The organism is Sphingosinicella sp. BN140058 (genome assembly GCF_004135585.1).
Lineage (GTDB): Bacteria > Pseudomonadota > Alphaproteobacteria > Sphingomonadales > Sphingomonadaceae > Allosphingosinicella.
The window spans coordinates 2,568,903-2,624,516 of sequence record NZ_CP035501.1 but is presented as its reverse complement, the minus strand read 5'-3'; the positions used below and the strand labels follow the sequence as shown (position 1 = coordinate 2,624,516).

General features: G+C 66.2%; 54 protein-coding genes, 1 pseudogene and 1 other annotated feature (2 of these 56 running past the window's edge). Of the genes and pseudogenes, 29 read left to right on the top strand and 26 right to left on the bottom strand.

Annotated features, from left to right (window positions below):
- Nucleotides 1–237: the 5' portion of a DUF2312 domain-containing protein gene (locus tag ETR14_RS11880; RefSeq protein WP_106511960.1), read on the bottom strand. It extends 6 nt beyond the left edge of the window; 237 of the gene's 243 nt are visible here — the first part of the coding sequence; it begins with the start codon at nt 235–237; its stop codon lies beyond the left edge, outside the window.
- Between the two features lie 133 nt (nt 238–370).
- Here ETR14_RS11880 and pyk point away from each other — a divergent pair, with 133 nt between their 5' ends.
- Nucleotides 371–1,855, top strand: coding sequence for a pyruvate kinase (gene pyk / locus ETR14_RS11875; RefSeq protein WP_129384796.1), 1,485 nt, complete (start codon nt 371–373; stop codon nt 1,853–1,855).
- Between the two features lie 150 nt (nt 1,856–2,005).
- On the opposite strand, the gene ETR14_RS11870 is transcribed toward pyk, so the two are convergent.
- The 6 genes from ETR14_RS11870 to galE form a co-directional block, all read right to left on the bottom strand.
- The gene (locus ETR14_RS11870) at nt 2,006–2,884 is read right to left on the bottom strand and encodes an NAD(P)H-hydrate dehydratase (RefSeq protein ID WP_129384795.1); all 879 of its coding nucleotides are present in this window, start codon (nt 2,882–2,884) and stop codon (nt 2,006–2,008) included.
- Nucleotides 2,881–3,645, bottom strand: coding sequence for a histidine phosphatase family protein (locus ETR14_RS11865; protein WP_129384794.1), 765 nt, complete (start codon nt 3,643–3,645; stop codon nt 2,881–2,883). The genes ETR14_RS11870 and ETR14_RS11865 overlap by 4 nt, the downstream gene beginning before the upstream one ends.
- Nucleotides 3,646–3,678: 33 nt before the next feature.
- Nucleotides 3,679–4,311, bottom strand: a complete 633-nt coding sequence (locus tag ETR14_RS11860; protein WP_129384793.1) for an HAD family phosphatase — start codon at nt 4,309–4,311, stop codon at nt 3,679–3,681.
- A gap of 97 nt (nt 4,312–4,408) precedes the next feature.
- The gene (ykgO, locus tag ETR14_RS11855) at nt 4,409–4,534 is read right to left on the bottom strand and encodes a type B 50S ribosomal protein L36 (RefSeq protein WP_006833921.1); all 126 of its coding nucleotides are present in this window, start codon (nt 4,532–4,534) and stop codon (nt 4,409–4,411) included.
- Between the two features lie 129 nt (nt 4,535–4,663).
- Complete coding sequence (locus ETR14_RS11850) at nt 4,664–5,836, bottom strand: aspartyl/asparaginyl beta-hydroxylase domain-containing protein (RefSeq protein ID WP_129384792.1); 1,173 nt, start codon at nt 5,834–5,836, stop codon at nt 4,664–4,666.
- Entirely contained in the window at nt 5,837–6,844 is a 1,008-nt protein-coding gene (gene galE, locus ETR14_RS11845; protein WP_129384791.1) for a UDP-glucose 4-epimerase GalE, read from the bottom strand.
- A gap of 91 nt (nt 6,845–6,935) precedes the next feature.
- Between galE and ETR14_RS11840 the strand changes: the two genes are divergently transcribed.
- The 4 genes from ETR14_RS11840 to ETR14_RS11825 are packed head-to-tail and all read left to right on the top strand — an operon-like array spanning nt 6,936 to nt 9,698.
- The gene (locus ETR14_RS11840) at nt 6,936–7,517 is read left to right on the top strand and encodes a hypothetical protein (RefSeq protein ID WP_129384790.1); all 582 of its coding nucleotides are present in this window, start codon (nt 6,936–6,938) and stop codon (nt 7,515–7,517) included.
- Nucleotides 7,514–8,647, top strand: a complete 1,134-nt coding sequence (locus ETR14_RS11835; RefSeq protein ID WP_129384789.1) for a M14-type cytosolic carboxypeptidase — start codon at nt 7,514–7,516, stop codon at nt 8,645–8,647. The genes ETR14_RS11840 and ETR14_RS11835 overlap by 4 nt, the downstream gene beginning before the upstream one ends.
- The gene (gene gpmA / locus ETR14_RS11830) at nt 8,647–9,333 is read left to right on the top strand and encodes a 2,3-diphosphoglycerate-dependent phosphoglycerate mutase (RefSeq protein WP_129384788.1); all 687 of its coding nucleotides are present in this window, start codon (nt 8,647–8,649) and stop codon (nt 9,331–9,333) included. Before ETR14_RS11835 ends, gpmA begins: the two co-directional genes overlap by 1 nt.
- 14 nt (nt 9,334–9,347) lie before the next feature.
- Entirely contained in the window at nt 9,348–9,698 is a 351-nt protein-coding gene (locus ETR14_RS11825; protein WP_129384787.1) for a YbaN family protein, read from the top strand.
- A 21-nt stretch (nt 9,699–9,719) separates the two neighbouring features.
- On the opposite strand, the gene ETR14_RS11820 is transcribed toward ETR14_RS11825, so the two are convergent.
- From ETR14_RS11820 to ETR14_RS11810, 3 genes are all read right to left on the bottom strand, one after another.
- Nucleotides 9,720–11,213 carry a SulP family inorganic anion transporter gene (locus ETR14_RS11820; protein WP_129384786.1) on the bottom strand — a complete coding sequence of 498 codons (1,494 nt, stop codon included), beginning with the start codon at nt 11,211–11,213 and terminating at the stop codon, nt 9,720–9,722.
- A gap of 49 nt (nt 11,214–11,262) precedes the next feature.
- Nucleotides 11,263–11,318: a sequence feature (sul1 is cis-regulatory element that is thought to sense ions involved in sulfur or methionine metabolism; They are found in Alphaproteobacteria), on the bottom strand.
- A gap of 66 nt (nt 11,319–11,384) precedes the next feature.
- Complete coding sequence (locus ETR14_RS11815; RefSeq protein ID WP_129384785.1) at nt 11,385–12,203, bottom strand: formate/nitrite transporter family protein; 819 nt, start codon at nt 12,201–12,203, stop codon at nt 11,385–11,387.
- A gap of 63 nt (nt 12,204–12,266) precedes the next feature.
- The gene (locus ETR14_RS11810; RefSeq protein WP_129384784.1) at nt 12,267–13,850 is read right to left on the bottom strand and encodes a Na+/H+ antiporter; all 1,584 of its coding nucleotides are present in this window, start codon (nt 13,848–13,850) and stop codon (nt 12,267–12,269) included.
- Nucleotides 13,851–14,062: 212 nt separating this feature from the next.
- Here ETR14_RS11810 and ETR14_RS11805 point away from each other — a divergent pair, with 212 nt between their 5' ends.
- The 3 genes from ETR14_RS11805 (at nt 14,063) to ETR14_RS11795 (ending at nt 16,751) form a co-directional block, all read left to right on the top strand.
- Nucleotides 14,063–14,731 carry a DUF1349 domain-containing protein gene (locus tag ETR14_RS11805; protein ID WP_129384783.1) on the top strand — a complete coding sequence of 223 codons (669 nt, stop codon included), beginning with the start codon at nt 14,063–14,065 and terminating at the stop codon, nt 14,729–14,731.
- Between the two features lie 230 nt (nt 14,732–14,961).
- Nucleotides 14,962–15,384 (top strand): hypothetical protein, encoded by a 423-nt coding sequence (locus ETR14_RS11800; protein WP_243455877.1) that lies wholly within the window; start codon nt 14,962–14,964, stop codon nt 15,382–15,384.
- Nucleotides 15,381–16,751 carry a sorbosone dehydrogenase family protein gene (locus tag ETR14_RS11795; protein ID WP_129384781.1) on the top strand — a complete coding sequence of 457 codons (1,371 nt, stop codon included), beginning with the start codon at nt 15,381–15,383 and terminating at the stop codon, nt 16,749–16,751. Before ETR14_RS11800 ends, ETR14_RS11795 begins: the two co-directional genes overlap by 4 nt.
- Nucleotides 16,752–16,772: 21 nt before the next feature.
- Here ETR14_RS11795 and ETR14_RS11790 read toward each other — a convergent pair whose 3' ends face one another.
- Nucleotides 16,773–17,357: a diguanylate cyclase domain-containing protein gene (locus tag ETR14_RS11790; protein WP_129384780.1), complete on the bottom strand. Its 585-nt coding sequence runs from the start codon at nt 17,355–17,357 to the stop codon at nt 16,773–16,775.
- A gap of 156 nt (nt 17,358–17,513) precedes the next feature.
- On the opposite strand from ETR14_RS11790, the gene purE reads away from it, so the two are divergent.
- Together purE and ETR14_RS11780 are read left to right on the top strand one after the other, a co-directional pair.
- Nucleotides 17,514–17,990: a 5-(carboxyamino)imidazole ribonucleotide mutase gene (purE, locus tag ETR14_RS11785; protein WP_129384779.1), complete on the top strand. Its 477-nt coding sequence runs from the start codon at nt 17,514–17,516 to the stop codon at nt 17,988–17,990.
- Complete coding sequence (locus ETR14_RS11780; RefSeq protein WP_129384778.1) at nt 17,987–19,054, top strand: 5-(carboxyamino)imidazole ribonucleotide synthase; 1,068 nt, start codon at nt 17,987–17,989, stop codon at nt 19,052–19,054. The genes purE and ETR14_RS11780 overlap by 4 nt, the downstream gene beginning before the upstream one ends.
- Before the next feature lie 50 nt (nt 19,055–19,104).
- Here the strand turns inward: ETR14_RS11780 and ETR14_RS11775 are convergent, their stop codons facing one another.
- Nucleotides 19,105–22,071, bottom strand: coding sequence for a pitrilysin family protein (locus ETR14_RS11775; protein ID WP_206186025.1), 2,967 nt, complete (start codon nt 22,069–22,071; stop codon nt 19,105–19,107).
- A gap of 164 nt (nt 22,072–22,235) precedes the next feature.
- Here ETR14_RS11775 and ETR14_RS11770 point away from each other — a divergent pair, with 164 nt between their 5' ends.
- The 3 genes from ETR14_RS11770 to ETR14_RS11760 all read left to right on the top strand — a co-directional run bounded on the left by ETR14_RS11770 (nt 22,236) and on the right by ETR14_RS11760 (nt 27,791).
- Nucleotides 22,236–23,843, top strand: coding sequence for a M28 family metallopeptidase (locus ETR14_RS11770; RefSeq protein ID WP_129384776.1), 1,608 nt, complete (start codon nt 22,236–22,238; stop codon nt 23,841–23,843).
- Nucleotides 23,844–23,909: 66 nt separating this feature from the next.
- Nucleotides 23,910–26,510 carry an ATP-dependent chaperone ClpB gene (gene clpB / locus ETR14_RS11765; protein ID WP_129384775.1) on the top strand — a complete coding sequence of 867 codons (2,601 nt, stop codon included), beginning with the start codon at nt 23,910–23,912 and terminating at the stop codon, nt 26,508–26,510.
- Between the two features lie 252 nt (nt 26,511–26,762).
- On the top strand, nt 26,763–27,791 hold the full coding sequence (locus tag ETR14_RS11760; protein WP_129384774.1) for a hypothetical protein: 1,029 nt from the start codon (nt 26,763–26,765) through the stop codon (nt 27,789–27,791).
- 13 nt (nt 27,792–27,804) lie between these two features.
- On the opposite strand, the gene ETR14_RS11755 is transcribed toward ETR14_RS11760, so the two are convergent.
- On the bottom strand, nt 27,805–28,770 hold the full coding sequence (locus tag ETR14_RS11755) for a TauD/TfdA family dioxygenase (RefSeq protein WP_165356414.1): 966 nt from the start codon (nt 28,768–28,770) through the stop codon (nt 27,805–27,807).
- A 50-nt stretch (nt 28,771–28,820) separates the two neighbouring features.
- Between ETR14_RS11755 and ETR14_RS11750 the strand changes: the two genes are divergently transcribed.
- Complete coding sequence (locus ETR14_RS11750; RefSeq protein WP_129384772.1) at nt 28,821–29,795, top strand: hypothetical protein; 975 nt, start codon at nt 28,821–28,823, stop codon at nt 29,793–29,795.
- A gap of 15 nt (nt 29,796–29,810) precedes the next feature.
- Here ETR14_RS11750 and ETR14_RS29175 read toward each other — a convergent pair whose 3' ends face one another.
- From ETR14_RS29175 to ETR14_RS11740, 3 genes and pseudogenes are all read right to left on the bottom strand, one after another.
- Complete coding sequence (locus ETR14_RS29175) at nt 29,811–30,407, bottom strand: aspartyl/asparaginyl beta-hydroxylase domain-containing protein (protein ID WP_243455914.1); 597 nt, start codon at nt 30,405–30,407, stop codon at nt 29,811–29,813.
- Nucleotides 30,408–30,848: 441 nt separating this feature from the next.
- Nucleotides 30,849–31,100: pseudogene (locus tag ETR14_RS29730) on the bottom strand (tetratricopeptide repeat protein); the annotation flags it as partial.
- A gap of 134 nt (nt 31,101–31,234) precedes the next feature.
- Nucleotides 31,235–31,501 (bottom strand): hypothetical protein, encoded by a 267-nt coding sequence (locus tag ETR14_RS11740; protein WP_129384770.1) that lies wholly within the window; start codon nt 31,499–31,501, stop codon nt 31,235–31,237.
- A gap of 69 nt (nt 31,502–31,570) precedes the next feature.
- Between ETR14_RS11740 and ETR14_RS11735 the strand changes: the two genes are divergently transcribed.
- Nucleotides 31,571–33,226 carry a sulfotransferase gene (locus tag ETR14_RS11735; protein ID WP_165356413.1) on the top strand — a complete coding sequence of 552 codons (1,656 nt, stop codon included), beginning with the start codon at nt 31,571–31,573 and terminating at the stop codon, nt 33,224–33,226.
- 114 nt (nt 33,227–33,340) lie between these two features.
- Here the strand turns inward: ETR14_RS11735 and ETR14_RS11730 are convergent, their stop codons facing one another.
- Nucleotides 33,341–36,538 (bottom strand): TonB-dependent receptor domain-containing protein, encoded by a 3,198-nt coding sequence (locus ETR14_RS11730; RefSeq protein WP_129384768.1) that lies wholly within the window; start codon nt 36,536–36,538, stop codon nt 33,341–33,343.
- 269 nt (nt 36,539–36,807) lie between these two features.
- Between ETR14_RS11730 and ETR14_RS11725 the strand changes: the two genes are divergently transcribed.
- Nucleotides 36,808–37,323 (top strand): hypothetical protein, encoded by a 516-nt coding sequence (locus ETR14_RS11725; RefSeq protein ID WP_129384767.1) that lies wholly within the window; start codon nt 36,808–36,810, stop codon nt 37,321–37,323.
- A gap of 55 nt (nt 37,324–37,378) precedes the next feature.
- Here ETR14_RS11725 and ETR14_RS11720 read toward each other — a convergent pair whose 3' ends face one another.
- Nucleotides 37,379–37,579, bottom strand: coding sequence for a DUF2093 domain-containing protein (locus ETR14_RS11720; RefSeq protein ID WP_129384766.1), 201 nt, complete (start codon nt 37,577–37,579; stop codon nt 37,379–37,381).
- A gap of 63 nt (nt 37,580–37,642) precedes the next feature.
- A complete protein-coding gene (gene xseA / locus ETR14_RS11715; RefSeq protein ID WP_129384765.1) occupies nt 37,643–39,070 on the bottom strand; it encodes an exodeoxyribonuclease VII large subunit in 1,428 nt (475 codons plus the stop codon).
- Between xseA and purD the strand changes: the two genes are divergently transcribed.
- The 4 genes from purD to ETR14_RS11700 are packed head-to-tail and all read left to right on the top strand — an operon-like array spanning nt 39,069 to nt 41,541.
- Nucleotides 39,069–40,358 (top strand): phosphoribosylamine--glycine ligase, encoded by a 1,290-nt coding sequence (gene purD, locus ETR14_RS11710; RefSeq protein WP_129384764.1) that lies wholly within the window; start codon nt 39,069–39,071, stop codon nt 40,356–40,358. The genes xseA and purD overlap by 2 nt on opposite strands.
- 60 nt (nt 40,359–40,418) lie before the next feature.
- Complete coding sequence (locus ETR14_RS11705) at nt 40,419–40,850, top strand: hypothetical protein (protein ID WP_129384763.1); 432 nt, start codon at nt 40,419–40,421, stop codon at nt 40,848–40,850.
- An 11-nt stretch (nt 40,851–40,861) separates the two neighbouring features.
- Nucleotides 40,862–41,032 (top strand): hypothetical protein, encoded by a 171-nt coding sequence (locus tag ETR14_RS28330; protein ID WP_165356412.1) that lies wholly within the window; start codon nt 40,862–40,864, stop codon nt 41,030–41,032.
- Complete coding sequence (locus tag ETR14_RS11700; protein ID WP_129384762.1) at nt 41,029–41,541, top strand: hypothetical protein; 513 nt, start codon at nt 41,029–41,031, stop codon at nt 41,539–41,541. The genes ETR14_RS28330 and ETR14_RS11700 overlap by 4 nt, the downstream gene beginning before the upstream one ends.
- Before the next feature lie 24 nt (nt 41,542–41,565).
- On the opposite strand, the gene ETR14_RS11695 is transcribed toward ETR14_RS11700, so the two are convergent.
- Complete coding sequence (locus ETR14_RS11695; protein ID WP_129384761.1) at nt 41,566–42,891, bottom strand: hemolysin family protein; 1,326 nt, start codon at nt 42,889–42,891, stop codon at nt 41,566–41,568.
- Between the two features lie 141 nt (nt 42,892–43,032).
- Here ETR14_RS11695 and ETR14_RS11690 point away from each other — a divergent pair, with 141 nt between their 5' ends.
- Nucleotides 43,033–43,719 (top strand): OmpA family protein, encoded by a 687-nt coding sequence (locus ETR14_RS11690; protein WP_129384760.1) that lies wholly within the window; start codon nt 43,033–43,035, stop codon nt 43,717–43,719.
- Between the two features lies 1 nt (nt 43,720).
- Here the strand turns inward: ETR14_RS11690 and ETR14_RS11685 are convergent, their stop codons facing one another.
- Together ETR14_RS11685 and ETR14_RS11680 are read right to left on the bottom strand one after the other, a co-directional pair.
- Entirely contained in the window at nt 43,721–44,176 is a 456-nt protein-coding gene (locus ETR14_RS11685) for a nucleoside deaminase (RefSeq protein ID WP_129384759.1), read from the bottom strand.
- Nucleotides 44,177–44,215: 39 nt separating this feature from the next.
- Nucleotides 44,216–44,449, bottom strand: a complete 234-nt coding sequence (locus ETR14_RS11680; RefSeq protein WP_129384758.1) for a hypothetical protein — start codon at nt 44,447–44,449, stop codon at nt 44,216–44,218.
- A 166-nt stretch (nt 44,450–44,615) separates the two neighbouring features.
- On the opposite strand from ETR14_RS11680, the gene rpmB reads away from it, so the two are divergent.
- The gene (gene rpmB / locus ETR14_RS11675; protein WP_129384757.1) at nt 44,616–44,912 is read left to right on the top strand and encodes a 50S ribosomal protein L28; all 297 of its coding nucleotides are present in this window, start codon (nt 44,616–44,618) and stop codon (nt 44,910–44,912) included.
- A gap of 89 nt (nt 44,913–45,001) precedes the next feature.
- Here the strand turns inward: rpmB and ETR14_RS11670 are convergent, their stop codons facing one another.
- Nucleotides 45,002–45,940: an esterase-like activity of phytase family protein gene (locus ETR14_RS11670; protein ID WP_129384756.1), complete on the bottom strand. Its 939-nt coding sequence runs from the start codon at nt 45,938–45,940 to the stop codon at nt 45,002–45,004.
- 198 nt (nt 45,941–46,138) lie between these two features.
- On the opposite strand from ETR14_RS11670, the gene ETR14_RS11665 reads away from it, so the two are divergent.
- Nucleotides 46,139–46,588: a glycine zipper 2TM domain-containing protein gene (locus tag ETR14_RS11665; protein ID WP_371416795.1), complete on the top strand. Its 450-nt coding sequence runs from the start codon at nt 46,139–46,141 to the stop codon at nt 46,586–46,588.
- Between the two features lie 96 nt (nt 46,589–46,684).
- On the opposite strand, the gene cobT is transcribed toward ETR14_RS11665, so the two are convergent.
- The 3 genes from cobT to ETR14_RS11650 are packed head-to-tail and all read right to left on the bottom strand — an operon-like array spanning nt 46,685 to nt 50,151.
- Nucleotides 46,685–48,517: a cobaltochelatase subunit CobT gene (gene cobT, locus ETR14_RS11660; protein ID WP_129384755.1), complete on the bottom strand. Its 1,833-nt coding sequence runs from the start codon at nt 48,515–48,517 to the stop codon at nt 46,685–46,687.
- A complete protein-coding gene (gene cobS, locus ETR14_RS11655) occupies nt 48,518–49,522 on the bottom strand; it encodes a cobaltochelatase subunit CobS (protein ID WP_129384754.1) in 1,005 nt (334 codons plus the stop codon).
- A 35-nt stretch (nt 49,523–49,557) separates the two neighbouring features.
- Nucleotides 49,558–50,151 (bottom strand): J domain-containing protein, encoded by a 594-nt coding sequence (locus tag ETR14_RS11650; RefSeq protein ID WP_129384753.1) that lies wholly within the window; start codon nt 50,149–50,151, stop codon nt 49,558–49,560.
- Nucleotides 50,152–50,189: 38 nt separating this feature from the next.
- On the opposite strand from ETR14_RS11650, the gene ETR14_RS11645 reads away from it, so the two are divergent.
- The 6 genes from ETR14_RS11645 to ETR14_RS11620 form a co-directional block, all read left to right on the top strand.
- A complete protein-coding gene (locus ETR14_RS11645) occupies nt 50,190–50,474 on the top strand; it encodes a BolA family transcriptional regulator (RefSeq protein ID WP_129384752.1) in 285 nt (94 codons plus the stop codon).
- 16 nt (nt 50,475–50,490) lie between these two features.
- Nucleotides 50,491–51,393, top strand: a complete 903-nt coding sequence (locus ETR14_RS11640) for a pirin family protein (protein ID WP_129384751.1) — start codon at nt 50,491–50,493, stop codon at nt 51,391–51,393.
- A complete protein-coding gene (locus ETR14_RS11635; RefSeq protein WP_129384750.1) occupies nt 51,393–52,295 on the top strand; it encodes an alpha/beta fold hydrolase in 903 nt (300 codons plus the stop codon). The genes ETR14_RS11640 and ETR14_RS11635 overlap by 1 nt, the downstream gene beginning before the upstream one ends.
- A gap of 69 nt (nt 52,296–52,364) precedes the next feature.
- Nucleotides 52,365–52,820, top strand: coding sequence for a transcription antitermination factor NusB (gene nusB / locus ETR14_RS11630; RefSeq protein WP_129384749.1), 456 nt, complete (start codon nt 52,365–52,367; stop codon nt 52,818–52,820).
- 81 nt (nt 52,821–52,901) lie between these two features.
- Complete coding sequence (gene thiL / locus ETR14_RS11625) at nt 52,902–53,846, top strand: thiamine-phosphate kinase (RefSeq protein WP_129384748.1); 945 nt, start codon at nt 52,902–52,904, stop codon at nt 53,844–53,846.
- Nucleotides 53,847–54,001: 155 nt separating this feature from the next.
- Nucleotides 54,002–55,614, top strand: the 5' portion of a protein-coding gene (locus ETR14_RS11620) for a sodium-translocating pyrophosphatase (RefSeq protein ID WP_129384747.1). 565 nt of this gene lie beyond the right edge of the window; only the first 1,613 of its 2,178 coding nucleotides appear in the window; its start codon is at nt 54,002–54,004; its stop codon lies off the right edge, out of view.

The following is a 55,614-nucleotide window of genomic DNA, read 5'->3' as shown; positions in this document are numbered from 1 at the left end:
GATGCCGAGAGCAGCCTTGTAGGTTTCGAGCAGCGCATCCGCTTCCTGGCGCGCATGCGCCTCCATCTTGCGCAGGCGAATGATCGTGCGCATCGTCTTGGTGTCGTAGCCGCGCGATTTCGCTTCGAGATAGACGTCCTTGACGTCGTCCGCGATCGCCTTCTTTTCCTCTTCGAGTCGCTCGATGCGCTCGATGAGCAGCCTCAGTTCTTCGGCCGCGACCGTACCTTCTGCCATATGCCCTACCCCGATGATGTGGTGAAATGCGATGAAGCCGCGCGTCTAAGCATTGGCGGCGCCGCGCTCAAGACGGGGATTGCACGTCTGCGGCGGGTTGAAACGCTTGCCAGAGTGGTTATTGGCCGGGCCGATGCCCCACAGCGAAACGACCCCCAGCAGATTCACCCCGCGCACCCGCAAGGTTCGCATTCTCGCAACGATCGGGCCGGCGAGCGATTCGCCCGAGATGATCCGCAAGCTTGCGGAAGCGGGGGTCGACGCCTTCCGGCTCAACATGAGCCACGGCAACCACGCCGACCACCTCCGCCGCATCGAGACGATTCGAGCGCTCGAGAAGGAACTCGACCGGCCGACCACGATCCTGGCCGATCTGCAGGGGCCCAAGCTTCGCGTCGGACGGTTCGCGGACGGCGGCGCGATGCTGGAAAATGGACAGACCTTCGTCTTCGACCGCGATGAGACGCCGGGTGACGCCACCCGCGCCAATCTGCCGCACAAGGAGATCTTCCAGGGCGTCGAACCGGGCACCCGCCTGCTCATCGACGACGGCAAGATCGTCCAGCGCGTCGTCACCGCCACCCCGGACCGGATCGAGGCGGTCGTCGAGGTCGGCGGCCGGATCTCCAACAACAAGGGCCTGAACGTCCCCGACGTGGTGCTGCCGCTCGCCGCTCTGACCGAAAAGGATCGGGCCGACCTGGTGTTTGCGCTCGAACATGGCGTCGACTGGATCGCCCTCTCGTTCGTCCAGCGACCCGAAGACGTTGCCGAGGCGCGGCGCCTGATCGCCGGCAAGGCCGCCCTGCTCGCCAAGATCGAGAAGCCCGCCGCGATCGAGCGGCTGGAAGGCATTCTCGAGCTTGCCGATGCGGTGATGGTCGCGCGCGGAGACCTGGGGGTCGAGCTGCCGCCCGAGCAGGTGCCGCCGTTCCAGAAGCGGATCGTCGAAGCCGCGCGCCGGCTCGGCCGCCCGGTGGTGGTCGCGACGCAGATGCTCGAATCGATGATCACGTCGCCGTCTCCGACCCGGGCCGAAGTCTCCGACGTCGCCACCGCCGTCTATGACGGCGCCGACGCGGTGATGCTGTCCGCGGAGAGTGCGTCGGGCTCCTTCCCGATCGAGGCGGTGACGATCATGGACCGGATCGGCACCACCGTCGAAGCGGATCCGAGCTACTCCGCCCGCGTCCACTTCACCGAGACCCTGCCCGAATCGACCACCGCCGACGCGATCGCACATGCGGTCAACACGATGGTCGACACGGTCAGCGCGGCCGCGATCGTCTGCTTCACCTCCTCCGGCTCGACCGCCCGCCGCCTGTCGCGCGAACGGCCGGCGGTGCCGATGCTGGTGCTGACGCCGTCGGAACGGACGGCGCGGCGGCTGGGCCTGCTGTGGGGCGCTCATTCGGTACGCACCCGCGACGTCGCCAGCTTCGAGGAGATGATCGCCAAAGCCAAGCGCATGGCGCTGCGCCACGGCATCGCGAAAGGCGGACAGCGGATCATCATCACTGCCGGCGTTCCGTTCGGCACTCCGGGATCGACGAACGTGATCCACATCGTGCGGCTCGTCGGCGACGAGCTCGAACGCCACCGCCGCGGCGAGGGCTGAACGCACCCATTGCAGCCAATCCCCGTTCGGGCTGAGCTTGTCGAAGCCCTTATTTTGCCTGCGAAGTGAAAGCGAGGGCTTCGACAGGCCCTTCGACTTCGCTCAGGAGAGCCCCAGCCCGAACGGCTGTTTGGGGAGATGCCGGATGCTTCAGCTTTCGAGCAGCTTCGGCACCTGATCGAGCAGCTCTCGGGCGAGAAAGCCGATCCGGCCGACTTCGTTGGCCAGCACCCGCCCGGCTTCGCCGTGCAGGTAGACACCCCACAGAGCAGCTGTAAGCGGATCGGCGCCGCGGGCGGCGAGGCCCCCGACGATGCCGGCGAGGGTGTCGCCGGAGCCGGACGTCGCCAGACCGACACCGCCGCCGCGGAAGCGAAAGGCACGGCCATCGGGATGGGCGACGTGGCTGAACTGCCCCTTCACCAGAGCGACGACATCGAAGCGCTCTGCGGCAGTCCGGGCAGCGGCGAGCGGGTCGGCTTCGACCTCCTCGGGCGCGCATTCCAGCAGCCGCGCCATCTCCCGGGCATGGGGAAGCACGATGGCGCCGCCCGGCCACGCCCGCAGCGCCGTCGCGCGTGGCGCGAGCGATCCGAGCACGGCGGCATCCAGGATCAGCGGTCGATCGAGGCCCGCCGCAAGCAGGGCATCCAGCAATGCATCGAGCGGCGGACCATGCTGCAATCCGCAGCCAATCATGATCGCCTGGGCACCCTCCGCCCAGCCGAGCAGGGCGTCGATCCCGCTCAGTGCGAGGCATCCTTCCTCGGTTTCCTCCATCCCGATCACCCGGGCTTCGGGAATGGCGATGCCGAGCTGGACGGCGATGCTCGCGGCGGTGGCGATCTGGAGCTTGCCGGCGCCGGCGCGAAGGCCGGCGATACCGGCGAGATAGGCGGCTCCGGCAAGCTCGCGGCTGCCGGCGATGACGAGGATGCGCCCGCGTTCCTCCTTGTCGCCGTCGTCGGGATGGTGGGGCAGCGGGAAGCGGCGGAGCAGATCCCGGTCGAGCATCTCCGGCGCGTTCATCTCACACCCACGATCGTCTCGGGTTCGGCGGTGAGCGGCGCTTTCTCTTCGATCAGCGGCGCGGCATGGTTGTAGCGGACGAGCTTGGGGGCGCAGAGCGCATCGTCATCGGGCTCGAATTCATATTCGCAGATGCCGCAGTTCAGCACGTTGCTCTCCCGGCTGATCGCGATCACCTCGGCCTCGGTCAGCTCTTCCAGAATGTAGCGGAAGCAGAGCACGACAACCTGGTGACAGGCGATCAGCACCCTCTTGTCGGCGTAGTGGAGGCTGATCGTGTCGAGTGCGCTGCGCAGGCGCAGGATGACGTCCGCCCAGCTCTCGCCGCCCGGCGGCCGGTGGTAGAATTTGCCGAGCAGGGCGCGATGTTCGGCCTGATCGGGATATTTCTCGTGGATGCCGACGGTGGTCAGTCGATCGAGGATGCCGAACTCGCGCTCGCGCAGCCGCTCGTCGATAACGAGTCGCTTGGCATCCTCGGTGACGCCCCGGGCCGCGCAGATCGCCCGCGCCGTCTCCTGGGCTCGGACGTAGGGCGAAGACAGGATGACCTGCGGCTTCTCCTCTTCGGGCAGCCTGGAGAACCATTCGCCAAGCGCCCGGGCCTGATCGCGGCCGAGGTCGCTGAGCGGCACGTCGACGTCGCGAACCGCGAGATCGATGATCGGAAGACCGGCGGCGTCGGCGGCGTCGCGGGCGACGTTGCCCGCGCTTTGACCGTGCCGCACCAGCCAGATTCGGGAGGGCCACCTTTGTCTCATCGGGACGTCAAAAGCCCGAAGCGGCCGAAAGGTTCAGAGCAGGCCTTCATGCTCCAGCCGACGACGAAGATCGTCGGCGCTGGTGAAAAGATGCGCGCGCATGCCGACCGCGATCGCGCCGTCGACGTTGATCAGCCGGTCGTCGACGAACAATGCCTGATCCGGGCGAAGCCCGAATCGGTCGAGCGCCAGGAAGTAGATGGCCGGATCGGGCTTCATCACCTTTTCCGCGCCCGATACAACGATATCGCGGAAGCGCCGGAAGAATCCCGCTTCCTTGGCATGGAACGGCGCCCAGAAGTCCGCGGAGAAGTTCGTAATGGCGAATAGCGGGACGCCACTGGTGTCGAGTTCTTCGACGATCGCGTGCACCCCCTCGACCGGATCGCTGATCGTCTCGCCGAAGCGCTCGCCCCAGGCCGAGATCAGGTGCGCATATTCGGGAAACTTGCCGGAGAGTTCGGCCGCCGCCTCGCTGAAGTCGCGGCCGCCGTCGAGGCTGTCGTGCCATTCCCAGAGGCCGACATCTTCAATGAAGCGCAGTCGCGCCTCGTCCTCCGGCAATTGCCGGGCGAGGAAGCTCTCCGGATCCCAGCCGTAGAGAACGTTTCCGACGTCGAAGACGACGGCGGTAGGCCGATCGGCAGGTGCGGAGTCGCGCGCCATCGGGCGGGAGCGAAGTGCAGGACGAAACCTTCTGCCCCGCACATGACAACGCCCGCCGCGTCGAACGGGCGGGCGTCACCGCGCGGAGCGCTCAGGCTTAGCCCTGGCGCGCCTTGAAGCGGCGGTTCGTCTTGTTGATGACGTAGGTGCGGCCCCGGCGACGGATCACGCGGCAGTCGCGGTGGCGCGACTTGAGGGACTTGAGCGAGTTGCGGATCTTCATGGCCGAACGACCTGCCTGTTCTTTCGAGGTAAAAAATGGTGGAAAATCGAGGCGCTCCCCTATGGGTGGACGCCGCGCAAGTCAAGCCGGGAAGACTGCGAAACGCCGGGCTCCTCCTCTGCGAACGCCTCAGCCCTCGTGATCCGCGCCGATGCCGCCATAGTCGGTGATCGCCTCGAACAAAGCGGTCAGTGCGATTCGCTCTTCGTCCGAAATCTCCGGCCGCCAGATTTCGAACAGCAGCACGATTCGCGTTTCGGCGCTCCTGTTCCAGGCTTCGTGCTCGATACTGTCGTCGAATACGAGCGCTTCGCCCGTGCGCCAGGTCCGCAGCGCATTCCCGACCCGAAGTGTGCAATCCGGCGGCACGATCAAAGGAAGATGACAGATCAGGCGCGTGTTGAGCAGGCCGTTGTGGGCCATGATATGCGCACCCGGCCGAAGCATCGAGAACAGCGCCATCGGCGAGCGCCCGCGGATCACCGGCAGCGGGGCATGCCGGAGCGCCGCCATCGTGCGCGGGCAACGCGCCGCATTGTCGGGATGGGGTGTTCCTCGCTGGTAGAGATGGAAGGCGCTCCACGAGGCATTGCCGAGCAAAGGGCTGGTCTTGGGGGGGCGGTTGGGGTCGCTCTCGACGTAAGGACGGAAGGAAAGCTGATCGGCGAGAACCGCCTGGAGTTCCGACCTGATCTCGGCAGTCGCAGCTTCGACCTGCTCCAGCCACGGAAAGTTCTGGCGCTCGTAGAAGGCGATCTGCGGCAGGCCGGGGAAATAGAAGGATGTCGGCTGCTGCAGGTAGACGTTCTTGCGGCCGAGCAGGATGTCGACAGCGTCGCCGACGCGGCCGACGGCTGCGACACCGGCGTCGGCAAGCCGCGACTGCAGATGGGCCGCGAAGATGTCGGAATGGTCGGCGATCGCCTGCCGGGCACGGCGCAATTCCCCCGCCAGCAGCCGAGAGCATCGATCCGGCGGCGGTGCGGCGGCGAGCGCCGCCTGGTAGAAAGCGGACCCTGCTCGGTGATCGCCATCGCGAACATGGCCGTCGCCGCGCATGATCAAGGCGGCGACGTGGCGCGGCTCGGCTTCGAGTACGGCGTCCAAGGCACGGCGCTCGCCGGTCTCGTCACCGGCGTGACGGCAGGCCTGAGCGAGCAGGAACCAGGGCGGGATCGGCAGATCGCCCTGTGCGACGACCTCCTCGAGCAGGCGCTTGGCGGCGGCAGCCTCACCCCTTTGCAGGGCGGCGACGGCCTGCCGCGTCGCCTGCTCAGCCTGCTCCCTGCGCGAATCCCCCATTCACCTACGTTCGGCCAGCTTTCGTTCCCAGGCAAGGGCATCGCGAACGATCGTCTCGAGATCGTCGAGCTTCGGACGCCACGGCAGAGTTTCGACGATCTTGGCATTGTCGGCGACCAGACTGCCCGGATCGCCGGCGCGACGTGCCTCCAGCTTGCGCTCGATCTTACGGTTGGTGACGCGATCGACGGCGTCGAGCACTTCCAGCACCGAGAAGCCGCGACCGTAGCCGCAATTCATGATGTGGCTCGATGAAGGATCTTCGATCAATTTCTCGAGCGCGTCGACATGGGCGGCGGCGAGGTCGCTGACATGGATGTAGTCCCGAACGCCGGTGCCGTCCGGGGTCTCATAGTCGGTGCCATAAACGGAGACGTGGCTGCGCTTGCCGATCGTCGCCTCGACCGCGACCTTGATCAGATGGGTGGCACCGGCGGTCGACTGGCCCGACCGCCCCTTGGGATCGGCGCCTGCGACGTTGAAGTAGCGGAGCGCGCAGAAATTGATCGGGTGGGCGAACGCGACGTCGGCGAGCATGCGCTCGGTCATCAGCTTCGACCAGCCATAAGGATTGATCGGCTGGGTGCGCGCCGATTCGCGGATCGGCACCGATTCCGGAATGCCGTAGGTCGCCGCCGTCGACGAGAAGATGAAGTGCTTGACCCCGCCCTTCACCGCGCTCTCGATCAAGGCACGGCTCTTCACCGTGTTGTTCTCGTAATATTTGAGCGGGTTCTCGACCGATTCGGGAACGATGATCGACCCGGCGAAATGGATGATAGCCTGGATGCCATGCTCGGCGATCAGCCGGCCGACCAGTTCCTGGTCGGCAATGTCGCCCTTGGCGAGCGTGACACCTTCGGGGACCGCCCATTCGAAGCCGGTGGTAAGATTGTCGATGACGACGACCGGCCAGCCGGCGTCGAGAAGGGCAAGCACGGCATGGCTGCCGATATAGCCGGCACCGCCCGTTACCAGCACGGTGGGCTTCGATCCGTTCATGTTCATCTTTTCCCCTCGGGAACAGTTCAGCTAGGAAAGCGCTGAGCGATCGTTACAGGTCTGTACGAAACGCGCCGCTAACCCAGGAGGTGCATTGATGAAAACAGCTTTTCTGCGCGGGGGTGCGATCCTGCTCGCCCTCGGCGCCTCGGCGTGCGCCTCCCGCGGCGGCAGCGACGGCTCCGCGCATGGCGGCGTCGACGTGGCCCGTTTTCACCTGGGACAGCCGATCATCGCCAAGGCGCAGATCGCGATCGAGCCGTTCGACAGGGCCGATTCGGCGCGGCCGGGCTATCCGGCCGTCGCCGCCGCCGTCGCACGCGAGCTCACCCGGCTCGGCTGGACGATCGCGCCGGCGGGCAGCGGCTCCGAGCAGATCGCCTTGATCGACATCGAGCAGGGCAGCCGCGAATCGATCGCCGCACTCACCTCAGCCCGGATCGGTCGCGGCCTCGCTCCGCCGCAAGCCACCGGAAGCTCGGCGGGGATCACCGCGACCCTGCTCGAAGTGGGTCTTCGCCGCCGCTCGGACGCGACCGTCTTCTGGGAGGGCCGTGCCGTCGTCGAGGCACCGACCGGCTCGGCCGAGGCGGAGCCCACGGCGGCCGCTGCGCGGCTCGCGCCTGCCCTGTTTCAGGACTTTCCCGGCGAGTCCGGCCGCACTATCAGGATTCGATGACCCTCTCCATTTCGAGCGCCTTCGACGGCGGCAACATTCGTCTGATCGCCATTGACGGCAATCGGGTGGACCTTGAGATCACCAAGGACCACCTCTCCGATTTCTATCAGTGGTTCTATTTCCGGCTGACCGGCGCTGCGGGCAAGGCTGTCGAGCTCCGCATCCTCAACTGTGCGGACGCGGCCTATCCGCTCGGTTGGGAGAATTACCGGGCGTGCATGTCCACGGATCGTGAGGCGTGGCAGCGGATCGACACGTCCTATGCCGACGGAATCCTCACCATCCGGGTGACGCCGGAGACGAACAGCGTCTGGTTCGCCTATTTCGCGCCGTTCACGATGGAGATGCACCACGATCTGGTGGCCGACGCGATCGCGCATCCGGCGGTGCGCTATCGCTCGCTCGGCCAGAGCCTGGACGGGCAGGAGATCGATTATCTGTCGATCGGCGAAGGGCCTCTGCAGGTCTGGTATTATGCCCGCCAGCATCCCGGCGAATCGATGGCCGAATGGTGGATGGAGGGCGCGATCGAGCGCCTGCTCGACGATTCGGACCCGGTTTCGCGGCGGCTGCGCGAGCGCGCGACCTTCCACATCGTTCCCAACATGAATCCTGACGGCACCAGGCGCGGCCATCTCCGCACCAACGCGGCCGGCACGAATCTCAACCGGGAATGGCATGCGCCTTCCGCCGAGCGCAGCCCGGAAGTGCTCCATGTGCTGAAGGAGATGGACCGGACCGGCGTCGACTTCGCGATGGACGTCCATGGCGACGAGGCGATTCCGAACAACTTCCTCGCCGGTTTCGAGGGCATTCCGAGCTGGAACGAGCGCCAGCAAGGCCTGTTCGACCGGTTCAGCGACGAGCTCGTGCGGATCACCCCGGATTTCCAGACGAAGCAGGGCTATGAGATCACCAAGCCAGGTCAGGCCAACATGTCGATGTCCACGGCCCAGCTCGCCGAGCGGTTCGGCGCCGTCTCGATGACCCTGGAAATGCCTTTCAAGGACAATGCCGACCTGCCGGACCCTGTCTATGGCTGGTCGCCGGATCGGTGCCGCCTGCTGGCGCGCGCGTGCATCGACGCACTCTACGCCATTCTCGACGAACTCCCCTACCGGAAGCGCTGATGCCGACACTCGTACTCATTCGCCACGGCCAGTCGGCCTGGAACCTGGAAAACCGTTTCACCGGCTGGTGGGACGTCGACGTCACCGAGCAGGGCGCCGAGGAAGCGCGCGCAGCAGGGCGGCTGATGAAGGAGAAAGGGCTCGACTTCGATCTCTGCTTCACCAGCCTGCAAACCCGCGCGATCAAGACGCTGAACCTGGCGCTGGAGGAAATGGGCCGCCTCTGGCTTCCCGTCGAAAAGGACTGGCGGCTGAACGAGCGCCATTATGGCGGTCTCACCGGCCTCGACAAGGCGGAGACCGCGGCAAAGCATGGCGACGAGCAGGTGCGGATCTGGCGCCGTTCGTTCGACATCCCGCCGCCGCCGATCGAACCGGGCAGCGAATATGATCTGTCCGGGGATCGGCGCTATGCCGGCATCGACGTGCCGGCGACCGAGAGCCTCAAGGACACGATCGCGCGCGTGCTGCCGTACTGGCGCTCGCGCATCGGACCGGCACTCCAGGGCGGCCAGCGGGTGCTGATCTCCGCCCACGGCAACTCGCTGCGCGCGCTGGTCAAGCACCTGTCCGGCATCTCGGACGAGGAAATCGCCTCGCTCGAGATCCCGACCGGGCAGCCGATCGTCTACGAGCTCGACGACGGCCTGACCGCGATCGACCGTTACTACCTGCGCGAGCGCTGAGCCGGCCGGCCGGGATGCGGCTGGTCTGGCTCGCTCTCGGCTTCGTCTCGCTGGCCCTCGCTGCGGCGGGCGCCGTCCTGCCCCTGCTGCCGACCGTTCCGTTCGTGCTGCTCGCAGCCTATTGCTTCGGCCGCGGCCACCCGCCGTTCGAAGCGCGGCTGCTTCGGCATCCACGTTTCGGCCCGCACATCCGGGCGTGGCGCGAACGCGGCGCGATCAGCCGGCGCGGCAAGAAAGCGGCGCTGGCGGCCTTCGCGGTGAGTGCAGCGCTCGGCCTGGCGTTCGCGCCCTGGCCATGGATGCTCACCCCCGTGGCCGCGGCCCTGATCGGCGGAAGCTGGGTGTGGACTCGTCCGGAGGCCTGACCGGGTGATTTGGCCGCGCCGTCAGTGCGGCACGACGCCCAACTCGACGCCGGTCTTGTCGTGCAGCGCGAAGCGATCGATCAAGTCCGCGCTCGCCCGGTTGTAGCCGACGACCTCGACCTCGGCGCCGCCCCGGCGAAGCCGGGAGACGATCTTGTCGACGGCTGCCACGGCCGAGATATCCCAGAAATGCGCCCCGGAAACATCGATCCGGATCCGCCTCGCCTTTTCGTCCGCCGCGAAGCCGCGGCTGAAGCGATCGACCGACGCGAAGAACAATTCACCGGTGACCCGATAGGTCGCCATTCCATCTGCGGACTCGCTGCGCTCGATCGCGAACATCCGCTGCACCTTGCCCGCGAAGAAGATGCCCGAGAGCAGCACCCCGGCCAAGACGCCCAGCGAGAGATCGCGGGTTGCGACGACGACCACCACGGTCGTGACCATCACCACCGACGAGGTCGGCGGATGGCGACGGAGGTTGGCGACGGAGTTCCAGCTGAACGTGCCTATGGAGACCATGATCATCACCGCGACGAGCGCCGGCATCGGGATTCGGCCGACCCACGCGCCGAGCACCGCCAAGAGGAAGAGCAGGAAGGTGCCGGCGACGAAGGTGGACAGCCGGCCCCGCCCCCCGGAGGTGACGTTGATCACCGACTGCCCGATCATCGCACAGCCGCCCATGCCGCCGAACAAAGCGGCGACGATGTTGGCGCTGCCCTGACCGGCGCATTCGCGGCGCTTGTCGCTCTCCGTCTCGGTCATGTCGTCGACGATCTGGGCGGTGAGCAGCGATTCGAGGAGCCCAACCGCGGCCATGGTCAACGAATAAGGCAGGATGATGCGGAGCGTGTCGAGGGTGAGCGGCACGTTCGGCACAGCGAGGCTCGGCAGCCCCTCGGGCAGGCGGCCCATGTCTCCGACCGTGTTCACCGGCACGCCGAAGCCGATCGCCACGGCGCTCAGCGCCAGGATGGCGACGAGCGGCGACGGAACCGCCCGGGTGAGCCGCGGGAACAGGTAGATGATCGCGAGGCCGGCGGCGACCATCGCATAGGTCTGCCAGCCGACATTGGTGAGTTGGGGCCATTGGGCCATGAAAATCAGGATGGCGAGCGCGTTGACGAAGCCGGTGATCACAGATCGCGAAACGAATTGCATGACGAGATCGAGGCGCAGCAGACCCGCGACGATCTGGATCAGGCCCATCAGGATGGTCGCTGCGAACAGGTAATCGACACCATGTTCCCGCACCAGTGGGCCGACCAGCACCGCCACCGCAGCGGTCGCGGCGGAGATCATGCCGGGCCGGCCACCGGTGAACGCGATGACGATCGCGATCGCCACCGAAGCGTAGAGGCCCACCCGCGGATCGACACCGGCGATGATCGAGAAGCCGATCGCTTCGGGGATGAGCGCCAGCGCAACCACGATGCCGGCAAGCACGTCACGCCGTACGGCATTGGCATCGCCGGACCACGTCCGGCGGTAGCGGGAAAGAAAATATGTCATAAAGGTCCGCAACACGGCACGCCCGACGATGTGTCGAACGGCCATTTGTCGTTGTCCGGCGGATCGGCGGCCGGAATAGCCACCCGGACTTGCACCGGGTCCATGCGAATGAGTGGCCGATAGCCGTCCGGCCCTGCCGGTGGCAAGCACGGCCGGGCCGCGAGCCGATGCTCAGATCTCCGCGCGAACCTGCGCGTGGCTCAGGAAGGCGAACATCAGGGTGCCGCCGATGACGTTGCCGATCAGTGCCGGCAGCAGGAAGCCGAATGCGACCCAGGATGTGGCCGCCAGTCCGCTCCACAGCAGCAGGAAAGCTTCGGCCGCGCCGGCGATGACGTGCGCGAAGCCGCACAGGCTGATCGCCAGGGTCAGCACCAGCACGATCGAGAAGCCGGCCCGATTTTCGGCGGAGCGGATCCAGGCGACGGAGGCCATGATGAAACCGGCGGGGATCGCCTGCATCAGTGTCTCTGTCGCACTGCGCTCCTGGAGCTTGGCGGAGACCGCAAGCATTCCATCGAGCATTTCGTCACTCTGGACATTCCCGAAGACCGCCAGCGCGGCGATCGACGCCGCCCCGGCCAGATTGCCGACGAAGACCAGCGACCAAAGGCGGGCGACACGGGCGAAATTGTGCATGTTCGTGTGGCGGGCGAGCGGCAGGATCGCGACGATGGTCTGCTCGGTGAAGAGCTGCATTCGTCCGAGCACGACCATGAGAAAGCCGACGGGATAACCTAACGCGACCACGGCGTCCCGCCAGCGCGCCTCCGGCAGATAATGGTGCAAGGCGCCGCTCACCGATACCGACGTCATGATCGCGATCCCGGCCGCGATCGCAGACCACAGCAAGGAGGCCGCGGGCCGATCGAGCTCGTCCTCGCCGTGCATCGACACGGCGGCATGCACCACCTTGGGCGCGGTCGGCGCATGTTCGGCGACTTCCGCCTGTTCGTCCTCGCTGAGGTTTGTGTCGTCGTGCTCGGCCATCGATAGTCTCCGCCGCACGAGCGAAGGCGGCGGGATTGAGTTCCCGGTGCCGCCCGAGGAGCTTCAAGCCCCTTGCTGGAAGATGATGCCCATTTCCTCGAGATCGAGATCGCGCTCGAGATCGTGCAGCACCTCGTCCTCGATCCGCCCCTCGCGGTGCAGGCGAATGAGCTCGGCCCGTCCCGCCGCGACCGCCGCGAGCATCACCTCGAAATGCGACTGGATGCCGGCCATGAACTGGTCCGCATCGTCGGCATAGCGCTGGGTCGCGTCGGCGCGCTTGCGGTAGGAATCGAGCAGTTGCGGGTGGATCAGGTTTCCATCGCCGTCAAAGGCGCGCAGTTCGACCTCTTCGCGCTTGGCCCGGGCGACGGCGGATTCGGCGGCGGGCAGCGCCATGGGCGGCGCCGGATCGCCATCGACCGGTTGCACGACCCTGATCAGCCAGCCGAGGCTGGTGCCCTGAATAATTATGGTCACGAGGATCACGGCGAAGGCGGCGACCAGCATCAGATCGCGGCCGGGCATCTGCGCCGGCAAAGTGAGCGCAACCGCAAGCGTGACGACGCCGCGCATGCCGGTCCAGCCGAGCACGCTCGCCTGACGCCAGCCGAGCGGCCGCGCTCGCTTCAAGCCAGCCTTGTTCAGGAGCGTGAGCAGAGCGTCGCTGGCGAATACCCACGCGAAGCGGGCGAGGATCACCGCGGCGATGATGCCGAGCAGCGGCACGGCGAAAGTGGCCAGCACCGTATCGCCGCCATCGATGCGATCGAGGACGCCGCGCAGCGACGATCCGATCAGGATGAACACCAGCGCCTCAAGCGAGAAGACCAGGGTGCGCCAGAAGGCGCTTCCCTGCAGCCGCACGCGCGCCGGAAGAATGACGTGCTGGTACCAGCCGAACAGCAGACCGGCGGCGACGGTGGCGATCACCCCGGAGACGTGCACCATCTCGCCCGCGATATAGGCGCCCCAGCAGAGCAGGGTCGAGGTCGCGACCACCAAAGTCTGTTCCTGCATGCGGCGAACCACGAAGATTCCGGCCATCCCGACGGCAACGCCGATCGCGGCACCGCCGAGGGCGAGCAGCACGAAGCTGCCCGCCGCCGCGCCGGCGTCGAAGGTGCCGCTCAGCGTTGCCACGACCGCGAAGCGAAACAGCACCAGGCCGGTCGCGTCATTGAGCAGGCTCTCGCCCTCGAGCAGGGCCTGCAGACGGCGGGGCAAGGTCACCCGCTGCAGGACCGCCCTTGCGGACACCGCATCGGGCGGCGAAACGATCGCGCCGAGCGCGAAGCAGGCCGCCCAGGGCAGCTGGGGCACCAGCAGGTGGACGACGGCACCGACGACCAGAGTGGTGAACAGGACGGCGCCCACCGCAAGCGACAAGATCCCGGGCAGGTGTCGGCGGAAGCGGCCGAACGCGGTGAAATAGGCGCCGTCCCACAACAAGGGCGGCAGGAACAAGACCAAGGCAAGCTCCGGATCCAGTGCGATCTGCGGCGATCCGGGCAGGAAGGCGAGCGCACCGCCGCCGACCAGCAAGGCAGCCGACGGCGGGAGGCACAGGCGCAGCGCCGCCCAGTGAAGAGCGATCACGGCCGCCAGCAGGATCAGGACCAGCTCGAACGTTTCGACAGGATGCATGCGCTCCCTTCCCCCTCGGCCGCGCGCGCACCGCGACCAAGGGTCTCCTATCGCGTCGGATCCCGTCGGCCTACGGTTTTCATGCAAGTCGCCGGAGGGGCGACACGTTCGTGCCGAGAACGAGCCGCCTGTTTTTCGTTACGGATCCGTCTTGCCCACGGGTCGGCAGCCGCCCTACATCGCTGCCTTCAACTCGGCCATGGGAGGCGGGAATGCGTTACGGTGCAGTCATGGTCGCGGCGCTGGCGACAGCAATGGCAGGTCCCACCAGTGCAGAGATCCGGCCCGAGCGTCTGTCGGCGCTTCCATATGCTCTGACCCTCTCCAACAAGGCAATCACCGCCGAGATTACCCCCGACCGCCTACGGCTGGTCGCACCGAAAGGCAGCGATCTGTACAGCCCCGCCAAAGGGCCGCCGGTCGACAATGCGCCGCGGGTGACGTTTGCACCCAAGGGCGACTTCATCCTTTCGGCCAAGGTCTCACGGCCGGAAGGCAGCGACTATGCAGGCGGCGCCCTGGTCGCTCATGCCGCTGGCGGGCGCTGGGTGAAGCTGCTGTTCGAGCGCCTCAACGCGAGCACCAATGCGGTCACCTCGGCCGTAGCCTCGCCGATCAGCGACGGCAGCTATCACATCCGGTTCCCAGCCGACGCGCCGGCCTTGTGGCTCAAGATGGCGCGCGCCGGCGGTTCGCTGCTGCTCTACAGTTCCCAGGACGGGGCGACCTGGCAAATCCTGCGCGACGTTCCGATGGATGAGGCGATGCCGCTCTCGATCGGTTTCGCCGGTCAGTCGCCGACCGGCGAGCGCTATGAGGCGGTCTTCAGCAACATCCGTTTCGAGGCGCGCAAGGTAAAGGATTATTGGCAGGGCAAGTGAGCCGCGCGACGCCTTCGGCGGCCTCCGGCCGCTGTGGCACGCAGTAAAAGGCTCGGCCAAAGCGCCGCCACCTGTCTCGCAACCGGCCACCCTGGCGCCGCCATGGAAGCAAATCCCTCATCGGCCGGAACTAGCCCCGATCCCTGGCATTCTGCCTGCCTGCTTCCTCGGACGTCGGCGACCTTCTCGAAGGCGCCGAACGAACGAGGCAGAGAAGAAGGAGCATCGCCGTGGCTACACCCGTTCATCGAAGCCCGGCGCTGCACCCCGTCCAGGCGGTCTTGCTCGCCGGCATCCTGCCCCTGTTCCTGGGCGGGCTGCTCAGCGACTGGGCCTACGCGACCACGGCGGAGGTGCAATGGAGCAATTTCGCCGCCTGGCTGATTGCGGGGGCGATGGTGTTCACAGGCTTCTCTCTCCTCTGGTCATTTCTTGCGCTGCTGAGAAACCGGTCGTGGCGCGGCCGGCGGCTGGTCACCTTCGTGCTGCTTCTCGCCGCCTTCATCCTCGGCTTCGTCAACTCCTTCGTCCATGCGCGCGACGCCTGGGGGATCATGCCGGGGGCCATGATCCTGTCGGTGATCGTCACGGTCATCGCGCTCGGCGCAGTGGGGATTGGATTTGCCGGATTGCGCACCAGAGAGACGCAATGACGCGTTCGACCCTCCTCCTCGCCGCCGGCCTCGCGGCGCTTGCAAGCGGCTGCGGCAGCGACAACGATCCGGTGCAGATCGGGGGCAACCCGCAGCTTCCGGAACAGCAGCGCGCGCTGGTGCCGAGCATGAAGATCGCTGATCCGACGCCATGGGGAGATGCCCGTCCGGCGGTGCCGCAAGGCTATACGATCGCCGCGATCGCAACCGGTTTCGGGATATCGCGCCAGACGCTGGTTCTTCCCAACGGGGACATCCTGGTCGCCGAAGGGCGCGGCGGCGGCGAGGCGGCGCTGCGGCCAAAGGACATCATCGCCGGCTTCATCAAGGCGAAGGGGACGAGCTCAGTGAAGAGCGGGCACCGCCTGACCCTGCTCCGCGACGCGAACGGCGACGGCATCTACGAAGGCCGGACGATCTTCGCCGACCATCTGAACGCACCCTATGGCCTCGCCCTCGTCGGCGACCAGCTCTACGTCGCCGATCAGGATTCGCTGGTGCGTTTCACCTACCGGCCGGGGCAGACGAGAGCGGCCGGCCCGCCGACGAAGGTCACCGACCTGCCCTCGCAGATCAACCATCACTGGACCAAGTCGCTTGCGGCCAGCCCTGACGGGCGCTTCCTCTATGTCGGCATCGGATCGAACAGCAATATCACCGAGCGCGGCATGGCGGCCGAGCTCGACCGCGCCCAGGTGTGGCAGATCGACGCCGCGACCGGTGCGCACCGGCCGTTCGCCACCGGCATCCGCAACCCGACCGCGCTTGCGATCCAGCCTCGCACCGGCCAATTGTGGGCGGTGGTCAACGAGCGGGACGAGCTCGGCCCCAACCTCGTCCCCGATTACCTGACCTCGGTTCGCGATGGTGGCTTTTACGGCTGGCCCTATTCCTATTGGGGCCAGAATGTGGACGGCCGTGCGCAGCCGCAGGATCCGAAGAAGGTCGCCTCTGCGATACGGCCGGATTATGCACTGGGGTCGCACGTCGCCGCGCTCGGAGTCGCCTTTTCAAACCCCGCCATGGGTCCGCGCTTCGCGGAAGGCGTGTTCGTCGGCGAGCATGGCAGCTGGAACCGCACCAGGCCGGCGGGCTACAAGGTGGTGTTCGTACCGTTCCGCGGCGGCCGGCCGGCCGGACCACCGATCGACGTGGTGACGGGCTTCCAGGGCAAGGACGGGAAGACGATGGGCCGTCCAGTCGGCGTGACCGTCGATCCGCGCGGTGCCCTGATCGTTGCGGACGATCTGTCCAACACGATCTGGCGGATCACCCCGGCACAGCGTGCCCCCGCCCGCGAAGCAGCGACGCGGCCGGCGCAGCCGCTGCCGGAAGGGGAGCACGGCGGGAGCAAGACGCCTTACTGACGCGGTCTAGCCGCGCCGCTCTCAGGCCCGCTCGCGCGCGCTCTCGATGTTGCGGGCGGCGCGTTCGAGCACGCCGGCGGCGGCATCGCCCGGCATGATGCCGGTGGTCGCCATAACGAGTTCAAGCGCCACTCGGCTGTTGCCGAGATCCAGCGGCGTTCGCGCGATGCAGCGTTCCAGGCGTTCGGATGTCTCGATGGCGCTGTCGGGATCGAGGTGATCGAGAAGCAGGCCGAATTCGGTGTCGCCGACACGCGCCAATTGGTCGGTGGCGCGGATCAGACTGGACAATGTGCGGGCGAGATGGGCGAGCGCGGCATCGGCTACGGCGCGGCCATGACGCTGGGCAATAGCCTCGACGTTGCGCAGATCGAAGGAAACGAGGGCAGCGGGCGTGTTCTGGCGGGTCGCGCGGCCGACGGCACGCTCGACCTCGTGCGCGAAGCGGCGGGCATTGGCGAGGCCGGTCAGCGGATCGGCCTCCGCCATCGCTTCGAGTTCGTCGATGCGGCGCTGCGCGTCGGCAAGGGCGGCGCGAAGAAACGCATTCTCCTCGGCGAGCGAAACGGCCTCGGTGGGGGCGAAGCGATCGGACTGGTGGGTCATCGGACTCTTATAGACTGGCGCCCGTTAACAGAGAGCGAAAGCACGGCACCGATCGGCAATGGCCGCAAGATCGGTCTCGACCATCCGAAAACCGGCTCCACTTTACCGGATGATGCTCTAAGAGGTGCCGCTTCGCCGGAATGGAGAGGGTGGAGCATGACAGCGGTCGGGATCATCATGGGCAGTCGATCGGACTGGGAGACGATGCGACACGCGTCGGAGATCCTGGAAACGCTTGGCGTTGCCCATGAGACGAAGGTGGTCTCGGCCCATCGCACCCCTGACCGCCTGTACGATTATGCCAAGGGCGCTGCGGGACGCGGGCTCAAGGTCATCATCGCCGGTGCCGGCGGCGCGGCGCATCTGCCGGGCATGGCGGCTTCGATGACCCATTTGCCGGTACTCGGCGTTCCTGTGGAATCGAAGGCGCTGTCCGGCATGGACAGCCTGCTGTCGATCGTTCAGATGCCCGGCGGCGTGCCGGTCGGCACACTGGCGATCGGCAAGGCCGGGGCGATCAATGCCGGCCTGCTCGCCGCGGCGATCCTGGCGACCGCCGACGAGACGCTCGGTGAACGACTGCAGGAATGGCGCCGGGCGCAGACCGAGAGCGTCGCGGAACAGCCGGAATGACGATCGCGCCGGGATCCACGATCGGGATCGTCGGGGGCGGCCAGCTTGGCCGAATGCTCGCCATCGCGGCCGCACAGCTCGGCTACAAATGCCATATCTATGCGCCGGACGAGGCTCCGCCAGCCGCCGAGGTCTCGGCACGCTTCACCCGCGGCGCGTGGGATGACGAAGCCGCGCTCGCGCAGTTCGGCCGGAGCGTTGACGTCGCCACCTATGAATTCGAGAATATCGCGGCAGGGCCGCTCACCGCTCTGTCTGCCGAGACGCCCCTTTTCCCACCCCGCCGGGCGCTCGAGATCGCGCAGGACCGGGTGAGCGAGAAGAGCTTCGTCCGCGATCTCGGCGGCCGACCTCCGGTGTTCGCGGCGGTTGCGACCCGCGAAGAACTGGAAGCGGCCATCGCCGAGGTCGGCACGCCGGCGGTGCTCAAGACCCGGCGCTTCGGTTATGACGGCAAAGGCCAGGCACGGATCATGGCACCGGCAGACGCGGACTCCGCCTGGGACGCGGTGCGCGGCGCGCCTTCGATTCTGGAAGCGTTCGTCGATTTCACCGCCGAATTCTCGATCCTGCTGTGCCGCGGCGCGGACGGCGAGACCGTAACCTGGCCGGTGCCGCGCAACAGCCACGAAGGCGGCATTCTCGCGCGTTCGGAAGTGCCGGCGCCTGCCGAGCTGGCGCCGCAGATCGCGGAGGCCGAGGCGCTCGCACGCACGGTCGCCGACGCGCTCCATTATGTCGGCCTGCTGACCCTGGAATTCTTTGCGACCCCGGCCGGGCCGATGTTCAACGAGATGGCGCCGCGGGTGCACAATAGCGGTCATTGGACGATCGAAGGTGCGCTGACCTCGCAATTCGAGAATCACGTCCGCGCGATTTGCGGCCTTCCGCTCGGTGCGGTCGACCTGACCGCACCGCGGATCGAGATGTGGAACCTGCTCGGCGCCGACGCCGAGCGCTGGAAGGACATCCTCGCCGACCGCACCGCCCATCTCCATCTTTACGGCAAGGGCGAGGGGCGCCCGGGCCGGAAGATGGGGCATGTGACGCGGCTGGTTCGGTAGCCACCGCCTGCTGCCCCTCCCCGAAGGGAAGGGGCTTCAGGCGACGACGATTACTGTCCGGCTGAAGCCGCCGCAGGCGTCGGCGCCACCTGCGGCTTCACCACTTCCACCGGCAAGCCCAATCCCTTGAGCTGCGGCTGCACCTTGGCGGCGTCGCCGACGATGACCCAGACCATCTTGCCGGGATCGATCACCTGGCGCGCCGCCTGATCGAGCTGGGCGGCGGTGAGCCCGCGATAGCGCTCGGCGATGGTTTCCCAATAATCGTCCGAGCGGCGATAAAGCGCGTTGGAGCGGAGCGCGCCGAGCACGTCTTCCGACGTTTCGAACTGACCGGCGAGCTGGCGGGTATTGCCGTTGATCACCCGCTGGAGCTCGACCGCGCTGACGCCCTTGGCCGTGGTGAAGCTTCGAATGTCGTCCATCACCGCCTTGACCGCCGGTCCGGTCTTGTCCGCCTGGACCGGAGCATTGACGACGAACGGCACCAGATGCTCGCGCATGCTCACCGAGCTTCCCGAGCCATAGGACCAGCCCTTGGTTTCGCGCAGATCCATGTTGATCCGCGAGAGGAAGTCACCGCCGAGCACTTCATTGGCGGCGCGAAGGACGAGCGGATCGTCGGTGCCGCGGACCGGCAGGACATAGCCGGCGGCGATCAGCGATTGGGGCGATTGCGGCCGATCGACCAGGATGATCCTGGGCTTGGGCGCGGCGGGCGCATCCCCGAACGCCTTGCTGCCCTTCGGCAGCGACGGCGGCGTCCAATTGCCGAAGCGCGCTTCGAGCTGCGGGACGAGTTCCGCAAGCGGCAGGTCACCCACTGCAAAGATCGTCGCATTGTCCGGCCGGATCCAGGTCTGGTGGAAGCGGATCAGGTCATCACGCGTGAGCCGGGACACGACCGCGGGATCGCCGGTGCCGGTCGACGAGCGTCCATAGGGGCTGTTCGGCCCGTAGAGCGCCGCCGGCAGCGTGCGGGCGGCGAGCGCGCCCGGCTGAGTCAGCTCCTGCGCAATCTGCGCGAGTTGCTGCGCGCGAAGGCGGTCGACCTCGCCGGGTTCGAATGCCGGATTGCGGATGATGTCGCTGAGCAGATCGAGCGAGGGTCCGAGGTTCGGAGTCAATGCGGTCAGCTGCACCGCGGTGCGATCCAGGGAAGCACCGGACGAGACATCGGCGCCAAGCCGTTCCTGCTCCTCGGCGATCTGGATCGAGTTGCGGCTGGTCGTGCCTTCCTCGAGAAGCTTCAGCGTCAACACCTGGGTGCCGAGCGCATCGGCCGGATCCGCGGCGACGCCGGCGTTGAACTCGACCGCAACCCGCATCACCGGCACGGCCTGCCGGCGCGCGTAGACGATCGGGATTCCGTTGGAGAGCTGCGCGCGCTCGACGTCCGGGAAATCGAGATTCTCGATGGTGCCGAGCGGCGGCAACGGACGCGCTGCAGCCTTGGGCGCGGGGGCGGCAGCGCCGCCGCCAGCGGTGGCGGTGTCGGCGACGAACGGCAGCGGCGCCAGCGGGCGCTCGCCGGGCCTGGGCTGACGATAGTAACGCGGCCGCTGGCTGGCGGCGCTGCCGCGAGATCCTGCCGCTTCTTCATAAGCTTCACGCTCGCCGGGCTCTACGCGCAGTGCGAACACCGGACGGGTCAGCCACTTCTGCATCGCCGCCTTGACGTCGGCGGGCGTGGTACGTGCGTAAGCGAGCAATTGCTTGCGGTAGAATTCGGGATCGTTGGCGTAGAGCGTGCCTTCGGCGAGCGCGACCGCCTTGCCGCCGAAGCCACCGACCGATTCGAGACCGCGGATGCGACCGGCGACGTCGCTGGTGACGAAGCGCTTCACTTCATCGTCTGTCGGCCCGGCGGCGATATAGTCTGCGACGATCTGATCGAGCCGGCGCGCGACCGCGTCGGCGTCAGCGCCTGGCTTCACGTCGGCAGTGATCTCGAACAGGCTGATGCGATGGAAGGGCTGCAGCGATGCGGAGACCTGCACCGCGGTCTGGTCCTTGCGTACCAGTTCGTTGTCGAGCCGCGAGCTGGCGAGGCCGCCGAGAACGCCGGCAGCGACGTCCAGCGACACCATGTCGGGATCGAGCAGGCCCGGAACGGCCCAATTGCGATAGATGCGGGTGTTGGCGACGCGATCGTGCATCACCTGGACCTTGGGCGCGGGGAGCGTCGGCACCGCCGCCTGGGCAGGCGTGTTGACCGGTCCCCGCGGGATGTCGCCGAAATATTTCTGCACCAGCGGGCGCGCTTCGGCGGCCGAAATGTCGCCGGCAAGGACCAGCACCGAGTTGTTCGGGCCGTAGCGCTCGCGGAACCACGCCTTGACGTCGGCGAGGCTCGCTTTGTCCAGGTCGGCCATCGAGCCGATCGTCGAGTGATGATAGGGATGGCCGTCGGGGAACAGCGCCTCGAGCTGGGCATATTCGACAAGGCCGAACGGCTCGTTATCGCCTTGCCGCTTCTCGTTCTGGACGACGCCGATCTGGTTGGTGAGCTTTTCCTGGGTCACAGCGCCGAGCAGGTGCCCCATCCGATCGCTCTCCAGGAACAGGCCCCGCTCCAGCGCGGGCCGCGGCACCGTCTCGAAATAATTGGTCCGATCGAACCAGGTGGTGCCGTTATAGTCGGTGGCGCCGATCTCGGCGAGCGGCTCGAAGAAATCGTTCGGGCTGTTCTCCGAGCCGTTGAACATCAGATGCTCGAACAGATGCGCGAAGCCGGTCTTGCCCGCCGGCTCGTCCTTCGAGCCGACATTGTACCAGACGGAGATGGCGACGACGGGCGCCTTGCGATCCTCGTGGACGACGACCCGAAGCCCGTTGTCGAGGGTGAATTGCTCATAGGGTATGTCGACCCGGCTGACCAGCGATGCAACGGGCGCGGGCTCCGCCTTGGCCGGTGCCGTAGGTGCGGCTTCGGGCGCTGCGCTGCTCGCCGTCTGCGCCTCGCCTGATCCTCCTCCGGTCGCCGTCGTGCATGCCGGCAGGGCAAGGACGGTCATGAGCGCGAAGGGAAGGATGATCCGGCGCATCGGCAATCTCCGAGTCTGATGTGCGGGCACCATACAAAGCGCCGCGCCCCACGCAACATGCGGAAGCGCAAGCGCTTTCGGGTCCCCTTCCTTTCCGCTAGCACAGCCGCTTCTTCTCGTGTCCGGGATCGTTCATGCGCCGCTTCCTTCTCGCTTCCGCCGCCGTCTCCCTCCTCCTATCCCCCGCCGCGCCTGCCCAGCCTTCGGAACCGAGCTTCACGCCGGAGCGCTTCCGGGCGCACGTCGCCTTCCTCGCCGACGATCGGCTCGAGGGCCGCGATGCCGGCACACGCGGCTTCGACATCGGCGCGCTCTACGTTGCCAGTCAGTTCGAGAGTCTCGGCCTGAAGCCCGCCGGCGACGGCGGCTGGTACCAGAAGGTGCCCTTCGCACAGTTCACGATCGATGGCCCCGCCACTGCCGTGTCGGTCGGCGGGCGCCGCTTCGCGCATGGCGAGGGCGTCGTGGTCAGCCCCGCCGCCGAAGCCGGATCGCAGACCATCAACGCGCCGGTGGTGTTCGCCGGATACGGCATCGACGCCCCCGAAGCCGGGATTGACGATTACAAGGGCCTCGACGTCCGCGGCAAGATCGTGGCGGTGCTGGGCGGCTACCCCAAGAACCTGCCGAGTGACGTCGGCGCGCATCTCAACAGCGAGAAGCGGCGCATGGCGGAGCAGAACGGCGCGATCGGCATCATCACCCTGCGCACCAATGCGGAGACGAAGAACCGCCCATGGGCGCGCGTCGTCGCCCGCGCGGGCGAACCGATGATGACCTGGATCGGCAAGGACGGCGCCGCTTACTCGCCGGCACCGGGCATCCGCTTTCGAGCCACGTTCGACAGCGCCGCGGCCGAAGCCCTGTTCGCCGGTGCGCGCACGCCGCTCGGCAAGGTGCTCGCCGAGGCCGATCGCGCCGGCGCGCGTCCGAAGGGTTTCGCGCTCAAGCAAAGCGTCCGCTTCGAACAGGCCAACACGCGCGGCGAGACCGTGAGCGAGAACGTGGTCGCGATGCTGCCCGGATCCGATCCCGCGCTCGCCGGCGAGACCGTGCTCCTGATGGCGCATCTAGACCATCTCGGCATCCACGGCGACGGCGAGGACAAGATCAACAACGGCGCGATGGACAACGCCACCGGCGTCGCGACCATGATCGAAGTCGCGCGCGCGATGAGCCAGAGCGGCGAGCGGCCCAAGCGATCGATCCTATTCGCAGCGGTCACCGCCGAGGAAGACGGGCTGCTCGGCGCCCAGTATCTCGCCAACAATCCGGTCGCGCCGAAGATGGTTGGCGTGGTCAATCTCGATATGCCCGTTTTGCTGTACGACTTTCAGGACGTGATCGCCTTCGGCGCCGAGCACAGCACGATGGGGCCGATCGTCGCCAGCGCTGCCCGCAAGATGGGCGTCACGCTGAGCCCCGATCCGTTGCCCGAAGAGGGGCTGTTCACCCGCTCCGACCATTACCGCTTCGTGCAAAAGGGCGTCCCGTCGGTGTTCCTGATGACCGGCTTCGCCAATGGCGGGAAGGAGAAGTTTACCGGCTTCCTCGCCAATACCTATCACGGGCCGAAGGACGATGTGCAGCAGCCTATCAACTGGGACGCCGGCGCCAAATTCGCGCGGATCAACTATCTGATCGCACGCGAACTCGCCGATGCGCCGCAGGCGCCGCTTTGGTATGCCGACAGCTTCTTCGGCAAGACGGTCGCCACGGAGCAGCCAAAAGCCCAGCGTTAGGCGGTGGCCCTCTTGTGTTGCTGAAATGCCACACCACATGACGTCCAACCACGGAAAGAGGGGCGTATGAACCTGGAGAAATTCACCGATCGGGCGCGGGGCTTCCTGCAGTCGGCGCAGACCGTCGCGGCGCGCATGAACCACCAGCGCATCGATCCCGAGCATATTCTGAAGGCGCTGCTCGAGGACGAGCAAGGCATGGCGGCGGGGCTGATCGCCCGTTCCGGCGGCAGCGCCGAGGCCGCGCGCCGCGAGACCGACGAAGCGCTCGCCAAGATCCCAACGGTCACCGGCAGCGGCGCGGGCAGTGCGCCTGGGCTGCACGCGGATTCGATCCGCGTGCTCGATCAGGCCGAACAGATCGCCAAGAAGGCCGGTGACAGCTACGTCACGGTCGAGCGGCTGTTGCTCGCCCTCGTGCTTGCGACCGGCACCGGCGCCGGCAAGGCGCTGGCCGACGCCGGAGTCAAGGCCGAGGCGCTCAACGCCGCGATCAACGAGCTGCGCGGCGGCCGCTCCGCCGACACGCAAACGGCCGAAGACCGCTACGACGCGCTGAAGAAGTTCGCCCGCGACCTCACCCAGGCGGCGCGGGACGGCAAGCTCGATCCGGTGATCGGCCGCGACGAGGAAATTCGCCGCACCGTCCAGATCCTCGCCCGGCGCACCAAGAACAATCCGGTGCTGATCGGCGACCCCGGCGTCGGCAAGACCGCGATCGCCGAAGGGCTGGCGCTGCGCATCGCCAATGGCGACGTGCCCGACAGCCTGAAAGATCGCAAGCTGATGGCGCTCGACATGGGTTCGCTGATTGCCGGGGCCAAATATCGCGGCGAGTTCGAGGAGCGGTTGAAGGGCGTTCTCGACGAGGTGAAGGGCGCCGAGGGCGACATCATCCTGTTCATCGACGAAATGCACACTTTGATCGGCGCCGGCAAATCGGAAGGCACGATGGACGCTGGCAACCTGCTGAAGCCGGCGCTTGCCCGCGGCGAACTGCATTGCATCGGCGCGACCACGCTCGACGAATATCGCAAATATGTCGAGAAGGATCCCGCTCTGCAGCGGCGATTCCAGCCGGTGTTCATCGGCGAGCCGACGGTCGAGGACACGATCTCCATCCTGCGCGGGCTCAAGGAGAAATACGAGCTGCACCACGGCGTCCGCATCACCGACGGCGCGCTGGTCTCCGCGGCGACCCTGTCCAACCGCTACATCACCGATCGCTTCCTGCCGGACAAGGCGATCGACCTGATGGACGAGGCGGCTTCGCGCCTGCGCATGGAGGTGGAATCGAAGCCGGAGGAGATCGAGACGCTCGATCGCCGTATCATCCAGCTCAAGATCGAACGCGAAGCGCTGAAAAAGGAGACCGATCGCGCGTCGAGGGACCGGCTGACGACGCTCGAGGGCGAGCTTGCCAATCTGGAGCAGCAATCGGGCGAGCTCACCCAGCGTTGGCAGGCCGAGAAGGGCAAGATCGCCGCCGAGGGCAAGTTGAAGGAGCAGCTCGACGCCGCCCGGCTCGAGCTCGAGCAGGCGCAGCGCGCCGGCGACCTCGCCAAGGCAGGCGAGCTTCAATATGGCCGCATTCCCGAGCTGGAGAAGCAGCTCGCCGCCGCGCAGGCGGCAAGCGAGAGCGCGATGCTGCGCGAGGAAGTGACTCCCGAGGATATCGCCTCGGTCGTCGCGCGCTGGACCGGCATTCCGATGGAGCGGATGCTCGAAGGCGAGCGCTCGAAATTGCTCCAGATGGAGCAGGAGATCGGCCGCCGGGTGATCGGACAGGCGGACGCGGTCGCCGCCGTGTCCCGCGCGATCCGACGGTCGCGGGCGGGGCTGCAGGATCCGAATCGTCCGCTGGGCTCGTTCCTGTTTCTGGGCCCGACTGGCGTCGGCAAGACCGAACTCACCAAGTCGCTGGCCGAATTCCTTTTCGACGATCCGAGCGCGATGGTGCGCATCGACATGTCGGAGTTCATGGAGAAGCACAGCGTCGCCCGCCTGATCGGTGCCCCTCCAGGCTATGTCGGCTATGAGGAAGGCGGCGTGCTGACCGAAGCCGTCCGGCGGCGGCCTTATCAGGTCGTCCTGTTCGACGAGGTCGAGAAGGCCCATAGCGACGTCTTCAACATCCTGCTCCAGGTGCTGGACGACGGCCGCCTGACCGACGGCCAGGGCCGCACGGTCGACTTCACCAACACGATCATCATCCTGACCTCCAATCTTGGCAGCCAGTATCTCACCGGTCTTGCCGATGGTCAGAAGGTGGAGGAGGTCGAGCCGCAGGTGATGGAGGTGGTCCGCGCCCATTTCCGGCCGGAATTCCTCAACCGCCTCGACGAGATCATCCTGTTCCACCGGCTTGCCGCAGAGCACATGGGGCCGATCGTCGACATCCAGGTGGCGCGCGTCCAGAAGCTGCTCGCCGATCGCAAGATCCGCCTGGATCTCACCGGCGGTGCCCGGGCCTGGCTCGGCCGGGTCGGCTACGATCCGGTTTACGGGGCGAGGCCGCTGAAGCGGGCGGTGCAGAAATATCTGCAGGATCCGCTCGCCGACGCGCTGCTGCGCGGCGAGGTCCCCGACGGCAGCCTGGTTCGGGTCGAGGAAGGCGAAGGCGGGCTCGTGATCGGCACCGAAGCGTCCGAAGCGGCCGCCGCCTGAAGCACCGGCGCGACGCCGACGAGAAAGGGGCAGAGCCTGCGCTCTGCCCCTTCCATCTTTTTTCCCGAGGGAGCGATCAGAAGGTCCACTTCATGCCCTGCAGGGTGCGATACCGTGCGGAGACAACGCGAAGGTTCGCCCGGCTTCGGGTGTGCCCTATGCGGTTCGTCGGAGTGCTTTCGCAACACGGCGGCCCACGGCTCGTTGCGCTCGCTCCTTGATTGGCCGACACCCACGCGGCAGAAACACGCGATGGTAGTGCAGGCACCTTCCCCGCCGCTTCGGCTGAGCCCCGATTGGCTTCCCCATCGTTACGATCCACAGTCCGACGCGGTGCACTTCGTTTCCGCTACCCGCGAGCTTCGCCGCGCAGTGCCGTTCCTGACCGACGAGCACCTTCCATCCGCCGCTGACCCGCTGGTGGCTCGGCGGCGGGACAGCATCGTCGCCGCGGGCGCCCCAGGGCCGATTCACTTCATCCTGCATTCGGCTTATTGCTGCTCGACGCTGCTGGCCAACGCCTATGACGAGCCGGGAATTGCGAGCAGTCTCAAGGAGCCGGTGATCCTCAACGATCTTGTCGGCTGGCGGCACCGCGGTGGCAATCCGACACAGATCGCGGAGGTGTTCGACGGCACGCTGCGCTTGCTGTCGCGCCCTTTCGAAGCGGGTGAGGCGGTGGTGGTGAAGCCCTCCAACGTGGTCAACGGCTTCGGACCGCTGATGCTGGCGATGCGCCCGCAGGCACGCTGCATTCTTCTGCACGCCCCGCTCCGTGTCTATCTCGGCTCGATTGCGGGGAAGGGCCTTTGGGGACGCCTTTGGGTTCGCGAGCTGCTGATGAAGCAGCTGAAGGAGAATTTGATCGATCTGGGCTTCGCGCCCGAAGATCACATGATGCAGACCGATCTTCAGGTTGCGGCGGTCGGCTGGCTCACCCAGCATCAATTGTTCAGCCGTCTGGCGTCCCAGCATCCGGATCGGGTGCGCTCCGTCGACAGCGAAACACTGCTCGCCCGACCCGCCGAGGCCCTGGAGGCGAGCGACGCATTGTTCGAACTCGACCGGCCGCTCGCGGTTCGGGAGCAGACTATCGAACGCGTGTTCCGCAAGCACGCGAAATTCGGCGGAGCCTTCGATCGCGATGCACGGACTGCCGGCCAGCGGCAGGCGGCGGAGACCCATGGAGACGAGATCGACAAGGTCGTGATCTGGGCGGAGACGGTTGCGGCACAGGCCAAGGTTTCGTTCGATCTGCCGGCCCCGTTGCTGGCCGACTAGCAGGTTCGCCCGATCAGCGCGGGTAGTCCGGCGGCAGCGGAGGGATGAAATCTATCTGTCGCCAGATCGGGTCGGCAGGCTCCTCCGGATCGGGGATGGCGAAGTCGACGTAGCCGAAGAAGGTTGCGATCAGGCGCTCGCCCCGATCAATGATGGCTGTGCGGCCGTGCATGAAGCGGGTGTTGTCCAGCATCAGCACGTCGCCCGCTTGCCAGGCGACTGCGACGGCGAGCGCGTCGCCCGCCGCCTTGATCGCCTGCAGCCAGGCTTCCGGGACCGGTCGCCCATCGTCGAGCAACGGGTGGTCCGGACGATTGTTGTTGAACCGGGCGAACAACAGGAAGTTTCCGAACGCAGGCGCGTCGATGAACATCGGTCGGTGCAGCGCCGGCCGCGAGAAGAACCGAAACACATGCCCGTCGAGGCGTCGAAATCCATAGGGACAGGAGGGCGGCGGAGCCGCGAGCTGTTGATCGGACGGATTATCGGTGCCGAGCCAATAGCGCAGCAATTCCGGCCAGGTCGGCTTCACGTAGACGAGGCGCCGTCCCGCCAGGCCCCGCTTGACCTCGTCCGGCAAGGATCGGGCGAGCGCGACCCCGTCGCAAATCGTCGTCGCGCCGCCGCGCTTCGGGGCAGACAGGCAGCCGAAGAAAGCAGCATCCGGCTTCCACGGTTCACGCGACAATTCGGGATGAAGGTTGAACGCTCCGACACCGCCGTCGACCGTGAGAATGTTGTGCTCCGGATCGATCTGCCGGCGACCCGGACTTTCATTGAACACCGAGGTCGAACAGAAGAGCCGGGCGAAAGCGCGAAATTGCGCAACATCGGCCCCGAAACCGCGGAAGAGCAAAGCGCCGTGCGCTTTGTAGAGGGCCACGATTCCATCGCGATCGAGGCTGAGGATGCTCTCGGCGCCGGCCGCTTCGATCAGCACTTGGGGGCGGCCGGGCTCCGGCAAGGATGTGGTCGGCATGATTGGGTCTCGGGATAGCCGATCCACGGCATGCGGGCTATAGCGCGTTGATGTCCCTGACGCTCGACGACCTGTTCGCCTCGCCCGATCATTATCTACACTCCTTCGAGGGCAATGCGGCATTGTTCATGCCGATGGACAGGGCAGCCTATCACCGCTCTATCTTCCTGGACGGCCGCATCTCGCCCGCAGCAGACCAGTCGATGCGATTGCCGGTGCGGGCCCTGACGCAAGGCATCGCAGTTCCCCCCGCAGCAACGGGCTGGATCTTCCACGTTGCGCATTGCGGATCGACGCTGCTCGCCCGTGCGCTCGATCTGCCGGGTGCCAATCTGGTGCTGAGGGAGCCGCTCGCCTTGCGCCAGGTTGCCATTGCGCCGGATGCCGAACGCCTTGCCCTCACGACTGCGATGCTGGCCAAGCGGTACCGGCCCGATGCGCCGACGATCGTCAAGGCGAACGTTCCGGTCAATTTTCTGCTGCCCGATCTGATCAGGTCCGATCCGCATGCACGGGCCATCTTCCTTCATTGCAGCCTTCGCGACTATCTTCTCGCGATCCTGCGCAGCGACAATCATCGTGCCTGGATGCAGCGGGTCACCAAGCAACTCGCGCCGCATATAGGCGATGTCTCGTCGCTTCCGGACTGCGAACGCGCCGCCGCCTTGTGGGCCGCACAAATGCGCGCGTTCGCTGGCGGCATCGACCGCCTTGCGAACGCCCGCAGCCTCGATGCCGAGGCGTTCTTCGGCGATCCCCGGCGCTTGCTGGCACGGGCCGCGGAGCATCTGCAGGTTCCCATCGGTTCCGGCGACACGGCGGCGATCGTCGCTGGGCCGCTATTTGCAACCTATTCGAAGAATCCTGAGGTTCCCTTCGACAACGACGCACGGCTCGAACGCCGGCATGCTCTCGAACGATCGCTTGCCGCCGAGATCGATCAGGCTGAATTGTGGGTTGAGCGCGCCGCCGGCGATGTCGCGGCGCACGTCGAGGCGATCAGGGCCGTCAGCCTCGACCGCTGAGACCCTCTACCAGGATCAGGCGGTGCTCGTCGCGGCATCGCCGCCGTGGCCGCTCTCGTCCGCAACGACGACAAAGCGGCGGAGCAAGTCTTTCTCCTGCTCCGTAAGATAAGGATTCCAGACGTCGAAGATCAGGATGGCGCGCATTTCGTCCGAGCGGTTCCACGCTTCGTGCTCGATCGTGTCGTCGAATGCCCAGGCTCGGCCGACCTCCCAGGCACGGGTCTCACCGCCGACGCGGAAGGCGCAGCCCGCGGGCACGATCAACGGCAGGTGGATGATCGCACGGACATTGCTGACCCCGCTATGAGCCGGAAGGTGTGCGCCCGGCCGCAGCAGCGAGAAGAAGACGGTCGGCGTCCGGCCCGGCAGATCCGAAAGCGGGAGCGCTTCCACGGCCGCGGCGGTTCGCGGCGCCCGCGCACAGGCTTCGTCGTTTCGACGTCCATCTTTCCACAGGTGCAAGGCACCCCAGTCGAGCGACCCGTTCAACGGCGTCCACTTGTTGGACGGCGTGCCTGGCTCCATGCTGACGTAAGGCAGAATTCCGGAATCCGGCGCGGCGAGCAAGGCCTGGAGCTCCTCCCGGATGGTCTCGGTCTGCGCTTCCAACCGCTCAAGCCAGGGGAAATGGGCACGATCGAAGAACTCGTCGGCCGGAAGAAACGGGAAGTGGATGCCTGCGCATTCGTTGGCATAGATGCGCCGTCGACCGAGCACGGCATCGATGCAAACGTCGAACCGGCGACGATCCGCTGGCGATACCGCACTGCGTGCGGCGGCCAATCCCTCCTCCACCACAGCCGCAAGCCGCGCACCGTATCGCGCCACGCGATCCCGGGCATGCTCGAGCATCATGTCGAGAGCAGGTGTGCGCTGATCCAGCAGAGGTGCCATCGCCAACACACCAGTCCATCTCTGGACGGCACCTCCCTCGTCGCCTTGTCGGTCGAGCAGTTCGGCCAATCGTACCAAGGCCATGAAATGGCGCTGATCGATCGCAAGCGCGCTTTCGAGAGCGTTCAATTCTCCGGCGTCGTCGCCTTGTTCCCGGCAGGCCCTGGCCAGGTTCATCCACAATTCGGGAGACTTTGGATCGGCTGCGGCCGCACGCCCGAACAAGGCACCGGCATCGGCGAATTGCCCTTCTCCAAGGGCCAGCATGCCAAGCGCATTGAGCGCGATGGGCTGCTCGCCCGCACGTTCGATTATCCGCTTATATTGTTCCCGCGCTTCATCGCGCCGTCCCGCGCGCTGCGCTTGCACGGCGGCGGCAAGCGCGCGTTGGATCTCCCCCTGGTCCATCGCCGATCAATAACCGATTGCAGGCGAATAACAAAGCGACCCAGTCAGCGAAAGCACAAGCCGGCCCGCGACATGCGTGCGTGCGAAAGACTGCGCGTGCAGCGCGGATCGGGGCCGGACACTAGCCCCGAGGTTCAGCAGCCGTCGCCATTTGCCCGGTTGCGGCAAGAGTCGCTGACGGTGAGGGTCCGCAGATTGTCGCGCTCGCGCTCCCACTCCGCCTTGGTCTTGCAGGTCCGGTACCGTTTCGCCAGAGAGCCGGTTTCGGTGAAACGCTTACAGATCATCCGATCGCCGGCGTCGGACGCCTTTTCTGGCGCATCCGGCTTGGCAGGCGCCGCGTTCGCGGCGGCGGCCGTAACGAGCACCAAGGCGACGGCAATTGTTTTCAAACGATGCATGCGCTGAGTTCCTTTGAGACGAAGGACAATCTACCCCAACATCTGGATGCGCAAAAGAGGCTTAGACATATGTCCAACCGCTCGGCGAAAGGAAAGAGCACGGGCCAGCAGGAACTTGTCCGATCTACCAGGGCGAAGATCGAGCAAGCGCTCGCGCTGAACGACATCGCGACTGCGGCGGCACTCGCGGAAAGCGGCCTTGCCGCAGGAGTGGTCGAGCCGCTGACGCTCAACCTGGTTGCCTGGCTGCGCGAGGAGCGGGGTGACTATGCGGGCGCACACGAGTTGCTGCGGCAGGCGCTGCACCTGTCGCCCGGCGATGTGATGGTGCTTGGAGCCATCGGGGCAGTGATGCGCAAGGAGGGCCGTTGGGAAGAAGCACTCGCCTTGCTTGATCGCGTGGTGGCAGCCGAGCCCCGGCATTCCGCAGCGTGGCTCGAGCGGGGCTACACGCTCGAGGCGCTCCGTTCGGAAGCGGCCGCGATCGACAGCTATTCCAGAGCGCTTGCGCTCGATCCGAACCTTGCCCCCGCTTACGGCAAGCTCGCCGACATCGCCGCGCGGAAGGGAGATCGGCAGGGTGCCCGGATGCAGGCCGAGCGCGCGCTCGCCATCGACGCAGGCGAGCCCGCGGCGACCTTCGCGCTCGCCGTCATGGACATAGAGGCCCGCAACGGCGCCGGGGCGATTGCGCGCCTCGAGGCTCTCCTCGAAACTGGGCTCAAGCCGGACGATCGCACCCGAGCACTTACACTGCTGGGGGATGCGTTGGACAAGGAGGATCGATGCGACGATGCATTCGAAACCTATTGCCGAGCGCAATCCAATTTCCGCCGCGTCTATTCGGCGGTGTTGGCGCCGGGATATGAACGGCCGTCACATCGGAGCTTCATCGAAACCATCACGGCGCAGGTCGAGCGAGGTCCCGCGATGACCCCGGCCCTTTCCTCCCCGCCGATCGCCGGGGCAGCCGCGCGCCACGTATTCCTGCTCGGCTATCCGAGATCCGGTACGACCCTGGTCGAGAACATCCTGGCGAGCGCTGCCGATGTGGTGGCGCTCGAAGAGCATGACACGCTTGCCGACGCCGACGGGGTCCTAATCGCGAACGACGGTTCGATGCCGGACCTGGATGGGCTTGATGCAAGCATCGTCGCCGAGCTCCGAGCGAAATACTGGGCGCGCGTGCAAAAGCTCGGTGGGGCGGTGCGCGGCAAGACCTTCGTGGACATGAACCCGTTCAACGGGATCAAACTGCCGATCATCGCACGGCTGTTTCCCGAGGCGCGGATCCTGATCATGCGCCGCGACCCGCGCGACGTCGTGCTGAGCTGCTACCGGATCAACTTCGCGCCGAGCCCGGCGGCCTACGCTTTCAGCGATCTCGAGGAGACCGCACGTCACTATGACGCTCTGATGCGTCTGATCGAGCTTTGCCGCGAACGGCTTCCGCTTGCTTGCCACGAGGTCCGCTACGATCGGCTGGTCAGCGACTTCGAGCCCACCGTTCGAGCCATGGCCGCGTTCGTCGGCTTGCCCTGGACGGACGATTTTCATGCCTTCGATCGCACGGCGCAATCGCGGGGCGTGCGCACCGCCAGTGCCACCCAGGTGCGGCGGGGCCTCTACAATGGCGGCGGCCGCTGGCGCCGCTACGAGGTTCAGCTCCATCCGATCCTGCCGATCCTCGCTCCATGGCTGGAGCGGTTCGGCTTCTCGGACTAGCCCCACCCATCGCGCTCCTCCGGAAGCTGACTTATCGCGGCGCGCCCCGGTTGGTTGGGCAGTCACAAAAAAGGGCGGCCCGAAGGCCGCCCCCGAGGTTCCGTGAGTCTCGCCTCAGAACTTGAGGCGAGCGCCCATCGCAAAGCGGCGGCCCAGCGCGTCGTAGGTCGACGGATAGGTGTTGCCGCTGTTGAAGCTGGTCGACCCGATCGTCGAGCCGACGATCGGCGGACGCTTGTCGAACAGGTTGATCACCGTCGCGGTCAGATCGAAATTCTCGCTGACCCCGAAACGGAAGGCGAGATCGAACACGTCATGCGCCTTCATTCGGCTGAAGTTTAGGCACTCGCCCTCGAGAGCGCCATTCGGGATGGGATCGTCCCCGCCCGATTCGCAATTGTAGGTGTGCGGGAAGATGTCCGGCTCCACCTTCATCTTGGAGACGTGGCGCCACAGCAAGGACAGGTCGACATCGCCGAAGGTCAGAGTGGTGCGCTGGTTCCAGCTGAACTCAGGTTGGAGCGAACCTGCTGCAGAGTTCGGTCCGGCGGATCCCGGAGAACCGCAGTTCGGGGAATAATAGCCGGTGCACTCGCGAACTTCGGATTCCGCGAGAGGACCGCCGGCGCCAGGGAAGCCCGGCGGGATCAGGGAGCCGGGCACCGTCGCCTGGAATTGCGAACGACGGGTGTAGTTGCCCTGGAAGCTCAGGTTGAGCTTCGCGAAGCCGAGATCCCGGCGATAGTTCACGCCGACATCGATACCGTCGGTCAGGATGCGGCCGGAGTTCGAGACCGGGAACACCAATCCGCCGGTGGTTCCCGGGTCGCCCGAGAGCTGACCGGTAACCGGATCGCGCCGGAACAGCTGACACGCCAGGTTGTTGACGCTGGCCGCAGTGATCGCGCTGCCGTTGGAGTCTCCGAAGCAGCCCGAGACGATGTCGTCGGGAGTGGGCTGGGTGATCGCGTTCTTGATGCGAATGTGGTAATAATCGACCGTGACTGACAGCCCCGGTACGAACTGCGGCTGAAAGACCACCCCGACCGTATAGCTGTCGGCCGTCTCCGGACGAAGCGCGAGGCTACCGGAGAACGTTCCATTGGCTTGGGCGGCCGTGGGATTGCCGATGCTCCCGATCGACGATGCGGGGGCGCCCTGCAGAAGGCAGACGGCCGTCAGTGCGGCATTGCCGATCGGTCGCGTACCGCGGCAGGGATCCGTGGCAAGGTTCGTCAAGCCGACAACGGTCGGGGCGAACAGTTCGTTGATGTTGGGCGCGCGAACCGCACGCTGGTAGTTGCCCCGCAGACGCAAGCCGTTGACCGGCTCCCAGTTCGCGGCCGCTTTCCAGGTCGTCGTGTTGTACTTGGGAGTACCCGGCGCATCCACCTTGTAGGACGAGTAGCGAATACCGCCCTCAACCGTCAGGCTCCTGAAGAAAGGCTTGTCCTGCACGAGCGGCGCGATGAGCTCGCCATAGCCTTCATACACTTCATAACCGCCGTCAAAGTTCAGGACCGCGCCGCCGGCGCCGCCGAGTTCGCCCGCTGACTGCGACAGCACATCGGCAACCTGCTCACCGGTATATCGGCGGTATTCGGTGCCCACGGCGAAGCCGATCGGATCCTCGGCCCAAGGCGCGGAAGCACCGAAGTCTCCGCTCAGCAGGATACGCGCCTGGGCGAGCGAGGCACGCTGCTTGGTGCCTGCGTCCGCCGTCAAATACGGGATCATTTCCGGAGTGATCGAACCATCCGGCCCGAACAGGTTCACGGGAACGCAGCCGGTGCCCGCCGAGGTGCCGGCGCCTGGTTGGGCAAGCGGCGGCAGCGCCGGATTGGGATTATTGATGACCGGAGATGCGCCGAGGTTACAGGTCGTCGCGCTGGTGGTGTAAGCGGCAGTACGGATGCGTGACGTGAGCACGTAACCCATCTGGTTCTGCGTATTCTCGGACTCGCCGTAAGCGCCGGAGACATCGAGATCGATCGAGTCGCTGAGGCCGATCCGGACACCCGCCTTATAGTCGAACATCGTCGTCTGGAACTCGGACTCGCGCGGCCCGAGCTCGGTGGTACGGCGGCCAACCGTCGTGGTGAAGGCGCGGAAGTTCGGATCCGTGGGCGAAAGCGCGGTTGCTGCGGCGGCGCATTCGGCCGGTGTAATCGTCTGAACGCCCGGCAGGTTCGGATTGAAATCATTATTCGCGCAGAATTGTGCGCGCGCTCCGGCCGGCAGGAACGGGTTGCTGACCGGAATCACCAGCACCGAACTGAAAATGCCGGACGGGGCGATGATCGTGTTCACGGTATTCTTCGAGAACATGCCGCGCGTGTACACTTCGATATTGTCCGCCACTTCATAATGGGCGGCACCGAAGATGTTAAAGCGCTCGAAAGGCGTCTGAAAGATGTTGTAAGGATTGAAGTTGAAGGCGTCGCGCGACCCGACATAGGGGCGCAGCGTGCCGGAGCCCGGGACGATCGAGTTGAAAACCGAGCCAAGCGTGAAGCGAGATGGGACCGTCGTCCCCGAACCACCCGCATTGCCGGACGTCGACGTGTAGTTGTTCTGCGAGAATTTGCGGGCGCCCTGGTAGACAGGATCGGCCTGCTGATAACCGACCGACAGTACGGCATTGCCGCGGCCGTCCTCGAAGTTGGCGCCGACAGTCAGATCGGCACGGAAGATGTTGCCATCGCCACGCTCGCTGATCTGGTTGCTGACGTTGAGTTCCATTCCCGCGAAGTCACGCCGCGTGATGAAATTGATGACGCCCGACACCGCATCGGCGCCGTACGTGGTGGCGGCACCGCCGGTCAGCGTGTCCACGCGCTCGACGAGAGCGAGCGGAATGTTGTTGAGATCGACGCGGCCAACCGTGCTGGACGGGGTGATGCGCGCACCATCGAGGAGAACAAGGTTCCGGAAGTTGCCGAGACCACGAAGATCCGCGAACGCCGCGCCGCCGTTGCCGTTATTGACCGCGGAGCCGATGCTCGGCACCGCTCCCGGCAGGTCACGAAGGATCTCTTCGGCATTGTTGCTCTGACGAAGCTGGATTTCTTCCTGGCCAACGACCGCAACCGGCGACGATGCGACGAGGTTCGGATTGCGGATCAGCGTACCGGTAACGACGATCTCGCCTTCCGAATTCTCTTCGACGGGGGCAGCGCTCGCTTGCGTCTCGAGGCCGGTTTCGCTGGCGGTGTCCCCAGTCTGCTCTTGCGCAAAGGCTGGCGCGGAGATGCTCATCCCGGCGATCACGGTCGATGCGAGCAGCACGTCCCTGAACTTCAGATTCGTCATTGTCGTCCCCTTGAATGATTTCGATTGCAGGCGCCTTGGGCGCATTTCCTATTGCCCTCGATGGTCAGCACCTTAGTGTTCCGCAGAACGCAGGCGCAAGCTGACCGTCCGTTAACGGCCAATTCTTGACGGCCATGTAACATTTCAGACACAGTGACATGGTGACCGTCACACGAGGTTTGCTTGAGAGGACGCGCTCATGTTCGTTGCCTATTGCAACTATTCGCGCGGTGAACTTTTCACCGGCTGCTTCGAGTGGAGCGATTTCGATGACTAAGCCGCTGTATCTGCTGCCAGTCGGACTGGCGCTCCTGGCCGCGAGCAGTGCATATGCCAAGGATCGGAGCCTCAGCGACCCGCTGGCGGCGCTTACTGCCTGCCGCGCGGTGGTCGACAACGCAGCCCGATTGGCCTGCTATGACCAGGCCAGTGCCCGCTTTGGCGAAGCCGTCAGCAAGGGCGACGTTATCGTCATGGACCAGGAGGAGGCTCAGCGCACGCGGCGTTCCCTCTTCGGCTTCAGTGTTCCGAAGATACGTCTTTTCCGCGGTGATGACGGAGAGGAGGCTCAGAAAATCGATGCGGTCATCGCCTCGGCAACGGCCCTGGGCTATGACAAATATCGGATCCGCCTGGAGGATGGCGCCGTGTGGCAAACCACCGAGGCTTCGCCAGCCCTAACCGTGAAAGCCGGGCAGAAGATCGAGATCAAGCGCGCCTCGATGGGCAGCTACTTCCTTCGCGTGAGCGGACAACGTTCGGTTCGCGGAATGCGCGTGAACTGATGCCGGTTCCTGCCCCACATCCGATCAGGAACGACGATACGGGGAGCGGAAGCTGTCACCCCCGCCCGGCGGCTTCCGTCGCGATCTCGGCAGACGAATAGGCTTCCTGACGAGCGACGCTCCAGTAGCGCAGCGCCTCGAGCGGGATCGTCTGCTTCGTCACGGCGCAGACGACGTGGTCGCCCGGGCTCAGAACCCGGAAGGTGCCCGCCATATAATGTATCCGCGCAGGGCGGCCCTTGTTCGACATCAGCATGCGCAAATCCTTCCGCGCGAAGATTTAGGAGCAGCAACCAGGGCGCTCAAGTCGCCTGTTGCGTCATAGCAAGGTCGGCTGGTCCGAACCCTTGGTGACGCGGCGCGGTTCACGCCTCGGCCGCTCCGGCGCAGCCGGGACTTCCACGGGAGCGGAGTCTCCGACAAAAGCATCGACGACGCCATCGGCGAAGATCAAACGGAGCCGGCGGGCGTCAGCGGCAGCAGCGGCCGAGATCAGGGTGGTTCCATTGCGATCCTCGATCCGCGCATAGCCGCGTTCCAGCGGGCGGTTGGGATGCGCCAGCTGAGCGACTCTCCAAAGCCCGTCGAGCCGCTCGCGCGAGCGGCGGACAGTCGCGTCGAGCAGGCTCGGCCGGAGCGCACCGGCAGCGCGGCCGAGATCGCCGCGGGCATGGCCAAGCCGGGTGCCGAGCGCACGCGGCAGCCGCTCGCTCAGTTCGTCGAGCCGCTGCTGCTGCGGCGCGAGCAACTGATCGCGGGCCGGGAAGTGGCGCAGGCACACTTCCAGTTTCTCCGCCGAGCGCTCGGCGGCGCGCATCGCGCACCGCCCCATGCGCTGACCGACCTCGCGCAGCTGCGCGATCAGTTCCGCCCGCACTGGCACCGCCATCTCTGCCGCGGCGGTGGGCGTCGGCGCACGAACATCGGCGGCGAAATCGCAAAGCGACGTATCGGTTTCGTGGCCGACCGCGGAAATGATCGGAATGCCGCAGCCGGCGACGGCGCGGACCACCTCTTCCTCGTTGAAGGCCCAGAGATCCTCGATCGAACCACCGCCGCGGGCGACGATGACGAGATCCGGCCGTGGCACGGGTCCACCCGGCCGAAGCGCGTCGAACCCGCGGATCGCCGTCGCGACCTGTCCGGCCGCGGTTTCGCCCTGAACCTGAACCGGCCAGACGATGACGTGGGTCGGGCAGCGGTCCTCCAGGCGGTGGAGGATGTCACGGATGACGGCACCCGTCGGGGAGGTGACGACGCCGATTACCCGCGGCGCGAACGGCAGGCGCTGCTTTCGGGCCGCATCGAACAGGCCTTCGGCGGCAAGCGCCCGGCGGCGCCTGTCGAGCAGTGCCATCAAGGCGCCCTGCCCCGCCAATTCCATCCGATCGATGACGATCTGGTAACGCGAGCGTCCCGGATAGGTGGTGAGCTTGCCGGTGGCGATCACCTCGGCGCCATCTTCCGGGCGGAACGGCAGCGAGGCCGCGCTCACTTTCCAAAGGACACCGTCGATCACCGCCTTTTCATCCTTGAGGCAGAGATAGCAGTGGCCCGAAGCGGCGCGCTTCCAACCACTGATCTCTCCACGGACGCGCACGAAGCCGAACGCATCCTCGACCGTGCGCTTGAGCCGCATCGACAGATCCGACACTGTCATGGCGGGTGCGTTGTCGCCCGGCGCCTCTGTTGCTAGGAGCGCCCCCTCACCTGGAAATCCGGGGCCGCTTGGAGGAAAATCGTCCATGAATGTCCTGCTGCTTGGCTCGGGCGGCCGCGAGCATGCGCTCGCCTGGAAGCTCGCGCAATCGCCGCGGCTCGGCAAGTTGTTCGCCGCGCCCGGTAATCCCGGCATAGCGGACCATGCACGTCTGGTCGACCTCGATGCCGCGGATCATCGCGCCGTCGTCGACTTCTGTCGCAGGGAAGCCATCGAGCTGATCGTGATCGGACCGGAGGCGCCGCTCGTCGACGGCCTCGCCGACAATTTGCGGACGATGGGCTATGCGGTCTTCGGGCCGAACAAAGTCCCCGCCCAGCTCGAAGGGTCCAAGGGATTCACCAAGGATCTCTGCGCCCGGCACGGCATCCCGACCGCGCGCTATGTGCGCGCATCCGATCGCCTTGCCGCCGAGGCGGCGCTTCCCGAATTCTCACTGCCGGTCGTGATCAAGGCCGACGGCCTTGCCGCCGGCAAGGGCGTGATCATCGCCGAAACCGAACGCGAGGCCCTCGGCGCGCTCGATGCCATGTTCGAGGGCGGCTTCGGCGGCGCCGGGGCGTCGGTCGTGATCGAGGAATATATGACCGGCGAAGAGGTCAGCTTCTTCGTGCTGACCGACGGCAAGGCCGTGGTCGCGCTCGGCTCGGCCCAGGATCACAAGCGCGTCGGCGATGGCGACACCGGCCCCAACACCGGCGGCATGGGGGCGTACAGCCCCGCCTCGATCCTCACCCCCGACCTGGAAGCACGGGTGCTCGACGAGATCGTCCGGCCGACCGTCGCCGCCCTGGCGGAGCGGGGCAGCCCCTATTCGGGTGTCCTCTTCGCCGGACTGATGCTGACCGAGAGCGGGCCCAAGCTGATCGAATATAATGCGCGCTTCGGTGACCCGGAATGCCAGGTGCTGATGATGCGCCTGGACAGCGACCTGCTCGAACTTCTCGACGCCGTCGCCCGGGGTCGCCTTGCCGAAAGCGAAGCGCCGCGGCTGCGCAAGGAGGCGGCGTTGACGCTGGTCATGGCGGCGAACGGTTATCCCGGCGTGCCGGAAAAAGGCGGGGCGATCACTGGGCTCGAGGTCGCGGAAGCATCGGGCGCCAAGATCTTCCATGCGGGCACTGCGCTCCAGGACGGCCGGCTCGTCGCCAATGGCGGCCGAGTGCTGAACGTCACCGCCGTCGGCCGTGAAGTCGCTGCGGCGCGCGCAGCGGCTTATGCGGCGGCGGCGCAGATCGACTTCGACACCGGCTTCTATCGCGGCGACATCGGCTGGCGCGAAATCGAGCGGCTCGAAGGCAAGAGCCCCGGCTGAGGCAAGCGCTGGACAGCGGAGCTTTCTGCCATAGACTAGGTTGGGGGAAGAGGAGGCGACATGAAGGCACATGTGAAGACCCTCATCGGGCTGCTGGCCGCCCTGGTGATGGCGTGGCTCTGGCATGGACCGGGGGGGCAGGGCGAAGCCCTGATCGACGGCCTCGAACAGAGTGCGCGCAGCGCGGCGGGCGAGGCGGAATTGCCCGGCGTTTCGGTGCGCATGGTCCGCGACCCGCTGAGCCGAACCGCAATCGTCAGCGGCACCGCCAACGATCTCCAGCGCGAGGGCCTCGGCAGCCAGTGGGGCGTCGTCGATTACGTCCGCAACGTTCCCGGGATGGCGCGGGCGCGCTGGGACGACGAGAAGAGCGGCAACGGGCTTCCCCTGCTCGCCGAGACGATGATCGTCGTCGCGCTCGCATATCTTGCCGGCCTGGGTCTCGGCGCCCTCATCTTCGGCAGGCGCAAACGCCAGAGCTTCCTCGACTGAAGGATCGACCGATGCTGTTCGTCGCCAATTCCAATCTCATTGCCCTCGGCCTCGGCCTGCTGATCGGCCTGGTCGTTGCGTTCTGGATCTTCAAGTTGGGGCGCAAACTGCCCCCGCAAGCCGATCAGCCGAGCACCGAGGACCGCCCCGGACCGAACGAAACGGAGACGCCCCTGCCATGAATCTCGACACCAATACCCTTCTGATCATTGCCGGTGCGATCATCGTGCTGGTCCTGCTGGTGGTGATCCTCGCGCGCAGTTCGAAGCAGCGAGTCCAGATCAGCCAGACGGAGACGAGGCCGGTCGCGACGACGGCGCGCGCGATCGACCTTGCCGAGGGTCGTGGGGTGGCGGACGAAGGTGCGGCTGCGGCAAAGGACGTCGCCGGCCAGATCCTCGGCGTCGAGGCGCATCCGATCGTCTCCGAAGCAGACGGTCCGCCGGACAATCTGCAGGCGCTCAAGGGCGTCGGCCCGAAGCTCGCCGCGCAGCTCAACGCCGCCGGGATCACGCGTTACGACCAGCTCGCCCGGCTCTCGGCGAACGAGATCGCCCTGCTGGATGAGCGGATGGGCGCCTTCAAGGGGCGCCTCGCCCGCGACCGGGTCGGAGATCAGGCGGCGTATCTGGCGCGCGGCGACACCGAAGGCTTCGAAGCGCAGTTCGGGAAACTGGGCGGCGCCGCCTGAGTTACCGCTGAGCCGCGATGCGCCTCAGCCGCGGCGGCCCCGGACGACCTCGCTGGCGAGGAGCTTGTCGATCTTGAAGCCGTCCATGTCGACGATCTCGAAGCGCCAGCCGCCGAACGAGAAGCGCTCGCCGACTTCCGGAATGTGTTTCAGCACCGACAAGGCGAATCCCGCCGCGGTCGCATAATCGCGATCCTCGGGAAGATTGATGCCGAGCCGGTCCGACATGGCGTCGGCGGGAAGGGAACCGGAGACCCACCAGCTCCCGTCCTCGCGCTCGACCAGCGGCGCCTCTCCGGCGGAATCAAAGTTGGACGCGAACACGCCCGCGAGCGCGGACAGCAGATCGGCCGGAGTCACCACGCCTTCGAAATGGCCGTATTCGTCATGGACGAATGCCATCGGTACTTCGGCATCACGCAGCACCGCGAGCGTATCCATCGCATCCATCTGATCCGCGACGACGGGCGCCTCTCGCACCAGGGCGCGCAGGTCGAGCGCGCGATCCTCGATGAAGGCGGCAACGATATCACGCGCCTGGACCACGCCGAGCAGGCGATCGACCGACCCTTCGGCAATCGGGAGGCGGCTATGCTGGGTCGTGCGCAGCGCTTCGCGAAGCTCCTCCGTCGAGGAATCGACATCGATCCAGTCGACGTCCGTGCGCGGAGTCATGACCTCGCGGGTCGGACGATCGGCGAGGCGGACCACGCCCGAGATCAACGCGCGTTCATATTCCTCGAGGACACCGGCGCTGTGCGCTTCGGCGACGACGATCTGCAATTCCTCGGCCGTGACCTGGTTGCTCTCTTCGCGGCGCAGCCTCAGCAGCCGGAAGATGAGCGCGCTGGTGCGATCGAGCAGCCAGACCAGCGGCGCGGTGATCCGCGCAATCCAGAGCATCGGCACCGCCATGAAGGCGGCGATCGATTCGGGTGCACGAAGCGCGAACTGCTTGGGGACGAGTTCGCCGATGACGAGCGAGGCATAGGTCGTGATCAGAATGACGACGCCGAAGCCGATCGTTCCGGCGGTTTTCGGATCAACACCCAGCAAGGCAATACGCTCGCCGACCGGTCCGCCGAGGCTCGCCCCCGAATAGGCGCCGGCAAGGATTCCGATCAGCGTGATTCCGATCTGAACGGTGGACAGAAACCGGCCCGGCTCCGCAGCGAGATCGATCGCCGTCTGGGCACCGCGGCGCCCGGCTTTGGCCAGCGCGCGAAGCCGCGGCCGGCGCGAGGACACAATGGCGAGCTCCGCCATCGCGAACACGCCGTTCAGCGCGATCAGCAGGAGGATGACGATGACGTCGATCCACGGAAAGGGGGAGGGCGCAGAAGGCGGCATGGCGCGCGACCCTCTTAGCCGCATCAGGTCCGTTCGGACAACCACTTCCTCGAGATACGGAACGGAACCCCGCCGGAACAACCCGCCACGGCGGGCGGTTCATTACGCTATTCACCAACCCTTTGAGGGAGAGGAATAAGTATGCGTATGTCCAATCGTCTGTGCGGCACCTTTGCCGCCGCCGCTCTGCTTTGCACCACCGCGGGCTGCGTTACCAATCCTGAAACCGGCGAACGCCAGGTGTCGACCAAGGGCGCGATTGGCGGCGTGCTCGGTGCGGTGGCCGGCTATTTCGCCGGTGACGTGATCGGCGGCAAGCGCGACCGAACCGAGCGGATCGTCGGCGCCGGCATCGGCGCGGTCGCCGGCGGCGCCATCGGCACCTACATGGACCGCCAGGAAAAGAAACTGCGCGAGGACACCGCCGGCACCGGTGTCGAAGTCGATCGCCAGGGCAACGAATTGCTGCTCACCATGCCGTCCGGAATCACCTTCCCGGTCAACAGCGCGCAGATCCAGCCGCAATTCCACTCCACCCTGGACCAGGTGGCGCAGACGCTGTCCTCCTACCCGTCGACGCTGATCGATGTGTACGGCCACACGGATCCTTCGGGCGGGGACGCGATCAACATTCCCCTGTCGCAGCAGCGAGCGCAATCGGTGGCGAGCTATCTTGGCCAGCGCGGCGTTCAGATGCAGCGGATCGCCACCCAGGGTTTCGGATCCAGCAGGCCACTGCCCGGTAATTACAATGCCACTGAGGCCGAGCGTGCCGCCAATCGCCGGGTCGAGATACGCATCGTGCCGCTTGAGCAGGACGCCGCGTAGGTCAGTCCCTGCGAGTTCGAAAGAACGCCCGCAGCATGTCGCCCGAAGCCTCCTCCCCGATGCCGGGGAAGACTTCGGGCGCGTGGTGGCAAGTCGGTTGTGTGAACAATCGCGGACCGTGTAGCACCGCGCCTCCCTTGGGATCGGTCGCGCCGAAATAAAGGCGGCCGATCCTGGCCAGCGCGATCGCACCGGCGCACATCGCGCACGGTTCGAGCGTCACCCAGAGATCGCAATCATCGAGCCGTGACGTGCCGAGACTTGCGCCGGCCGCGCGCAGGGCGACGATCTCGGCATGCGCGGTAGGATCGTTCCCCCCGCGCATGCGATTGCGACCGCGGCCGACGATCGTCCCGCCGCGGGTGACCACCGCCCCGACCGGCACCTCTCCCGCTTGCGCGGCCGCGCGCGCTTCGTCGAGCGCGGCCAGCATCGGATCGGAGAACGGACGGACCATGGCCCCTGCTACGCGGCCATTGCGCCCTTCGGAAGTGGCTTACTGCTGATTGTCGACGGTCACGGTGGGAACATCGACCTGTTTGGTGGTCGTTGTCACGGTCGGGACGGCGACATTGGCCGTGGTCGTACCGACCTCGAGATCGTTGACCTTGGGCTGGAGCGTCGTCGTCTGCCCGCCCGGAGTCTGGAACCAGGTCAGCCAGCCGGTCGCAGTCATTCCGATCAGGACCAGAATGATCAGAGCGACGATGATCAGGATCGCGCGCAACATGGGTGATGCTTCCTCCTTCGCCCGATAACGGCCATCAGGCCGATCGGTTGCACACCCGCAACGATCTCCGTTGCCGGGAATCGGGTTGACTGAGAGCCCTTGCAGGGTTATCCGCCGCCCGGTTTTCCGGGGACATGTCTCCCCGCATCAATCAGGACGAGAGACCATGTCGCGCATTTGCGAACTGACCGGCAAGGGCCGGCAGGTGGGTAACAACGTTTCCCACGCCAACAACAAGACCAAGCGTACCTTCCTGCCGAACCTGCAGAACGTCACGCTGATTTCCGATTCGCTCGGCCGCGGCGTCAAGCTGCGCGTGTCGATGAACGGCCTGCGCTCGGTCGAGCATGTCGGCGGCCTGGACAATTGGCTGGCCAAGACCTCGGACGAGAAGCTGAGCCTCAAGGCCCGCCGTCTGAAGCGCGAGATCGCGAAGAAGAGTTCGGAAGCCGCCGCGGCGTGAGCCGGGCGGACCGCAAGGTCCTCCAGCTCGACAGGTTCTGAAGCGTCGCTGCACAGGGTGCAGCGACGCTTTCGGCGTTTGTCGCCGGCCTACTCTTCGAGCGCGAACTTGAGCAGCAGGCTGCGCTGAAGCGGCATGTAATTGTCGTCCGAGGCGAGCCACACGATCGTTCGCCCAGCTTCGCTGGTGACGCTTACCGCTTCCATATTGTCGACCGTCAGCGGCGGCGCGAATGCGGCGATCTCCTGCGGCGCGATCAAGACCCCGGTCCGCGGCGGCGGCACCGGTGCAACTGCGAGCTTCGCCTTCATGCCGGAAACGAAGCTGATGCGCCGGTTGAGAAGCAGCATCCGTCCATCGGGCAGCAAAGTGGCGTCGGTGATTCGATAGCCCGCAGGGGGACGGTAGCGCATCCGGATTGCGCGCGCGCCGGGCACGGACGGATCGGACGGAAACATCAGCGCCTCGGTGATCCCGCCATCTCCTTCCGAAAAGATGATGAAGCGCCCGTCGGGAAGACGCACCATCGCTTCCGGACCGTTATTCTCTTCCCATTTGCGCATCGCGGCGGGGCGCGCGCCGCCCAGCTCGCGCCATTCCGGCAGAGCGAAACGCCAGACACCATTCTGCCTTTCAAGACCGATCCACGCCGTTCGACCGTTGATGATCAGCGATTCGACGTCGCGCTGAGCCTTGTTGACCGGAGCGCCCGAGCCCTTGCGCACCGCCTCGATCCGCGCCCGCTGCGTGCCCGCGGCGACGGGTACGGGGAAGCGGATCAGCCATCCGGAGTCGCTGATTGCCGTGACCAGTCCGCCGTCCACATGCATCGCCGAAATTCCGCCGAACCGCCAGTCGTTGCTCTCCATGTTCCAGCCGCCGAGAAACAGCAGCTTGCCGACCCGGAGGTCGTCCGGACGGCCGGCTTCGACCGGCACCGGCTGAAAGTGGATCAGGCTGACGGCGGGCGGAGGATCAGGAGGCGTGATCCGGACCGGGGCAAAGGTGCCGAGGAGAAGGAGTGCCACGAGGCAGAAGAGGAAACGCACCTGTCCATTCTAGGAGCGCATCGGCGCATCGGCACCCGCTTTTTGCCTGAACCCCGGCTGACACCGCCATTCAGGACCGGCTCAACCGAATCGGCGCATAAAGCGTTCAACGACGAGAGGCCGGCGCTGCGGATCCCCCCAGACGACGCGCCGACCGAAGCAGTCGAAAGGAGTTTGATGATGTTCAGGAAGGCCACCCTCGCTGCGCTTGCCGCCGTTACCGCGCTGAGCGCCATCCCGGCCGCGGCCGAAGCGCGCCCGCGCGGTTATTACGGCGACGGCTATTACGGCTCGCGCTACGACAATGGTTACGACCGTCGCGACCGGTACAGCCGCTATGACCGGTACGACCGCTATGATCGCTATGATCGCTACGATCGTCGGGATTATCGCCGCGGCCGCCACTACGGATACCGTGATCGTGACCGCGGCTGCAGCGGCACCACCGGCACGATCGTCGGCGGCGTCGCCGGTGCCCTCGCCGGCCGGGCGATTGATCGCGGCGACCGTGGTCGCTGGGGCCGCCGCGACAGCGGCACCACCGGCGCCATCATCGGCGGTGCGCTGGGCGCCCTCGCCGGTCGCGGGATCGACAAGTCGAGCTGCGACAACCGCTATTACCGCTAAGCAATCCGCGTTCCCTCGCGTAGCGTATTGAGGGCGGGCCGGTGCTTCCCACGGGGAACGCCGGCCCTTTTCACGTCCCCGGACTCCGGCGGCCGCTCAGGGCGTGTCGAACAAAGCGGCGAGCTGCTCGATCATCGTGCCGCCGAGCTGCTCGGCGTCCATGATCGTGACGGCCCGCTGATAATAACGCGTGACGTCGTGGCCGATGCCGATCGCGATCAGCTCGACCGGCGAGCGATCTTCGATCCAGGCGATCACCTGGCGCAGATGGCGCTCGAGATAGGTCCCGGAATTCACCGACAGGGTCGAATCGTCCACCGGTGCGCCATCTGAGATCACCATCAGAATCCGGCGTTCCTCGGGCCGCGCGATCAAACGGTTGTGCGCCCACAACAACGCCTCGCCGTCGATATTCTCTTTGAGCAGGCCTTCGCGCATCATCAGACCGAGATTCTTGCGCGCCCGCCGCCAGGGCTCGTCCGCCTGCTTGTAGACGATGTGGCGGAGATCGTTGAGGCGACCGGGATTGGCGGGCCGTCCGGCGGAAAGCCATTGCTCGCGCGCCTGACCGCCCTTCCAGGCGCGGGTGGTGAAGCCGAGTATCTCGACCTTGACGCCGCAGCGCTCGAGCGTGCGGGCGAGAATGTCGGCCGAGATCGCGGCGATCGAGATCGGACGACCGCGCATCGATCCTGAATTGTCGATCAGCAAGGTGACGATGGTGTCGCGGAAATCAGTGTCGCGCTCGATCTTGTAGGACAGCGAATGGGCAGGATTGACGATCACCCGCGCCAGCCGCGCGGCGTCGAGAATGCCCTCTTCCTGATCGAAGTCCCAGCTGCGTGATTGCTGCGCCATCAGCCGGCGCTGAAGTCGGTTGGCGAGCTTGGTGACCGCGCTCTGCAAATGGGTGAGCTGCTGATCGAGATAGGCGCGCAGGCGGGTGAGCTCGGCGTCGTCGCACAGCTCCGCCGCCTCGACGATCTCGTCATATTTCGTGGTGAACGTGCGATAGTCGAAATGCGGTGGAAGGTCCGACAGCGGCCTGTTGGGCCGCACCGGCATCATCCCCTCTTCGCCTTCGTCGCCGAGGCCGTCCTCGCCTTCGGCCATTTCCTGTTCGGTGAAGTCGCTTTCGGTCTGTTCGCCCTCGGACTCGCCCTGCTCGACGCGAATGTCCGCTTCGCCCTCGCCGCCGCCGGCTTCGTCCTCATTCTGATCGTCGCCGTCTTCGCCCTGATCCTGCTGGTCGCCTTCGGATTCGAGATCGCCCTCCGGATCGCGTTCCGCCTCGACGTCCTTCTCGACCAGCTCCAGATCCTCAAGCACGCGAGTCGCAAGGGCGGCGAACGCCGCTTGATCGTCCAGCACCAGACCGAGTGCGTCGAGATCCTTGCCGGCTTTCTCCTCGATCCAGTCGGAGACGAGCTTCAACCCCGTCCGGGCGGCCTCGGGCGGAGCCTGCCCGGTCAGACGCTCGCGAACGATCAGACCGAGCGCGGTGCCGAGCGGCACTTCCGCCCGGGTGCGTGCCCGGGTGATCGGATCGGTGCGCATCCGCATTTCGGCCATGCTCGCGAGATTGGCGCGCACGCCGTCCATGCCGCGCCCGCCGAGCGCCTCCACCCGGGCCTGCTCCGCGGCATCGAAGACGGCGCGAGCAATATCGTCGGCCGGCGCATGGCGGGCATGAACACCGGCATTGTGATGACGCAGCTTGAGCGCCGCAGCATCGGCATAACCGCGCGCCTCGGCAACGTCCCGCTCCGGCAGGGTTCGGCCCGGCATCGGCACCTTGACCGACTTGCCGGCGCCGCCGGGGGCGTCCGCGGTGAAGCCGAGTTCCAGCTCCGGCTCGCGCGCGATCGCGCGGGCGGCGCCGCTCAGCGCCTGCCGAAAGGCTTCGAGGGGGGAATCATTCTGTGCCAATCAGGCCTTCCCGACGATGCTCTCGGGCAAGTCCTTCCCGAACACGCGCTGATAATATTCGGCGATCATCGGCCGCTCCGCCTCGTCGCACTTGTTGAGAAAGGTGACGCGGAAGGCGAAGCCGATGTCGTCGAAGATCAGGGCATTCTGCGCCCAGCTGATCACCGAGCGCGGGCTCATCACGGTCGAGATGTCGCCGTTCATGAAGCCGGCCCGGGTGAGCTCAGCGACCTTGATCATGCGCTCCACCTCCTGGCGGCCGCCTTCGTGATCATATTCGCCCGATTTGGCGAGGACGATCCGCGCTTCGATCGCAGCCGGGAGATAGTTCAGCGTGACGACGATGTTCCAGCGGTCCATCTGCCCCTGATTGATCTGCTGGGTGCCGTGATAGAGGCCGGTGGTGTCGCCGAGCCCGACCGTGTTCGTGGTTGCGAACAGGCGGAAATAGGGGTGCGGGCGGATCACCCGGTTCTGATCGAGCAAGGTCAGCTTGCCTTCGGTCTCCAGCACGCGCTGGATCACGAACATCACGTCGGGACGGCCGGCATCATATTCGTCGAACACGAGCGCTGTCGGAGTCTGCAGCGCCCACGGCAGCAGGCCCTCGCGAAATTCCGTCACCTGCTGTCCGTCGCGAAGCACGATCGCATCGCGGCCGATCAGATCGATTCGGCTGATATGAGCGTCGAGGTTGATCCGGATCAGCGGCCAGTTGAGCCGCGCCGCCACCTGCTCGATGTGGGTCGACTTGCCGGTGCCGTGATAGCCCTGGACCATGACGCGGCGGTTCTTGGCGAAGCCGGCACAGATCGCCAGCGTCGTGTCCGAATCGAAGACGTAGGCCGGATCGAGATCCGGAACCCGCTCGTCCGCCTCCGAAAAAGCGGGAACTTCCATGTCCGAATCGACGCCGAAGACGTCGCGCACCTTCACGATCCGATCGGGGGAATCCATCACGGTGGCGCCGCGGCTGGCGGGGTTCGAATTGGCAAAATCGGCCATGGTCAGTCTCTCGTGGGTTCAGGCAAAGCCGGGATTCAGGCGAAGGCAGGGCGGGATTTGAGCTGCGTATAGGCCTCGATCACGGCCTGCAACGCTTTCTCATGGCTCCGGTCCCCGCCGTTGCGATCGGGGTGGTAGCGGCGGACGAGCTCGGCATAACGCTGGCGCAGCTGCCGGCGATCGGTATCGACGGCAAGCCCGAGCACCTGCAGGGACTTGCGATCGGCGACGCTCAGTTCGCGGCCGTCCGCACGCGGTGCGTCCTGCGCCGCGGCGCGGCGGAAGCGCGCGCCGATGGCATCGAGCGGATCGGCGAAATCCGCCCAGCGCGGCGGCCGGTCGCCGCCTCCCGTCGCAAACGCACGAGTCTCGCGATCCCAGCCGCCATAAGGAGTCTGGGCGTGCTCGATCTCCTCGGCGCTCATGCCCTCGAAATAATTGTAGCCGGAATTGAACTCGCGGATGTGATCGAGGCACAGCCACCGCCAGTCGCCGGGGCCATCGAACGAGGAACCACGGCCGGCAGGCGCGCGGAACTCGCCCGGCGCTTCGCACCCGGGACGGGCACACAGCCCTTGTCCTTCCACTCGGCCGTGAAACCGGGTCTGCCGCTTGCCCGCCGTCGCCACTCTATGCCTTTCGAAGCCAAAAGCCGTATATAGGCGCAATGACAGCGCATTTAACCGGCCCCATCGCCCAGGAAATCGCCCAACGCTTGCATGCGGCGCTCGCTCCCGAGAGCCTGCAAGTGATTGACGACAGCGACAAACATCGCGGCCATGCGGGCCATGACGGGCGTGGCGAAAGCCATTTCACCGTCGACATCGTCGCCGAACGCTTTCGCGGGCTGAGCCGCGTGGCACGCCAGCGCGCGGTCAATTCGGCGCTCGGCGATCTGCTCCGCGAGCGTGTGCACGCGCTCGCGATCAAGGCCCGCGCACCCGGCGAATAGCCGCCCAACCAAGGAAGTGTCATTGGACGATCTCATCCTGCAGACCTTGCTGCCGACCAGCCACGATCTCGGCGGGTTCAAGGTGCACCGCACCCTGCCGCACAAGGAGAGAACGACGGTCGGACCGTTCATCTTCTTCGATCAAATGGGACCAGCCCACCTGCCGGAAAACGGCGGCATCGACGTCCGCCCGCACCCGCACATCAACCTTGCCACGGTTACCTACCTTTTCGCCGGCGCAATCGACCATCGCGATTCGCTCGGCACCTACCGGACGATCGAGCCGGGCGCGGTCAATCTGATGACCGCGGGCCGCGGCATCTCGCATTCGGAACGGTCTCCCGCCGCGTTGCGGCCGGCGGGACCGGAGCTAAGCGGGATCCAGACCTGGCTGGCGCTGCCGAGCGCCAAGGAGGAGATGGACCCTGCGTTCGAGCACGTGCCCAAGGCCGCTCTGCCGGTGGTGGACGGCGCCGGCGCGGCCGCGCGGGTGGTGATGGGCAGCTTGTGGGGCGCAACCTCGCCGGTCACCTGCCACAGCGAAACCATCTATGCCGACGTTCATCTTCTCGCCGGGGGCAGCATGCCGATCGATCCCGAAGCGGACGAGCGTGCCCTCTACGTCGCCGAAGGGGAAGCAAGCCTCGACGGCCTCACTCTTGCGCCTCAGAGCCTCTACGTGCTCCGCCCGGGCACCCGCGCCACCCTCCGCTCGAACAGCGGCGCGCACGTGATGCTGTGCGGCGGCGCCCCGCTCGACGGGCCGCGCCACGTCTGGTGGAATTTCGTATCGTCCCGCCGCGACCGGATCCGCGAGGCACGCCAGGATTGGAAGGCGGGCCGCTTCGCCTTGCCGCCCGATGACCATGACGAGTTCATCCCGCTTCCCGAAGTGCCCAAGACGGTGAGCTACCCCTGATGGCCGACCTGCCGCTCGAACGGATCCCGCTTTCCACCGGGATCAGCCTCGACGTCTGTCTCGCCGGTCCGCGCGATGCCGAGCCGATCCTGTTTCTCCATGGCTTCCCCGAATCCCACCGCACCTGGCGCAACCAGATTGCGGACTTGTCGCGGGACCATTTCGTGGTTGCGCCGGACCAGCGCGGCTATGCCCGCTCCGACAAGCCCGAAGGGGTCGAGGGGTATCGGACCACCACGATCGTCGCCGACGCCCTCGCCCTGATGGACGCGCTCGACGTCAAGCATTTCACGCTCGTCGGGCATGACTGGGGCGGGGCAGCGGCGTGGACCGCAGCCCTGCTCCACCCGCTGCGGGTGAAACGGCTGGTGATCCTCAACGCGCCGCACCCGCTGGTCTTCCAGAAATCGCTCATCGAGGACACAGCGCAGCGCGAAGCGTCCCAATATATCCGCTTCTTCCGCAGCCCCGATGCGGAGGCGAAGATCCTCGCTCTGGGTCTCGACGCCTTTCTCGACAAGCTGCTGCTCGGCAACGCCGATCCGGGCAAGCTCCCGGTCAAGGAGCGCCAGGCCTATCTCGACGAATGGAAGGAGCCGGGCGCGCTGACCGGCATGCTCAACTGGTACCGCGCGACCAATCTCGAGGTTCCGGAAACGGACGAGGATGCCAAGCTGCCCTTGTGGACGCATGCGCCCTTCCCCAAGCTTCACATGCCGACGCTGGTCGTCTGGGGCCTCAAGGATGTCGCCCTGCTGCCGATCCAGCTCGAAGGCCTGCCCGACGTCGTCGCCGATCTCCGAATCGTCACGTCGCCGACTGCGGGGCATTTCATCCCTTGGGAGGAGCCGGGCACGGTCACCGCGGCGATCCGGGACTTCCTTGCCGACACCGGCGGCTGAGCCGCGAACGCCGTTTGCGGATGCTTTGGGGTGGCCGAATCCCCGACCTGGGTCTATGGGCCGCCTTCCATGTCCAAGACCACTGCCCGTTCCAGATCCCGCTCCGCCGCCCGGCTCGCCGCCGTGCAGGCGCTCTACCAGCATGAGATGGAGCGGACGCCGATCCCGACTTTGCTTCACGAATTCCACCTTCACCGCCTCGGCGCGACGATCGAAGGCGTCGAATATGAGGATGCCGAGGTCGACTTCTTCGACGATATCGTCACCGGCGTGCAGGCCCGCGCCGCGGAACTCGACGAACTCGTCGCCGCCAGGCTCGCCCGCGACTGGTCGCTGCATCGGCTCGACCGCCCGATGCGGCAGATCCTGCGCGCCGGCGCCTACGAGCTTGTCGCCCGTATCGACGTGCCGACCGGCACGATCATCTCGGAATATGTCGACGTCGCCAAGGCCTTCTACGACAAGAAGGAATCCGCGTTCGTCAACGGCCTGCTCGACGCGGTCGCGAAAGACGTCCGGAAGTAGATCCCGTAGCGCCGGTGGTGCCGGCTGGGTCGGAGCCTATGCCGTCCCGGGCCGTCGCCGGATCTCCTTGCGGATGACCCGATGACCGGCGAAGCAGACTTCCTCTCCGCCCTTCGTGCGCTCGCCACGCATCCCGCCGCCCGCGGCTTTGCCGACGACACCGCGGTGCTGACGGTCGGGGGAGCAACGCTCGTCCTCACCCACGACATGATCGTCGAAGGGATCCACTATCTGCCCGGCGATCCTCCGGCCGATGTGGCGTGGAAGCTGGTTGCAGTGAACCTGTCGGACCTCGGCGCGAAGGGCGCGGCGCCGATCGGCGTGCTGATGGGGTACAGCCTGCGCCGGGAACCCGACTGGGACGCACGATTCGTCGCGGGCCTCGGCGAGGCGCTCGCCCATTTCGGTGTCCCCTTGCTGGGCGGAGATACGGTGTCCGTGCCCTCGGGCACGCCCCGCAGCCTGGGCCTGACTGCGATCGGCGAAGCGCGCGGGCGCGTACCGGCGCGTGCCGGCGCACAGGGGGGCGACGTGCTCTGGGTCACCGGCACGATCGGCGACGCCGGAGCCGGCCTGCGCCGGATTGCGGTCGGCCAGCCCGATGGCCCGCTCCCGGATCGCTATCGCCGTCCGCTCCCGCGGCTCGCCGCCGGGCACCGACTTGCGGGCCTGGCAAGCGCGATGATGGACGTGTCGGACGGGCTGCTGATCGATGCGCAGCGAATGGCCGAGGCAAGCGGCGTCCGCATCGACATCGATCTCGCTGCACTTCCCCTTTCGCCGGAGCTCATCGCGTTCGAGGGAGATGATCGACAGGTTCGTCTTGCCGCCGCGACTGCTGGCGACGATTACGAATTGCTCTTCTGCACCTGCGATGCTGCAGTGCAGGATGTGTTCGCAGTCGCGGAAGAATTGTCGCTGCAGATGACCAGAATCGGACGAGTCACCGGCGGGTCGGGACTCATTCTTCACGAGCAGGACGACTTGATCCCGCTCCCCGACAAGCTCGGCTGGCAGCATAGCTGACTGCGCGGGAGCGCCCGGCACTTCGAGGCTGGCGCGGCAACACCCTTCTCGTCGGTTGCTTTTCTACTCTGACCACCCGTAGAAGCTTCGGAACCCCGGGCGGATCCCGTTCAGAAGGCATGGCCCGACCCGGCGCATAAAGGGGAAGGAAGCCAATGACAGTCGTGTTGATTGCCATAATTTGCGGGCTGGCCGCTGTGGTCTACGGCCTCGTCACCAGCCGACAAGTGCTCGCCCAGCCGGCGGGCAATGAAAGGATGATCCAGATCGCCGGCGCCATCCAGGAAGGCGCGAAGGCCTATCTCGGGCGCCAATATACCACCATCGCCATCGTCGGGGTGGTCGTCGCCATTCTGGTTGGCCTGTTCCTGGGCCCGATCGAGGCGGCGAGCTTCGTCATCGGTGCCCTGCTTTCGGGCGCCGCGGGTTATATCGGCATGAACATCTCGGTCCGCGCCAACGTCCGCACCGCGGAGGCCGCACGGCTGTCGTTGCAGCGTGGTCTCACCACGGCGTTCCGCGCCGGTGCGGTGACCGGCATGCTGGTCGCGGGACTTGCGCTGCTCGCGATCGCCGGCCTTTTCTACATCATGGTGGACGTGCTCGGCGCGACGCCGAATGGCGAAGGGGTGATCCGTTCCCTGATGTGCCTCGCCTTCGGCGCATCCCTGATCTCGATCTTCGCCCGCCTGGGCGGCGGCATTTTCACCAAGGCAGCGGACGTCGGGGCTGATCTCGTCGGCAAGGTCGAGGCCGGAATCCCCGAGGACGATCCCCGCAATCCGGCCGTGATCGCCGACAATGTCGGCGACAATGTCGGCGACTGCGCCGGCATGGCCGCCGACCTGTTCGAAACCTATGTCGTCACCGTCGGCGCCACCATGGTGCTGATCGCCTTGCTGGTCTCGGGCAGTGCCGAGCAACTGACCGCCCTGATGAGCCTGCCGCTGATCATCGGCGGGGTCTGCATCCTGACCTCGATCATCGGCACCTACATGGTGCGACTCGGTGCCAAGCAATCGATCATGGGCGCGCTGTACAAGGGCTTCTGGACGACCGCGTTGCTGTCGATCCCCGCGCTCTGGTACGTCACGTGGCGGACGCTCGACGGCAACATGAACAGCCCGCTGGGCGGCGCTCGAGACGCCGTCGGCCCGGAGGTCGATCCCGCCACCGCAGCCGACGCGCTGACCGGCGGATTCACCGGAATGGATCTGTTCTGGTGCATGATGGTCGGCCTGGGCGTCACTGCGCTGCTGGTCTGGATCACCGAATATTATACCGGCACAAACTATCGCCCGGTCCGCTCGATCGCCAAGGCGTCGGCGACCGGACATGGCACCAACGTCATCCAGGGGCTCGCGATCAGCCTTGAGTCGACGGCGCTGCCGACGCTGGTGATCTGCGCCGGCATCATCATCTCCTACCAACTGGCGGGCCTCATCGGCATCGCCTTCGCCGCCACCGCAATGCTTGCGCTCGCCGGCATGGTCGTCGCTCTCGACGCTTATGGTCCGGTCACCGACAATGCCGGCGGCATTGCGGAAATGGCCGGCCTTGAAGACGAAGTCCGCCACCGCACCGATGCGCTCGACGCCGTCGGCAACACCACCAAGGCGGTCACCAAGGGCTATGCGATCGGCTCCGCCGGTCTCGCCGCCCTGGTGCTGTTCGGCGCCTACACGACCGATCTCGAACGCTTTGCCGGCGAGCTCGGCATCGGCGCCGGCGGCGTCGATTTCGAGCTGTCCAATCCCTACGTGGTCGT

Coding starts and splice junctions, on each gene's coding strand:
- ETR14_RS11690 (WP_129384760.1), top strand. CDS start 43,033: ATGCGTATGTCCAATCGTCTGTGCGGCACCTTTGCCGCCGCCGCTCTG.
- ykgO (WP_006833921.1), bottom strand. CDS start 4,534: ATGAAGATCCGCAACTCGCTCAAGTCCCTCAAGTCGCGCCACCGCGAC.
- ETR14_RS11760 (WP_129384774.1), top strand. CDS start 26,763: ATGGTAGTGCAGGCACCTTCCCCGCCGCTTCGGCTGAGCCCCGATTGG.
- ETR14_RS11680 (WP_129384758.1), bottom strand. CDS start 44,449: ATGTTGCGCGCGATCCTGATCATCGTCGCTCTGATCATTCTGGTCCTG.
- ETR14_RS11685 (WP_129384759.1), bottom strand. CDS start 44,176: ATGGTCCGTCCGTTCTCCGATCCGATGCTGGCCGCGCTCGACGAAGCG.
- cobS (WP_129384754.1), bottom strand. CDS start 49,522: ATGGCCGATTTTGCCAATTCGAACCCCGCCAGCCGCGGCGCCACCGTG.
- ETR14_RS11750 (WP_129384772.1), top strand. CDS start 28,821: ATGTCCCTGACGCTCGACGACCTGTTCGCCTCGCCCGATCATTATCTA.
- ETR14_RS11820 (WP_129384786.1), bottom strand. CDS start 11,213: ATGACATATTTTCTTTCCCGCTACCGCCGGACGTGGTCCGGCGATGCC.
- purD (WP_129384764.1), top strand. CDS start 39,069: ATGAATGTCCTGCTGCTTGGCTCGGGCGGCCGCGAGCATGCGCTCGCC.
- ETR14_RS11780 (WP_129384778.1), top strand. CDS start 17,987: ATGACGATCGCGCCGGGATCCACGATCGGGATCGTCGGGGGCGGCCAG.
- ETR14_RS11695 (WP_129384761.1), bottom strand. CDS start 42,891: ATGCCGCCTTCTGCGCCCTCCCCCTTTCCGTGGATCGACGTCATCGTC.
- ETR14_RS11815 (WP_129384785.1), bottom strand. CDS start 12,203: ATGGCCGAGCACGACGACACAAACCTCAGCGAGGACGAACAGGCGGAA.
- ETR14_RS11665 (WP_371416795.1), top strand. CDS start 46,139: ATGATGTTCAGGAAGGCCACCCTCGCTGCGCTTGCCGCCGTTACCGCG.
- ETR14_RS11805 (WP_129384783.1), top strand. CDS start 14,063: ATGCGTTACGGTGCAGTCATGGTCGCGGCGCTGGCGACAGCAATGGCA.
- ETR14_RS11850 (WP_129384792.1), bottom strand. CDS start 5,836: ATGGGGGATTCGCGCAGGGAGCAGGCTGAGCAGGCGACGCGGCAGGCC.
- ETR14_RS11645 (WP_129384752.1), top strand. CDS start 50,190: ATGACAGCGCATTTAACCGGCCCCATCGCCCAGGAAATCGCCCAACGC.
- ETR14_RS11735 (WP_165356413.1), top strand. CDS start 31,571: ATGTCCAACCGCTCGGCGAAAGGAAAGAGCACGGGCCAGCAGGAACTT.
- rpmB (WP_129384757.1), top strand. CDS start 44,616: ATGTCGCGCATTTGCGAACTGACCGGCAAGGGCCGGCAGGTGGGTAAC.
- pyk (WP_129384796.1), top strand. CDS start 371: ATGCCCCACAGCGAAACGACCCCCAGCAGATTCACCCCGCGCACCCGC.
- ETR14_RS11730 (WP_129384768.1), bottom strand. CDS start 36,538: ATGACGAATCTGAAGTTCAGGGACGTGCTGCTCGCATCGACCGTGATC.
- clpB (WP_129384775.1), top strand. CDS start 23,910: ATGAACCTGGAGAAATTCACCGATCGGGCGCGGGGCTTCCTGCAGTCG.
- ETR14_RS11825 (WP_129384787.1), top strand. CDS start 9,348: ATGCGGCTGGTCTGGCTCGCTCTCGGCTTCGTCTCGCTGGCCCTCGCT.
- galE (WP_129384791.1), bottom strand. CDS start 6,844: ATGAACATGAACGGATCGAAGCCCACCGTGCTGGTAACGGGCGGTGCC.
- ETR14_RS11865 (WP_129384794.1), bottom strand. CDS start 3,645: ATGAGACAAAGGTGGCCCTCCCGAATCTGGCTGGTGCGGCACGGTCAA.
- ETR14_RS11860 (WP_129384793.1), bottom strand. CDS start 4,311: ATGGCGCGCGACTCCGCACCTGCCGATCGGCCTACCGCCGTCGTCTTC.
- ETR14_RS11635 (WP_129384750.1), top strand. CDS start 51,393: ATGGCCGACCTGCCGCTCGAACGGATCCCGCTTTCCACCGGGATCAGC.
- ETR14_RS11775 (WP_206186025.1), bottom strand. CDS start 22,071: ATGACCGTCCTTGCCCTGCCGGCATGCACGACGGCGACCGGAGGAGGA.
- ETR14_RS11770 (WP_129384776.1), top strand. CDS start 22,236: ATGCGCCGCTTCCTTCTCGCTTCCGCCGCCGTCTCCCTCCTCCTATCC.
- gpmA (WP_129384788.1), top strand. CDS start 8,647: ATGCCGACACTCGTACTCATTCGCCACGGCCAGTCGGCCTGGAACCTG.
- ETR14_RS11705 (WP_129384763.1), top strand. CDS start 40,419: ATGAAGGCACATGTGAAGACCCTCATCGGGCTGCTGGCCGCCCTGGTG.
- nusB (WP_129384749.1), top strand. CDS start 52,365: ATGTCCAAGACCACTGCCCGTTCCAGATCCCGCTCCGCCGCCCGGCTC.
- ETR14_RS11790 (WP_129384780.1), bottom strand. CDS start 17,357: ATGACCCACCAGTCCGATCGCTTCGCCCCCACCGAGGCCGTTTCGCTC.
- ETR14_RS11810 (WP_129384784.1), bottom strand. CDS start 13,850: ATGCATCCTGTCGAAACGTTCGAGCTGGTCCTGATCCTGCTGGCGGCC.
- ETR14_RS11835 (WP_129384789.1), top strand. CDS start 7,514: ATGACCCTCTCCATTTCGAGCGCCTTCGACGGCGGCAACATTCGTCTG.
- ETR14_RS11740 (WP_129384770.1), bottom strand. CDS start 31,501: ATGCATCGTTTGAAAACAATTGCCGTCGCCTTGGTGCTCGTTACGGCC.
- xseA (WP_129384765.1), bottom strand. CDS start 39,070: ATGGACGATTTTCCTCCAAGCGGCCCCGGATTTCCAGGTGAGGGGGCG.
- ETR14_RS11795 (WP_129384781.1), top strand. CDS start 15,381: ATGACGCGTTCGACCCTCCTCCTCGCCGCCGGCCTCGCGGCGCTTGCA.
- ETR14_RS28330 (WP_165356412.1), top strand. CDS start 40,862: ATGCTGTTCGTCGCCAATTCCAATCTCATTGCCCTCGGCCTCGGCCTG.
- purE (WP_129384779.1), top strand. CDS start 17,514: ATGACAGCGGTCGGGATCATCATGGGCAGTCGATCGGACTGGGAGACG.
- ETR14_RS11720 (WP_129384766.1), bottom strand. CDS start 37,579: ATGCTGATGTCGAACAAGGGCCGCCCTGCGCGGATACATTATATGGCG.
- ETR14_RS11755 (WP_165356414.1), bottom strand. CDS start 28,770: ATGCCGACCACATCCTTGCCGGAGCCCGGCCGCCCCCAAGTGCTGATC.
- ETR14_RS11700 (WP_129384762.1), top strand. CDS start 41,029: ATGAATCTCGACACCAATACCCTTCTGATCATTGCCGGTGCGATCATC.
- thiL (WP_129384748.1), top strand. CDS start 52,902: ATGACCGGCGAAGCAGACTTCCTCTCCGCCCTTCGTGCGCTCGCCACG.
- ETR14_RS11725 (WP_129384767.1), top strand. CDS start 36,808: ATGACTAAGCCGCTGTATCTGCTGCCAGTCGGACTGGCGCTCCTGGCC.
- ETR14_RS11840 (WP_129384790.1), top strand. CDS start 6,936: ATGAAAACAGCTTTTCTGCGCGGGGGTGCGATCCTGCTCGCCCTCGGC.
- ETR14_RS11870 (WP_129384795.1), bottom strand. CDS start 2,884: ATGAACGCGCCGGAGATGCTCGACCGGGATCTGCTCCGCCGCTTCCCG.